Source organism: Nocardioides sp. AX2bis, assembly GCF_902506435.1.
In the GTDB taxonomy this organism is placed as follows: Bacteria; Actinomycetota; Actinomycetes; order Propionibacteriales; family Nocardioidaceae; genus Nocardioides.
Map to the genome: position 1 here is coordinate 1148381 of NZ_LR733215.1, position 55590 is coordinate 1203970.

Annotated in this window: 58 protein-coding genes (2 of these 58 only partly in view); 36 read left to right on the forward strand and 22 right to left on the reverse strand. The window is 75.7% G+C overall.

Annotated elements, in window-relative coordinates; translation table 11 throughout:
* Together GV155_RS05470 and GV155_RS05475 are read left to right on the forward strand one after the other, a co-directional pair.
* Window positions 1-75, forward strand: the end of a protein-coding gene (locus GV155_RS05470; protein ID WP_160005982.1) for a hypothetical protein. The gene continues 999 nt to the left of window position 1, outside the view; 75 of the gene's 1074 nt are visible here — the last part of the coding sequence; the start codon falls outside the window, past its left edge; the stop codon is at window positions 73-75.
* 67 nt (window positions 76-142) lie between these two features.
* A complete protein-coding gene (locus GV155_RS05475) occupies window positions 143-1231 on the forward strand; it encodes a hypothetical protein (protein WP_160005984.1) in 1089 nt (362 codons plus the stop codon).
* 4 nt (window positions 1232-1235) lie between these two features.
* On the opposite strand, the gene GV155_RS05480 is transcribed toward GV155_RS05475, so the two are convergent.
* Window positions 1236-3596 carry a glycosyltransferase family 4 protein gene (locus GV155_RS05480; RefSeq protein ID WP_160005986.1) on the reverse strand — a complete coding sequence of 787 codons (2361 nt, stop codon included), beginning with the start codon at window positions 3594-3596 and terminating at the stop codon, window positions 1236-1238.
* A gap of 111 nt (window positions 3597-3707) precedes the next feature.
* On the opposite strand from GV155_RS05480, the gene GV155_RS05485 reads away from it, so the two are divergent.
* The 6 genes from GV155_RS05485 to GV155_RS05510 all read left to right on the forward strand — a co-directional run bounded on the left by GV155_RS05485 (window position 3708) and on the right by GV155_RS05510 (window position 8428).
* Complete coding sequence (locus GV155_RS05485; RefSeq protein ID WP_160005988.1) at window positions 3708-4856, forward strand: sulfotransferase family protein; 1149 nt, start codon at window positions 3708-3710, stop codon at window positions 4854-4856.
* A gap of 83 nt (window positions 4857-4939) precedes the next feature.
* Window positions 4940-5491 (forward strand): MaoC family dehydratase, encoded by a 552-nt coding sequence (locus GV155_RS05490; protein ID WP_160005990.1) that lies wholly within the window; start codon window positions 4940-4942, stop codon window positions 5489-5491.
* A gap of 11 nt (window positions 5492-5502) precedes the next feature.
* Complete coding sequence (locus GV155_RS05495; protein ID WP_160005992.1) at window positions 5503-6276, forward strand: potassium channel family protein; 774 nt, start codon at window positions 5503-5505, stop codon at window positions 6274-6276.
* Window positions 6273-6830, forward strand: a complete 558-nt coding sequence (locus GV155_RS05500) for a histidine phosphatase family protein (protein WP_160005994.1) — start codon at window positions 6273-6275, stop codon at window positions 6828-6830. Before GV155_RS05495 ends, GV155_RS05500 begins: the two co-directional genes overlap by 4 nt.
* Before the next feature lie 4 nt (window positions 6831-6834).
* Window positions 6835-7500: a DUF6758 family protein gene (locus tag GV155_RS05505; protein WP_236554033.1), complete on the forward strand. Its 666-nt coding sequence runs from the start codon at window positions 6835-6837 to the stop codon at window positions 7498-7500.
* A 46-nt stretch (window positions 7501-7546) separates the two neighbouring features.
* Window positions 7547-8428: a PHP domain-containing protein gene (locus GV155_RS05510; RefSeq protein ID WP_160005996.1), complete on the forward strand. Its 882-nt coding sequence runs from the start codon at window positions 7547-7549 to the stop codon at window positions 8426-8428.
* A gap of 68 nt (window positions 8429-8496) precedes the next feature.
* Here the strand turns inward: GV155_RS05510 and GV155_RS05515 are convergent, their stop codons facing one another.
* On the reverse strand, window positions 8497-9282 hold the full coding sequence (locus tag GV155_RS05515; protein WP_160005998.1) for an SDR family NAD(P)-dependent oxidoreductase: 786 nt from the start codon (window positions 9280-9282) through the stop codon (window positions 8497-8499).
* Window positions 9283-9343: 61 nt separating this feature from the next.
* Here GV155_RS05515 and GV155_RS05520 point away from each other — a divergent pair, with 61 nt between their 5' ends.
* Together GV155_RS05520 and GV155_RS05525 are read left to right on the forward strand one after the other, a co-directional pair.
* Complete coding sequence (locus tag GV155_RS05520; protein WP_160006000.1) at window positions 9344-10129, forward strand: ParA family protein; 786 nt, start codon at window positions 9344-9346, stop codon at window positions 10127-10129.
* A gap of 7 nt (window positions 10130-10136) precedes the next feature.
* Window positions 10137-10832, forward strand: coding sequence for a L,D-transpeptidase (locus GV155_RS05525; protein ID WP_160006002.1), 696 nt, complete (start codon window positions 10137-10139; stop codon window positions 10830-10832).
* Window positions 10833-10931: 99 nt separating this feature from the next.
* Here the strand turns inward: GV155_RS05525 and GV155_RS05530 are convergent, their stop codons facing one another.
* Complete coding sequence (locus tag GV155_RS05530; protein WP_236554035.1) at window positions 10932-12554, reverse strand: DEAD/DEAH box helicase; 1623 nt, start codon at window positions 12552-12554, stop codon at window positions 10932-10934.
* A gap of 105 nt (window positions 12555-12659) precedes the next feature.
* On the opposite strand from GV155_RS05530, the gene GV155_RS05535 reads away from it, so the two are divergent.
* Window positions 12660-13385: a ferritin-like fold-containing protein gene (locus tag GV155_RS05535; RefSeq protein WP_160006004.1), complete on the forward strand. Its 726-nt coding sequence runs from the start codon at window positions 12660-12662 to the stop codon at window positions 13383-13385.
* A 52-nt stretch (window positions 13386-13437) separates the two neighbouring features.
* Here the strand turns inward: GV155_RS05535 and GV155_RS05540 are convergent, their stop codons facing one another.
* A complete protein-coding gene (locus tag GV155_RS05540) occupies window positions 13438-13659 on the reverse strand; it encodes a DUF3107 domain-containing protein (protein ID WP_160006006.1) in 222 nt (73 codons plus the stop codon).
* A 62-nt stretch (window positions 13660-13721) separates the two neighbouring features.
* Complete coding sequence (locus tag GV155_RS05545; protein WP_160006008.1) at window positions 13722-14360, reverse strand: TetR/AcrR family transcriptional regulator; 639 nt, start codon at window positions 14358-14360, stop codon at window positions 13722-13724.
* A gap of 201 nt (window positions 14361-14561) precedes the next feature.
* Between GV155_RS05545 and moeZ the strand changes: the two genes are divergently transcribed.
* The 5 genes from moeZ to GV155_RS05570 all read left to right on the forward strand — a co-directional run bounded on the left by moeZ (window position 14562) and on the right by GV155_RS05570 (window position 18568).
* Window positions 14562-15761: an adenylyltransferase/sulfurtransferase MoeZ gene (gene moeZ / locus GV155_RS05550; protein ID WP_160006010.1), complete on the forward strand. Its 1200-nt coding sequence runs from the start codon at window positions 14562-14564 to the stop codon at window positions 15759-15761.
* 64 nt (window positions 15762-15825) lie between these two features.
* Complete coding sequence (locus tag GV155_RS05555) at window positions 15826-16725, forward strand: hypothetical protein (protein ID WP_201300068.1); 900 nt, start codon at window positions 15826-15828, stop codon at window positions 16723-16725.
* A gap of 25 nt (window positions 16726-16750) precedes the next feature.
* Window positions 16751-17566 carry a GNAT family N-acetyltransferase gene (locus GV155_RS05560; RefSeq protein ID WP_160006012.1) on the forward strand — a complete coding sequence of 272 codons (816 nt, stop codon included), beginning with the start codon at window positions 16751-16753 and terminating at the stop codon, window positions 17564-17566.
* A gap of 5 nt (window positions 17567-17571) precedes the next feature.
* Window positions 17572-17895: an MGMT family protein gene (locus tag GV155_RS05565; RefSeq protein WP_160006014.1), complete on the forward strand. Its 324-nt coding sequence runs from the start codon at window positions 17572-17574 to the stop codon at window positions 17893-17895.
* Between the two features lie 4 nt (window positions 17896-17899).
* On the forward strand, window positions 17900-18568 hold the full coding sequence (locus tag GV155_RS05570; protein WP_236554036.1) for a lysophospholipid acyltransferase family protein: 669 nt from the start codon (window positions 17900-17902) through the stop codon (window positions 18566-18568).
* Between the two features lie 16 nt (window positions 18569-18584).
* Here GV155_RS05570 and GV155_RS05575 read toward each other — a convergent pair whose 3' ends face one another.
* Together GV155_RS05575 and GV155_RS05580 are read right to left on the reverse strand one after the other, a co-directional pair.
* Entirely contained in the window at window positions 18585-19478 is an 894-nt protein-coding gene (locus tag GV155_RS05575; RefSeq protein WP_160006016.1) for an SMP-30/gluconolactonase/LRE family protein, read from the reverse strand.
* A 61-nt stretch (window positions 19479-19539) separates the two neighbouring features.
* A complete protein-coding gene (locus GV155_RS05580) occupies window positions 19540-20136 on the reverse strand; it encodes a class I SAM-dependent methyltransferase (RefSeq protein WP_160006018.1) in 597 nt (198 codons plus the stop codon).
* A gap of 46 nt (window positions 20137-20182) precedes the next feature.
* On the opposite strand from GV155_RS05580, the gene GV155_RS05585 reads away from it, so the two are divergent.
* Complete coding sequence (locus tag GV155_RS05585) at window positions 20183-23497, forward strand: ATP-dependent helicase (RefSeq protein ID WP_201300069.1); 3315 nt, start codon at window positions 20183-20185, stop codon at window positions 23495-23497.
* Window positions 23494-26769: a UvrD-helicase domain-containing protein gene (locus GV155_RS05590; protein ID WP_236554038.1), complete on the forward strand. Its 3276-nt coding sequence runs from the start codon at window positions 23494-23496 to the stop codon at window positions 26767-26769. The genes GV155_RS05585 and GV155_RS05590 overlap by 4 nt, the downstream gene beginning before the upstream one ends.
* Here the strand turns inward: GV155_RS05590 and GV155_RS05595 are convergent.
* Window positions 26753-27814 (reverse strand): NAD(P)-binding domain-containing protein, encoded by a 1062-nt coding sequence (locus GV155_RS05595; protein WP_160006020.1) that lies wholly within the window; start codon window positions 27812-27814, stop codon window positions 26753-26755. The genes GV155_RS05590 and GV155_RS05595 overlap by 17 nt on opposite strands.
* A gap of 94 nt (window positions 27815-27908) precedes the next feature.
* Between GV155_RS05595 and nudC the strand changes: the two genes are divergently transcribed.
* On the forward strand, window positions 27909-28817 hold the full coding sequence (gene nudC, locus GV155_RS05600) for an NAD(+) diphosphatase (protein WP_201300070.1): 909 nt from the start codon (window positions 27909-27911) through the stop codon (window positions 28815-28817).
* Between the two features lies 1 nt (window position 28818).
* Here the strand turns inward: nudC and GV155_RS05605 are convergent, their stop codons facing one another.
* Complete coding sequence (locus GV155_RS05605; RefSeq protein WP_160006022.1) at window positions 28819-29064, reverse strand: mycoredoxin; 246 nt, start codon at window positions 29062-29064, stop codon at window positions 28819-28821.
* Between the two features lie 100 nt (window positions 29065-29164).
* Between GV155_RS05605 and GV155_RS05610 the strand changes: the two genes are divergently transcribed.
* From GV155_RS05610 to GV155_RS05625, 5 genes are all read left to right on the forward strand, one after another.
* Window positions 29165-31192 (forward strand): ATP-dependent DNA helicase UvrD2, encoded by a 2028-nt coding sequence (locus GV155_RS05610; protein ID WP_160006024.1) that lies wholly within the window; start codon window positions 29165-29167, stop codon window positions 31190-31192.
* Between the two features lie 263 nt (window positions 31193-31455).
* Window positions 31456-31674 (forward strand): hypothetical protein, encoded by a 219-nt coding sequence (locus tag GV155_RS05615; protein WP_160006026.1) that lies wholly within the window; start codon window positions 31456-31458, stop codon window positions 31672-31674.
* Window positions 31675-31852: 178 nt separating this feature from the next.
* Window positions 31853-32152 carry a WhiB family transcriptional regulator gene (locus tag GV155_RS05620; RefSeq protein WP_160006028.1) on the forward strand — a complete coding sequence of 100 codons (300 nt, stop codon included), beginning with the start codon at window positions 31853-31855 and terminating at the stop codon, window positions 32150-32152.
* Between the two features lie 89 nt (window positions 32153-32241).
* Window positions 32242-32406 (forward strand): hypothetical protein, encoded by a 165-nt coding sequence (locus GV155_RS20405; RefSeq protein ID WP_201300071.1) that lies wholly within the window; start codon window positions 32242-32244, stop codon window positions 32404-32406.
* 107 nt (window positions 32407-32513) lie between these two features.
* Complete coding sequence (locus tag GV155_RS05625; protein ID WP_160006030.1) at window positions 32514-32696, forward strand: hypothetical protein; 183 nt, start codon at window positions 32514-32516, stop codon at window positions 32694-32696.
* Between the two features lie 101 nt (window positions 32697-32797).
* On the opposite strand, the gene GV155_RS05630 is transcribed toward GV155_RS05625, so the two are convergent.
* The gene (locus GV155_RS05630) at window positions 32798-33685 is read right to left on the reverse strand and encodes a hypothetical protein (RefSeq protein WP_160006032.1); all 888 of its coding nucleotides are present in this window, start codon (window positions 33683-33685) and stop codon (window positions 32798-32800) included.
* An 89-nt stretch (window positions 33686-33774) separates the two neighbouring features.
* A complete protein-coding gene (locus GV155_RS20410; protein ID WP_201300072.1) occupies window positions 33775-33933 on the reverse strand; it encodes a DUF5679 domain-containing protein in 159 nt (52 codons plus the stop codon).
* 491 nt (window positions 33934-34424) lie between these two features.
* On the opposite strand from GV155_RS20410, the gene GV155_RS05635 reads away from it, so the two are divergent.
* Window positions 34425-35477, forward strand: a complete 1053-nt coding sequence (locus GV155_RS05635) for a PHP domain-containing protein (protein ID WP_160006034.1) — start codon at window positions 34425-34427, stop codon at window positions 35475-35477.
* A 10-nt stretch (window positions 35478-35487) separates the two neighbouring features.
* Window positions 35488-36048 (forward strand): M48 metallopeptidase family protein, encoded by a 561-nt coding sequence (locus GV155_RS05640; protein WP_236554040.1) that lies wholly within the window; start codon window positions 35488-35490, stop codon window positions 36046-36048.
* On the opposite strand, the gene GV155_RS05645 is transcribed toward GV155_RS05640, so the two are convergent.
* Together GV155_RS05645 and GV155_RS05650 are read right to left on the reverse strand one after the other, a co-directional pair.
* A complete protein-coding gene (locus GV155_RS05645; protein WP_160006036.1) occupies window positions 35985-36617 on the reverse strand; it encodes an NUDIX hydrolase in 633 nt (210 codons plus the stop codon). The two genes, GV155_RS05640 and GV155_RS05645, sit on opposite strands and share 64 nt — an antisense overlap.
* On the reverse strand, window positions 36614-38056 hold the full coding sequence (locus GV155_RS05650) for a zinc-dependent metalloprotease (RefSeq protein WP_160006038.1): 1443 nt from the start codon (window positions 38054-38056) through the stop codon (window positions 36614-36616). Before GV155_RS05650 ends, GV155_RS05645 begins: the two co-directional genes overlap by 4 nt.
* A 46-nt stretch (window positions 38057-38102) precedes the next feature.
* Here GV155_RS05650 and GV155_RS05655 point away from each other — a divergent pair, with 46 nt between their 5' ends.
* Window positions 38103-38531: a molybdenum cofactor biosynthesis protein MoaE gene (locus tag GV155_RS05655; protein ID WP_442938821.1), complete on the forward strand. Its 429-nt coding sequence runs from the start codon at window positions 38103-38105 to the stop codon at window positions 38529-38531.
* 99 nt (window positions 38532-38630) lie between these two features.
* Here the strand turns inward: GV155_RS05655 and pknB are convergent, their stop codons facing one another.
* Window positions 38631-40691 carry a Stk1 family PASTA domain-containing Ser/Thr kinase gene (gene pknB, locus GV155_RS05660; RefSeq protein WP_236554041.1) on the reverse strand — a complete coding sequence of 687 codons (2061 nt, stop codon included), beginning with the start codon at window positions 40689-40691 and terminating at the stop codon, window positions 38631-38633.
* Between the two features lie 127 nt (window positions 40692-40818).
* Here pknB and GV155_RS05665 point away from each other — a divergent pair, with 127 nt between their 5' ends.
* The 3 genes from GV155_RS05665 to GV155_RS05675 are packed head-to-tail and all read left to right on the forward strand — an operon-like array spanning window position 40819 to window position 42160.
* The gene (locus GV155_RS05665) at window positions 40819-41205 is read left to right on the forward strand and encodes an Rv2175c family DNA-binding protein (RefSeq protein WP_160006042.1); all 387 of its coding nucleotides are present in this window, start codon (window positions 40819-40821) and stop codon (window positions 41203-41205) included.
* A gap of 15 nt (window positions 41206-41220) precedes the next feature.
* On the forward strand, window positions 41221-41721 hold the full coding sequence (locus GV155_RS05670; RefSeq protein WP_160010885.1) for a ribonuclease domain-containing protein: 501 nt from the start codon (window positions 41221-41223) through the stop codon (window positions 41719-41721).
* Window positions 41722-41731: 10 nt separating this feature from the next.
* Complete coding sequence (locus GV155_RS05675) at window positions 41732-42160, forward strand: barstar family protein (RefSeq protein ID WP_160006044.1); 429 nt, start codon at window positions 41732-41734, stop codon at window positions 42158-42160.
* A gap of 3 nt (window positions 42161-42163) precedes the next feature.
* On the opposite strand, the gene GV155_RS05680 is transcribed toward GV155_RS05675, so the two are convergent.
* Window positions 42164-43255: a polyprenyl synthetase family protein gene (locus GV155_RS05680; RefSeq protein WP_160006046.1), complete on the reverse strand. Its 1092-nt coding sequence runs from the start codon at window positions 43253-43255 to the stop codon at window positions 42164-42166.
* Between the two features lie 86 nt (window positions 43256-43341).
* On the opposite strand from GV155_RS05680, the gene metF reads away from it, so the two are divergent.
* A complete protein-coding gene (metF, locus tag GV155_RS05685; protein ID WP_160006048.1) occupies window positions 43342-44232 on the forward strand; it encodes a methylenetetrahydrofolate reductase [NAD(P)H] in 891 nt (296 codons plus the stop codon).
* 9 nt (window positions 44233-44241) lie between these two features.
* On the opposite strand, the gene GV155_RS05690 is transcribed toward metF, so the two are convergent.
* Window positions 44242-45549 (reverse strand): phytoene desaturase family protein, encoded by a 1308-nt coding sequence (locus tag GV155_RS05690; RefSeq protein WP_160006050.1) that lies wholly within the window; start codon window positions 45547-45549, stop codon window positions 44242-44244.
* Between the two features lie 9 nt (window positions 45550-45558).
* Complete coding sequence (locus GV155_RS05695) at window positions 45559-46056, reverse strand: YbaK/EbsC family protein (protein ID WP_160006052.1); 498 nt, start codon at window positions 46054-46056, stop codon at window positions 45559-45561.
* Window positions 46057-46170: 114 nt separating this feature from the next.
* On the opposite strand from GV155_RS05695, the gene GV155_RS05700 reads away from it, so the two are divergent.
* The 5 genes from GV155_RS05700 (at window position 46171) to GV155_RS05720 (ending at window position 49942) form a co-directional block, all read left to right on the forward strand.
* Window positions 46171-46662, forward strand: a complete 492-nt coding sequence (locus GV155_RS05700) for a hypothetical protein (RefSeq protein ID WP_160006054.1) — start codon at window positions 46171-46173, stop codon at window positions 46660-46662.
* A 98-nt stretch (window positions 46663-46760) separates the two neighbouring features.
* Entirely contained in the window at window positions 46761-47270 is a 510-nt protein-coding gene (locus tag GV155_RS05705) for an SAV_6107 family HEPN domain-containing protein (protein WP_160006056.1), read from the forward strand.
* A 115-nt stretch (window positions 47271-47385) separates the two neighbouring features.
* Window positions 47386-48105, forward strand: coding sequence for a methyltransferase domain-containing protein (locus GV155_RS05710; protein WP_160006058.1), 720 nt, complete (start codon window positions 47386-47388; stop codon window positions 48103-48105).
* A 36-nt stretch (window positions 48106-48141) separates the two neighbouring features.
* Window positions 48142-49362, forward strand: a complete 1221-nt coding sequence (gene dinB, locus GV155_RS05715) for a DNA polymerase IV (protein ID WP_236554049.1) — start codon at window positions 48142-48144, stop codon at window positions 49360-49362.
* 97 nt (window positions 49363-49459) lie between these two features.
* Window positions 49460-49942 (forward strand): DUF3040 domain-containing protein, encoded by a 483-nt coding sequence (locus GV155_RS05720; protein ID WP_160006060.1) that lies wholly within the window; start codon window positions 49460-49462, stop codon window positions 49940-49942.
* A gap of 39 nt (window positions 49943-49981) precedes the next feature.
* Here GV155_RS05720 and GV155_RS05725 read toward each other — a convergent pair whose 3' ends face one another.
* The 5 genes from GV155_RS05725 to eccCb all read right to left on the reverse strand — a co-directional run.
* Window positions 49982-52309 carry a transglutaminase family protein gene (locus tag GV155_RS05725; RefSeq protein WP_160006062.1) on the reverse strand — a complete coding sequence of 776 codons (2328 nt, stop codon included), beginning with the start codon at window positions 52307-52309 and terminating at the stop codon, window positions 49982-49984.
* Window positions 52306-53586, reverse strand: coding sequence for a DUF58 domain-containing protein (locus GV155_RS05730; protein WP_160006064.1), 1281 nt, complete (start codon window positions 53584-53586; stop codon window positions 52306-52308). The genes GV155_RS05725 and GV155_RS05730 overlap by 4 nt, the downstream gene beginning before the upstream one ends.
* The gene (locus tag GV155_RS05735; RefSeq protein ID WP_160006066.1) at window positions 53579-54586 is read right to left on the reverse strand and encodes an AAA family ATPase; all 1008 of its coding nucleotides are present in this window, start codon (window positions 54584-54586) and stop codon (window positions 53579-53581) included. Before GV155_RS05735 ends, GV155_RS05730 begins: the two co-directional genes overlap by 8 nt.
* 130 nt (window positions 54587-54716) lie before the next feature.
* On the reverse strand, window positions 54717-54938 hold the full coding sequence (locus tag GV155_RS05740; RefSeq protein WP_160006068.1) for a hypothetical protein: 222 nt from the start codon (window positions 54936-54938) through the stop codon (window positions 54717-54719).
* Between the two features lie 189 nt (window positions 54939-55127).
* On the reverse strand, window positions 55128-55590 hold the final stretch of the coding sequence (eccCb, locus tag GV155_RS05745) for a type VII secretion protein EccCb (protein WP_236554051.1). Its footprint extends 3353 nt past the window's final position; the window shows 463 of its 3816 coding nt (coding positions 3354-3816); the start codon falls outside the window, past its right edge; its stop codon occupies window positions 55128-55130.

The window sequence follows — 55590 nt, forward strand, 5'->3', positions numbered from 1 at the left end:
GGGCCCCCCGCGAGCGACGTCGGCGGCCTCGCGCGGCTCCTCGGCACGACGCTCGCGGCCCGGCACGCCGGGTGAGCGTGCCCGGCGTCGGGCGGCCCGGACCGTCTCCTAGGGTGGGGCGCGTGGCTGCCGAGGAACGTCCGTGAGGTCTCCGCTCCCGCGGTCGGACCGGCCCGTGGTGACCCTGCACGTGGGCACGCCGAAGAGCGGCACCACGTCGCTGCAGGACATCTGCGCGCGCAACCGCGACCTGCTGCGCGAGCACGGCTACCTGTACCCCGGCCAGGCCTCCGCGCACTTCATCGAGGCGATGAGCCTGCGCGACTCCGGGTTCCGCGGGCACACCTTCGAGGCGGCCGAGGGCGCGTGGGAGCGGGTCGTGGCCGAGATCGAGGCGCACGACGGCCCCGCCCTGATCTCCCACGAGACCCTCGGCGGGTCGGCGCCGAAGATCGTCAAGCGCGCCGTCCGGTCGTTGCGCGGACGGACCGTACGGGTCGTGGTCACCTGCCGCGACCTCGGCCGGCAGCTGCCCGCGGTGTGGCAGGAGGGCGTCAAGAACGGCGACACCGAGACCTACGAGGAGTTCCTCGCCACGACCTTCGCAGCCTGGGAGCGCGGTGAGACCGCGACCGGGGCGTGGCGCGGGCAGAACCTGCTGGCGATGGGGGAGCGCTGGGCCGCCGGGGTGGGTGCCGAGCAGGTGCGGTTCGTGACGGTGCCGCCGGCCGGCGCGGACAAGGACCTGCTCTGGCAGCGCTTCCGCGAGGCCACCGGGCTCCCGGACGCCGCGTACGCCATCCCGCGCAAGCCGCGCAACCAGTCGCTGGGGACGGTCGAGACCGAGCTGCTGCGGCGGGTCGTGGCCCGGCTGCCCGAGGACGTCCCGTGGCCGGTCTTCGCCCGGCAGGTCAAGCGCCGGTTGGCGCAGCGCCGTCTGGGGGACCGACGGGCCGGGGGGACCCTCGGCGTGCCGGAGGCCTACCAGCGCGTGACCACCGAGGTCGCCGACCAGATCGTGGACGGCCTGCGCTCCGCGGGCTACCCGGTCGTGGGCGACCTGGAGGACCTGCGGACGGGACCGGGCGAGGGCACCAGCCCCGCCGACGTCTCCGACGCCGTGCTGCTCGAGCGTGCCCTGGACCTGCTGGCCCCGCTGGTGCTGGCCGACCGGCCCGAGGACAAGGCGCGCCCGCAGGACACCGACGCGGCCGAGGAGCCCGACTCCTGAGGACCTAGTCGTCGCCGCGGGTGGCGGCGAGGTCCTCGACGAGGTCGACCCAGCGGTCCACGACGGTGCCGACCTGGTAGGCGCGGGCCGACTCCAGGGCCCGGGCTCCGAGCCGGCGCCGGAGGTCCTCGTCGTCCATCAGGCGGCGCAGCGCGTCGGTCAGGGCCGCCACGTCGCCCTCCGGGACCAGCAGCCCGTTGTCGCCGTCGGTGATCAGCTGCCGCGGGCCCTCGGGGCAGTCGAAGGAGACCGGGGGGACGCCCTTGCTCAGGGCCTCGAGGAGCACCATGGGCAGGCCCTCGTAGCGCGACGACATCGCGTAGACCGAGGAGTCGGCCAGCTCCTGCTCGAGCTGCTGGGTGACGCCCCCGAGCACGATCCGGTCGCCCACGCCGGCCGCCTCGACCTGGTCGCGGTGCTCCTCCCACAGCTGACCGTCGCCGAAGATGCGCAGCTGCCAGTCCGGGTGGCTCGCCGCCAGGGGCACCCAGGCCGCGATCAGGCGCTCGAAGCCCTTCTGGCGGGTCATCCGCCCGGCCGCGACCACGACCTTGCGCGTCAGGGGGGCGGCCTGGCCGACCTCGAAGGGCGTGGGGTTCGGCAGCGCCCCCGTGCGTGGCGCGGTGGGTCCGAGGTAGTCGCGCCACCGGTCGAGGTCGGCGTCGGTCAGCGTCAGCAGCGCGTCCAGGGCGCGGACGCCCCCGGAGCCGAGGGCCACCTCGCGCAGGGCCGCGCGCAGCGCCTCGGGGCGGGGCAGGAAGGAGAGGTGCTCCTGGTGCACCAGCAGCGAGCGCGGGTCGGCCCAGCGGCTCGCCGCCACGGCGAACTCCGGGCGGGTGCTGACCACGACCCCGGGCTCGAGGGCGGCGAGCTGCTCCTCGAGGAGGTCGTCCACGTGGGCGGTGAAGGTGCGGTGGGTCTCGGTGGCCAGCGACGACGGCTGACGGTCGCGGGCGCGGGCCCGGGAGTCGGCCTCCGGGTCGCGCCGCGCCGTGGGGCGCAGCACGTCGGGGTGGTCGGGGTCGTACCGCTCCCGCAGGGCGATGATGCGGACGGCGGGGTCGACCGTCAGGGCCGGCTCCGCCGAGGACCGGGACAGGGTGATGACCGTGACCTCGCAGCCGCGACGCACCAGCTCCTCGGCCGTGGTGAACACGGTGCGCGCGATGCCGCCCGCGGCGTAGGCCGAGGGCACCAGGAAGGTCCAGCGGCGGGTGCGCGCCGACCCGGGCAGGCGCGGCCCGGTCGGCTCGGCGGTCGGCTCGTCGGTCGGGTCGGGCGCGACCGGCCCGTCCTGCTGCCCGTCCTGGTCGTCGTCCTCGTCGGGGGCCGGGTCGGCGCCGGCGTCGCGGAGGCGGGTCCGCAGCAGCCCGACGGCCAGGTCGCGGCCGGCGACCACCAGCTCGGCGTCGGTGACGTCGTCGGGATGGCGCGCACCGGGCCGGTCGTCGGTGCCGAGGAGGTCCTCCAGGTCGCCGGTCACCTGGCAGCCGAGGGCCCGCAGGTCGGCCACGGCCTGCTCGGCGCGGGCGCCGAGGGCGGCGGCCAGGCGGGGACCCACCCCGATCGGGTCGCCGGGCATGTCGGTCAGCACCTCGCGCACCACCGCGCGTCGCAGCCAGCGCGAGTGGGAGTGCCAGCTGCTGTCGACCAGGTCGACCTCGTCGCGCAGCGCGGGGCCGTACTCCTGCATCAGGCGCGCGGCCTGGAGCGAGAGGGACTCGTTGGCCTGGGGCGCGGCCGGCTCCACGGCGTCGGGGGCCAGCCCCAGGGTGCCTGCGAAGCGCTCCCAGAGCTCGCTGGGGCGTCGGGGGCGGGCGGGGGCGGTCACGACGTGCACGCGCCCCGCACCGACCACCCCGGCCCACCGGCGTGCCACCAGGGCGGGGTCGATGACCTCCCAGGTCCACTTCTGCTCCGGGTCGTCGAGGGAGACCACGAAGTCGTCCAGCGCGTGACCGCGTCCCACCTTGAGCGACTCCTGCCAGGCGGCCGGGACCAGGCGCACCAGCGGCCGGGTCGTGACGACGACCTCGACCGCGTCGCCGCCGAGCTGCTCGACCGCAGCGGCGGCCTGCTCGTCCGAGGCGCTGAGCCACCACTCGTTGGAGAGCACGACGGTGCCGGGGTGGGCGACGGCCTCGTCGCGCACCGCGCGCCACAACCGGGCCTTGCGGCCACGGGCGCCGGGCAGGTGGAGGTCGTTGCGGACCGCGATCGAGGCCCGGTTCTGGTCGAAGGAGCGCTCACCGGGCACGAGGACCCCGTGGGCGGCGAGCTCGGCGCGACGCTCCCAGAGGGTGGCCTGCAGGAAGGTGGTGCCGGACTTGGGGGTGCCCACGTGGAGCAGGACGCGCTGCGCCAACGGTGACTCCTCGGTGGTGGTCGGGTCTGGTCGGTCTAGGGTAGAGGGCGCTGCGCCGGCCTGTCCGAGGCGGCGCCCGACACTCTGCCGACGACCGGAAGGCCCCTGCTGATGACGAGCCCCGAGGTCGGTCCGACGACACCGGCACCCCAGGTGGTCGTGGTGGCCGGATCGGGCCGCAGCGGCACCAGCTCCATCGCCGGTGTGCTGAAGCTCGCCGGGGTGCGCGTGCCGCAGCCGGAGGTGCCCGGGAACCGCAGCAACCCCCGGGGCTTCTTCGAGCCGGTCTGGGTGGTCGAGCTGCAGACGCGGTTGCTGCGCCAGGCAGGTGCGGTGCTCACCGACGCCCGCCCGTCCGCCTTCGAGCGCACCCACGCCGTCGCCGAGACCGCGGAGGTACGCGCCACGGTCGAGGACTGGTTGCAGGACCAGCTCGGGACCGAGCCGGCGCTGGTGGTCAAGGACCCCCGCAACAGCTTCTTCCTGCCGCTGTGGCGCCGGGCCGCCACCGACGTGGGCGCCGAGGTCTCCTTCCTGACCATGCTGCGGCACCCCGCCGAGGTGGTCGGCAGCAAGGACGCCTACTACAAGGCCCGGGGCGCCGGCGGCACCGTGCGGCACGCCCAGACGACCCGGGCCGCGAGCTGGCTCAACGTGGTCCTCTTCAGCGAGCTGGTCACCCGGGACGCCCGCCGCACGTTCGTGCCCTACAACGACCTCCTCGACGACTGGCGGGCGGTCGTCGCCCGCGTCGGGACCGAGCTCGGCCTCGCCGGGCTGGCCACGGTCACCGACGAGGCCGCCGCCGAGATCGACGAGTTCGTCGATCCCGGGCTGCGCCGGATCCGGACCGGGTGGGACGAGATCGACTGCCCGGCCGACATCCAGGACATGGCCGAGGAGGCCTGGGACCAGCTGTGCGTGCTGGCCGCGCGCGGCGGGTTCGACGCCGACGCGGAGGCCCGGCTGGACGCGGTGCGTGCGCGCTACGCCGCGGCGTACGACGACGCGGAGGCCCTCGCACAGTCGACGGCCGAGAGCGCACGCCGCGAGGGGGCGCGCCAGGGCCGCCGCAACGCCGAGAAGGCCCACGCCAAGACGCAGGACAGGGCCCGGAGGGCGGCCGGGACCCCGGCAGCCCCGTCCGTGCCCGCCGGCGCGCCCTCCCCGGCGGACCGGGCCCGGGTCGTGGCCCGCCGCGCGCGCAGCGGCGCCGGACGCGTCGTGCGGGGCGTCCGCCGCCGGCTCGACCGGGGCTGACCGCCCTCGGGCGTCGGCGGTGCGTGTCCCACGTCACAGGGGCGGTCTTCCCGACCGACGGCCGCGTCCGCCACGATGAGCCCATGCAGTTCGGACGCAGCTACGAGGAGTTCGAGGTCGGAGCGACCTACCGCCACTGGCCGGGGAAGACGGTGACCGAGTACGACGACCACCTCTTCTGCCTGCTCACGATGAACCACCACCCGCTCCACATGGACGAGCACTTCGCGGGTGAGACGACGCAGTTCGGTCGCAACGTGGTCGTGGGCAACTACGTCTACTCGATCCTGCTCGGGATGTCGGTGCCCGACGTCTCCGGCAAGGCGATCGCCAACCTCGAGGTCGAGTCGCTGCGACACGTCGCCCCGACCTTCCACGGCGACACGCTCTACGGGGAGACCACCGTGCTGGACAAGCGCGAGTCGGCCTCGAAGGACGACCGGGGCGTGGTCCACGTCGAGACCATCGGCTACAAGCAGGACGGCACCGTGGTCTGCGTCTTCCGCCGCAAGGTGATGGTGCCCAAGCAGTCCTACCTCGAGCAGCGCGGCGGGGAGCAGCCCGGGCGACCGGTCCCGGTGCCGGACCGGAACTGGCCGGGCCCGCGGGCCGACCGGCCCGCCGCCGACGGCTGACCGGGGCCCACGTGCGCTGGGAGGAGCGCCGCGAGGTCGTCCTCGGTGCGCTGGCGCTGGCCTTCCTGGGGGCCTACGCCTGGCCGATCCTGGACCCCGGCCTCGACCCGGGCTGGGAGCGCGCGTGCCGGGCGACCCAGCTCGTCGTCTGGGTCGCCTTCGGCGCCGACTTCGCGCTGCGCGTCGCGGCTGCGCCCGCCCGGGCGCGGTGGGTGCGCGGCCACCTGCCCGAGCTGGCGCTGCTGGTCCTGCCGGTGCTGCGCCCGCTGCGGCTGCTGGTCCTGCTCACGCTGCTGCGCGCGATCAACCGCGGCGGTGCGGTCAGCCTGCGCGGCCGGGTCGGCGTCTACGTCGGCGCCGGCAGCGTCCTGGTCGGCCTGGTGGCGGCGCTGTCGGTGCTGGAGGCGGAGCGGGGCGCCCCGGGGGCGACCATCACCGGGTTCGGTGACGCCGTGTGGTGGGCCTGCACCACGATGACCACCGTCGGCTACGGCGACACCTACCCGGTGACCACGCTCGGCCGGACCATCGGCGTCGGGCTGATGGTGGTCGGTGTCGCGCTGCTCGGCGCGGTCACCGCCACGGCGGCCGCCTGGCTCGTGCAGGCCGTCGCCGAGGAGGAGGCGGAGGAGGCTGCCGAGGAGGCCGCGGCGCGGCCCGGCGGGGAGGTCCTCGTGGACGCACGTGAGGACGTGCTGCTGCGCGAGGTGCAGGCCCTGCGGGCCGAGGTCGCGGCCCTGCGGGGTCGACCCGGCCCCGACCGGGGTGGGAGCCTGCAGGGATGACGCGTCTGTGGCTGGTCCGGCACGGTGAGACCGAGTGGAGCCGCGACGGGCTCCACACCTCGACCACCGATCTCCCGCTCACCGGGAACGGGGAGGAGACGGCCCGCTCGCTGGCGCCACGGCTCGCGGGCGAGTCGTTCGCGCTGGTGCTGTCCTCCCCGCGGCAGCGCGCCCTGCGTACCGCGGCCCTGGCCGGCTTCGCCCGGCCCGAGACCACCGAGGACCTCGCGGAGTGGGCCTACGGCGACTACGAGGGCGTGAGCACCGAGGAGATCCGGCGCACGGTGCCGGGCTGGTCGGTGTGGTCCCACCCCGTGCCCGGCGGGGAGGACGCGGCCGCGGTCACCGAGCGGCTGGACCGGGTGGTCGCGCGGGTGCGCGAGGTGGACGGCGACGTGCTGGCCTTCGCGCACGGGCACTCCCTGCGGGCCCTGGCGGCGCGCTGGCTCGGGCTGGAGGTCCGCGACGGGCGGCTGCTCCGGCTGGACACCGCGACGGTCTCGCAGCTCGGCTTCGAGCGGGAGAACCCGGTGGTGCTGCGGTGGAACGGCTGAGGTCGTGACCGCGGGCGTCGACCCGGTCCTCCCGCCGGGGTGCCCCCGCTGCCTGGTGGAGCCGGTCGCGGACGGGCAGGCCTGGCGGTGCGACGAGCACGGCGAGATCACCCCGCTCTGGCGCCCGGCCGAGGTCGGGTACGCCGGGTTCGTCGAGCAGCTGCGCGCCTCGGGCGAGCACCCCACGCTGCTGCCGTGGCCGATGGGCCCGGCCTGGACGGTCACCGACCACGCCCGGGTCGGCGGCGGCTCCGGTCCGCGGCGCGGCCGGACCCTGGCGACGCTGACCTGCTGCTCGGGTCCGAGCGCCCTGGACGGGCCGGTCGACGTGCTCGTCGTGACGGAGGAGGCCGGCGTCGGTCTCGGCGCCCGGGTCGCGGGCGTGGGGGAGCACGAGCCCGGGCCACAGCTGGAGGAGCGGCCGCCCGCCGCGCGGGTGCGCCTGGGCCATCAGTCGGTACCGCTGTGGTCGCTGTCGACCAGCGACGCGGCGTCCGACCTCGACCGCTCGGTGCTGGTCGGGGAGGCCGGGGGCCGGTGGCTGTGGCTGGTCCTGCGGCCGGCCTCGGCCATCCTGCTGCTGCGGGAGGACTGGGTGCTGCGCGACGCCGCCGAGCTGGGCCCGGTCCTCGTCGAGGTGGCCTTCGGGGGCCCGCGCCCACCCTGGTGAGCCGCCGTCCCCGTCGGTGCGGCGAGCGGGCTCCTAGGATCCCCGGATGAGGATCGACCTGCACACCCACTCCGACGTCAGCGACGGCACGGCCCCGCCGGCCTCGGTCGTCCGGGACGCCGCCGCCGCCGGGCTCGACGTCGTCGCGCTGACCGACCACGACACCACGCAGGGCTGGGCGGAGGCGGAGCAGGCGGCCCGCGAGGTCGGCATCGACCTGGTCCGCGGGCTCGAGATCAGCTGCACCCACCAGGGCCGGGGCCTGCACCTGCTGGCCTACCTGCCGGACCCGACGCACCCGGGCCTGCGCGACCTGCTCGGGCGGATCGTGGAGGGGCGCAGCGGTCGGGTGCCGGCGATGCTGGCGCAGCTGCGCGAGGCCGGCGTGGCCATCGAGCAGGCCGACCTCGACCGCGAGGGCTCACGGACCGCGGCCACCGGGCGCCCCCACGTCGCCGACGCGCTGGTGCGCCTGGGCGTGGTGGCCAGCCGGGACGAGGCGTTCCGTGACTGGCTGGACGCCGGCCGGCCGGGCTTCGTCGACCGCTGGGCGGCATCGGTGACCGAGATGGTGCAGGTCGTCGGCGAGGCCGGTGGCGTCACCGTGGTCGCCCACCCGTGGGGTCGTGGCGGACGCTCGGCACTGCCCGAGGAGGAGATCGCGGTGCTGGCCGCCGCCGGCCTGGCCGGGATCGAGGTCGACCACCAGGACCACACCGAGGCCGACCGGGCCCGGCTGCGCGAGGTCGCTGCGGACCTGGACCTCGTGGTCACCGGCTCCAGCGACCACCACGGCACCGGCAAGGTCGACCACGACCTGGGCTGCCACACCACCGACCCCGAGGAGTACGAGCGGCTGCTCGCCCGCGCCTCGGCCGCCTCGGCCGCCTCGGGTCGTGACACCCCGGAGGTCGTCCAGCCGAGGTGATGCTCGCGGACAGCCGAGGTGACGCTCGCGGACAGCCGAGGTGACGCTCGCGGACAGCCGAGGTGACGCTAGCGGCGCCCGATGGACTGCAGCCGTTGCAGCGCACGCCCCGGGACGACGCGCGCCAGGGCGACCGCGACCTTGTACTGCGGGCTCGGCACCGACAGGGCCCGGCCCCGTGCGTGGTCGGCCAGCGCGTCGTCGACGAGCCGGCGGACGTCGAGCCAGAACATGCCGGTGCCGGGCGTGACGTCCATCCGCTCGTGGAACTCGGTGCGGGTGAAGCCCGGGCACAGGGCGGTGACGGTGACCCCGCGCGGGGCGTACTCGGTGGCCGCCCAGGCGCTGAAGCTGTTCACCCACGCCTTGGCCGCCGCGTAGGTGCCGCGCGGCAGGAACGCCGCCACGCTCGAGACGTTGATGATGCCGCCGCGTCCGCGCTCGGACATCGGGCCCAGGGCGGCGTGCGAGAGCCGCATCACGGCGGTGACCAGCACGTCGAGCATGGCCTGCTCGGCCTCGACGTCGTTGTCGCCGAAGCGCTGCTTCAGCCCGAAGCCGGCGTTGTTGACCAGCAGGTCGACCGGAAGGTCGCGGTCGGCGAGGCGGTCCTCGACGGTACGCAGCTGCGCGCGGTCGGTCAGGTCCGCGACCAGCACCTCGACGGCGGCGCCGTGGTCGGTGCGCAGGGCCGCGGCGACCTCCTCGAGCCGGGTGGCGTCGCGGGCCACCAGGACGAGGTCGTGCCCGCGCCCTGCCAGCGCCCGGGCGAACTCGTGGCCGATGCCGGCGGTGGCGCCCGTCACCAGGGCGGTCGGGCGGGGCGCGGCGGGGTCGGGTGCGGTCGACGACATGCCGCGAGTCAAGCACCGCATGGTCCCCGACGGCAGGGGCGGTGCGGCATGATGGGCGGTGATGACCACGACCCTCGCGATCGCCAACCAGAAGGGCGGCGTCGCCAAGACCACCTCGGTGGCCTCCCTGGGCGCCGCGCTCGCCGAGCTCGGGGACTCGGTCCTCCTCGTGGACCTCGACCCGCAGGCCTGCCTGACCTTCTCCCTCGGCATCGACCCCGAGGACCTCGAGCTGTCGGTCCACCACGTCCTGACCAAGGGACTGGCCCCGACCGAGGTGGTCCTGGAGACCGACGACGGGGTGCACCTGATGCCCGCCACCATCGAGCTGGCCCGCGCCGAGGCCGACCTGCTGACCCGTACCGGGCGCGAGCACGTCGTGCGCAGCATGATCGAGGACCTGGCCGCCGCCGGCAGCCACTACGACTGGGTCCTGCTGGACTGCCCGCCCTCGCTGGGCGTGCTCACCGTCGCGGCCCTGACCGCGGCGACCGGGGTGGTCGTGCCCCTGCAGTGCGAGACCCTGTCCCACCGCGGCGTCGGGCAGCTGCTGGACACGGTCCACGACGTGCGGCGCTTCACCAACCGTGACCTCGAGGTCTGGGGCGTGCTGCCCACCCTCTTCGACGGACGCACCAACCACGCGCGCACCGTGCTCGAGACGATCTCCGAGACCTACGACCTCGCGGTGATCGAGCCGCCCATCCCCAAGACCATCAAGTTCGCCGAGGCCCCCGCCGCCGGGCGGTCGATCCTGTCGACCAGCCGCAGCAGCAAGGGTGCCAAGGCCTACCGCGACGTCGCGGTCAACCTGCGCGAGCGGGTCCGCACGGCGGCGAAGGGCTGACACAGCCGTGAGCACGCACCGCGGCCCCGGTCGTCCCCGGTACGGGCGGATCGCGACGCTCGCGACGTCCGTCGCCGTCACCGCCGTGGCGTTCCTGGGCAGCGCCGGCGTGCTGCCGGCCGAGGACGCCGACGACGTGCCCGTCGCGGCTGCGGCCGACCCGGCTGCCGTCGACCCGGCTGCCGCCGCACCGTCCACGCCCACCGACCAGCCGACGTCCGCCCCGTCGACCGACCCGGACGCGACCGCCGACCCGACCCCCGACCCGACCGTCGAGGTGACGGCCGAGCCGGTGGAGGACACCGCGCTGCCGGCCCGCTCCGGCGAGGGCAGGCGCGTGGTCTTCAGCGAGTCGCGCCAGCGGGTGTGGCTGGTCGGGACCGACGGACCGCAGCGGACCTACCCCGTCTCCGGCAGCGTCTACGACAACCTCGACCCGGGCACCTACGAGGTCTACTCCCGCTCGGAGCAGGCGTGGGGCATCGACGACTCCGGCACCATGAAGTGGTTCGTCCGGTTCACGCAGGGTGACAACGCCGCGATCGGCTTCCACGACATCCCCGTGGACGACGGCCGCAAGGTCCAGGGGCTCGACGAGCTCGGGACCCCGCTGTCGCACGGGTGCATCCGCCAGCGCACCTCCGACGCCAAGGCCCTGTGGGACTTCGCCCCGCTCGGCACGACCGTCGTCGTCACCGCCTGACCGAGCGCCCGACCGAGGGACCGCCGCGACGCACCGACGGCCGGCCCCCGGGGGGACCGGCCGTCGTCGTGCCTGTGCGAGGTGCTCCTCGCGGGGTGCTCAGCCCTCGGAGGCCGGCGCCGTCGTGGCGGAGCCCGTGTCGCGACCGCCCGAGGAACGGCGGCGGCGCCGGTTGCGGCTGCGCGGGGCGCCCTCGGTGCCCTCGCCGCCGGCGGGGGTGCCCGTGACGGCCTGGGTCGTCTCGGTCGGCGCGGCGGTGCCGGCCGGAGCGGCGCTCGCGCCGTCGCCCGAGCGGGTGCGCCGACGGCTGCGGTCACGTGCGGGTCGCTCCGAGGAGCCGGAGCCGGAGCCGGACCGGTCCGAGCCGCCGGAGCGCTCGGAGCGACCGCGCTCGGGACGCTCGCGCGGGGGTAGCGGGGCCGGGTCGACGATGCGCCCGCGCGTGCCCGGGGCGATGCCCTGGTCGTGGAAGAGGTGCTCGGAGGTGGAGTACGTCTCCTGCGGCGACTCGAAGGGCAGGTCCAGCGCCTTGTTGATCATCTTCCAGCGGTGCAGGTCGGCCCAGTCCACGAAGGTGATCGCGGTGCCGGTCGCGCCGGCGCGACCGGTGCGACCGATCCGGTGGACGTAGGTCTTCTCGTCCTCGGGGCAGTTGTTGTTGACCACGTGGCTGACGCCGCGCACGTCGATGCCGCGGGCGGCGACGTCGGTGGCGACGAGGACCTTGAGCTTGTCCTCGCGGAAGCGGGTCATCGCCTTCTCGCGGGCGGCCTGCTGCATGTCGCCGTGCAGCGCGCTCGAGGCGAAGCCGCGCTCGGCGAGGTCGTCGGCGATGCGCTGGGCCTGGCGCTTGGTGCGGGTGAAGACGATCATCTTCTCGGCGTCAGCGGACTGGAGGACGCGGCCGAGGATCTCGGGCTTGTCGAGGTCGTGGACCTGGTAGATGAACTGCGCGGTCGCCGGCACGGTCTGGCCGTCGTCGGAGGACTCCGCGCGGATGTTCATCGGGTGGCGCATGTGGGTGCGCGCCAGCGCCACGATCGCGGCCGGCATGGTGGCCGAGAACAGCATCGTCTGCCGGGTCTCGGGCGTCATCCGCAGCATCCGCTCGACGTCGGGCAGGAACCCGAGGTCCAGCATCTCGTCGGCCTCGTCGAGGACGAGCGCGTGGACGTGGCCGAGGTCGAGCGCCTTGCGGTTCGCCAGGTCGAGCAGACGGCCAGGGGTGCCGACGACGATGTCGACGCCGGCCTCGAGCGCCTCGAGCTGGGGCTCGTAGCCCACGCCGCCGTAGATCGTCAGCACGCGCAGACCGCGGTCCTTGCTGGCCAGGTGCAGGTCGCTGGAGACCTGGAGCGCGAGCTCGCGGGTCGGGGCCACGATCAGCGCCTGCGGCTTGCCTGCCGGCAGGTCCGCGTACGCCGGGTCGTGCGGGGCCACGCTGCGCTGCAGCACGGGGATGCCGAAGGCCAGGGTCTTGCCGGTGCCCGTACGGGCCTGGCCGATGAGGTCGGTGCCCATCAGGGCGACCGAGAGGGTCATCTCCTGGATGGGGAAGGGGGTCACGATGCCGCCGCGCTCGAGCGCGTCGGCGATCTCGGGGTGCACCCCGAGGTCACGGAAGGTGGTCAATGCGTGCGTCGCTTTCGTCTGCCGGCGAGAAGCTCTGCGAAGCGGTCGCCGGAGGTCGGATGCGGCCGATCGGGCGCCGACCGCGCACATGCACGAGCGCCGCGGAGTGCCGGGTCCCCGGGAGCCCTGCGCGAGCAGGCGGGGACGGCGTCGGCGAGGCGCTCGACAGGGCCACCCTATCGCTAGGGTGCCGACATGGCTGAATCTCACGAGGGCGCGGCGACGTCGCCCGCCGGCCCCGACGTCCCCGTGGCCTTCGAGGACCCCGGCTACCGGGAGGCCGTGGTCGACCTCCTGGGCGTGATCGCCTACGCCGAGATCTCCGCCTTCGAGCGGCTGGCCGAGGACGCCAAGCTCGCCCCGACGCTGGCCGACAAGGTCGCCCTGGCCGCGATGGCGACGGCCGAGTTCTCCAAGGTCGCCGCCATCCACGACCGGGTCCGCACCTTCGGCGGCGACCCGTTCGAGGCGATGACGCCGTTCCGGCTGCCGGTCGAGCAGTTCCACCGCCACACCGCGCCGGCCGACTGGCTGGAGAGCCTGGTCAAGGCCTACGTCGGCGACGGCCTGGCCAACGACTTCTACCGCGAGGTCGCGGCCTACCTCGACCCCGGCACGCGCGACCTGGTGGTCAGCTCGGTCGAGGGCGGGGAGCACGCCGCCTTCGTGGTGGACCGGGTGCGCGCGGCGATCGTCGCGGACCCGCGGGTCGGCGGCCGGCTCGCGCTCTGGGGGCGGCGGCTGATGGGGGAGGCGCTGATCCAGGCCCAGCGGGTGGCGGCCAAGCGGGACGCGCTGTCGGCGCTGCTGGCCGGCGGGGTGGACCGCCCCGGCCTCGACCTGGCCGCGCTGGGCCGGATGTTCACCCGGCTGACCGAGCGGCACGCCGAGCGGATGGCGCTGCTCGGCCTCGACAGCTGAGCAGCGCCCGCGCCCGGCGTACCGGTGGTGCGGGTCCGACGGGTCGTGCTGGTCAGCCGCGGAAGCCGACGGCGCCGGTGCTGCTGGTGCCGATCTCGACGTAGGCGAGCTTGGCGGCGGGCACCACGACGGTGCGGCCCTTGGTGTCGGTGAGCGTCAGCACGCCGTCACCTGCCACGGCGTCGGCCACGGCCTGCTGGATGTGCTCCTGCGTCTCGCCGCTGTCGACGACGAGCTCGCGCGCGGCGTTCTGGACGCCGATCTTGACCTCCACGATGGTCTCCTCTGCTGGTGGTCGGGGGGTGCACGGGGATCCGTGCGGTGGAGCGGAGGAGCTCAGTGCTCCTCGGTCTTGGGGTAGCCGCGGATGCCGCGCCAGGCCAGCCCGGCGACCAGGGCCGCGGCCTCCTTGCGCTCGAGCCCACCGGCCTCGGTGAGCCAGAAGCGGGCGCTGACCTGGGCCATGCCGACCAGCGAGACGGCCAGCAGTCGCGAGGCGCCGGCCGGCAGGCCCGTGTCGTCGGCGATGACGGCCGCGATCATGGTCGCGCAGTCGGCCGTGACCCGGTCGACCTGCTCGCGCACGGCCGGCTCGTTGGTCAGGTCGGACTCGAAGACGAGGCGGAAGGCGCCGGCGTCGTGGGCGACGTAGGTGTAGAAGGCGTCGACGGTCGCCGCCACGCGCTGCTTGTTGTCCTGCGTGGCCTCCAGGGCCTCGCGGCAGCCCGAGATGATGGCGTCGCAGGAGGTGTCGAGCAGCGCGAGGTACAGCTCGAGCTTGCCCGGGAAGTGCTGGTAGAGCACCGGCTTGGACACCCCGGCCCGGTCGGCGATGTCGTCCATGGCCGCGGCGTGGAAGCCCTGGGCCACGAAGACGCCGAGCGCGGCGTCGAGCAGCTGGGCGCGTCGCTCGCGGCGCGGCAGTCGGCCGCCGCGTGGGCGGCCCTCCTCCACGTCGTGCTGGTCGATGACCATGGGGGACCCTCCTCGTCGAGACGTCGTGCGCCGGCGCGTACGCCCGGCCGGACGCCGGACCCGGGGAGCCTATCCCGGTGCCCAGGACGTCCGGATGACGGGACGAGCACGGGAACACCGCGCGGGGCGGGGGCGTTGTGGTGTCGTACGACGACAGACATCCCTGAACCGCGATCTGCGCATCACCGATCGGAGCGACCCGTGTCCCTGGCCCCCCTGGTGGAACCCGCCGACGAGCTGACCAACGACGAGGTCCGTCGCTACAGCCGGCACCTGATCATCCCCGACGTCGGGATGGCCGGCCAGAAGCGGCTGAAGAACGCCAAGGTGCTGGTCATCGGCGCCGGCGGTCTCGGCTCGCCGGCCCTGCTGTACCTGGCCGCGGCCGGTGTCGGCACCCTCGGCGTCGCCGAGTTCGACGAGGTCGACGAGTCGAACCTGCAGCGCCAGATCATCCACACCCAGTCCGACATCGGGAAGTCCAAGGCGGTCTCGGCCAAGGAGTCGATCGCCGAGGCCAACCCGTACGTCGAGGTGGTGCTGCACGAGGAGCGCCTCGACAACGACAACGTGATGGACGTCTTCCGCGGCTACGACCTGATCGTCGACGGGACCGACAACTTCGCGACCCGCTACATGGTCAACGACGCGGCCTACTTCCTGGGCATCCCGTACGTCTGGGGCTCGATCTACCGCTTCGACGGCCAGGCGTCGGTCTTCGCGCCCTCGCTGGCCGACGACGCGCCCTGCTACCGCTGCCTCTACCCCGAGCCCCCGCCGCCGGGCATGGTCCCCAGTTGCGCCGAGGGCGGCGTGCTCGGCGTGCTGTGCGCCGCGATCGGCTCGATCCAGGTCAACGAGGCGATCAAGCTGATCACCGGCATCGGCGACCCGGCCGTCGGCAAGCTCGTGATCTACGACGCCCTCGAGCTGGAGTGGCGCAAGCTGCGCGTGCGCAAGGACCCCGACTGCGCCCTGTGCGGCGAGAACGCCACGGTCACCGGCCTGATCGACTACGACGCCTTCTGCGGCGCCATCTCCGACGAGGCCGCCGACGCGGCCGCCGGGTCCACGATCTCGGTGGTCCAGCTGGAGCACATGCTCAAGGAGCGCGAGGAGGGCACCCGCGACTTCACGCTGGTCGACGTGCGTGAGCAGAACGAGTTCGAGATCAACAAGATCCCCGGCTCGGTGCTGATCCCCAAGGGCGAGTTCCTCAACGGCAACGCCTTCGAGCAGCTGCCGCAGGACAAGCCGGTCGTGCTGCACTGCAAGTCGGGCGTGCGCTCGGCCGAGGCGCTGGCAGCGCTCAAGGGCGCCGGATACTCCGACGCGGTCCACGTCGGTGGCGGCGTGGTGGCCTGGGTGAACCAGATCGACCCGAGCCAGCCGTCCTACTGACGCTCGACCCGGAACGGCCCCGTCCCCGGCGTAACCCGTCGGGTCCGGGGCCGTTGTGATCTGCATGACCCGCACTCGTCGCACCCACGTCGCCCGCACGCTGGCGGCCCTCGTCCTCGCCTCCGGTGCCGCCGCCTCGACCGCCGCCGTCACCGCGGCCCCCGCCTCGGCCGAGGCCGGCGGGCGCTGGGCGCCGGCCGGGACCGCGGCGATCCACCCGGGCGTGCAGATGTACACCCAGGGTGCGCAGTGCACCGGCAACTTCGTCTTCACCGACGCCCGGGACCGGACCTACGTCGGGTACGCGGCGCACTGCGCCGGCCTCGGCGAGGCCACCGACACCGACGGCTGCCAGGCCGAGTCGCTGCCGCTCGGCACCCGGGTCAGCTTCAACGAGGGCGGCTCGCTGGTCGACGGCGGCACGCGGGTCGGGCGGGGCACGCTGGCCTACTCCTCGTGGCGCACGATGGACCGGATCGGCACCACCGCCGCGAACCCGTGCGCCTACAACGACTTCGCGCTGGTCCGCGTCGACCGCGACGACGTCCGCAAGGTCAACCCGAGCGTGCCGTTCTTCGGCGGCCCGACCGGCATCGACCGCGACGGCACCGCCGAGGGCGACCGGGTCTTCTCGTACGGCAACTCCAGCATCCGCGGCGGCCTCGAGGTGCTCTCGCCCAAGGTCGGCTTCTCGCTCGGAGACGCGCCCGCGGACGGCGGCTGGTCGCACCCGCTCTACACCCTGACGCCCGGCATCCCCGGCGACTCCGGCTCGGGCTTCCTGACCGCCGGCGGCACCGCGATCGGCACCCTGTCCACGCTGGGGCTGGCCCCGCTGCCGGCGTCGAACAACATCGGCGACCTCGCCAAGGAGCTGCGCTTCGCCCAGCGGCACGCCGGGATCGACGGCCTGCGCCTGGTCAAGGGCACCGAGCCGTTCGACCCGGCGGTCCCGATCCCCTGAGGGACGCCTCTGCCACGATGACCCGGTGACGCTCGCCGACGACCTGCTCGCCGTGTACGACGACCGGCTGCGCGGTGAGGCCGAGGTGGCCTCCGCGGGCTGGTCGGCGCCGCTGGGACCGCTCTGGCTGGCGCGGTACGGGCAGCACGGCCTGGTCACCTACCGGACCCTCGACGGCCTGTCCGCCGGGGCGCTCGACGCACTCGTCGCCGACGTCGTGGCACGGTGGGCCGCCGACCCCGAGGTCACCGCGTGGGAGTGGAAGACCCGCGGCCACGACGGGCCCGCCGACCTCACCGACCGGCTGCGCTCCGCGGGCCTGGTGCCGGAGGAGCGGGAGACGATCATGCTCGGCGAGGCGGCCGCGCTGGCCGTCGAGGTCGACCTGCCTGACGGCGTCGTGGTGCGACGTGCCGACGTCGGACCGGACCGGGAGTCCTGGATCTCCCGCGCCGCCGCGCTGCAGCGGCAGGTGTTCGGGCAGGGGCCCAGCGACGCCGAGGTGCTGGCCCGCTTCGACCGCAACGAGGGCCGTGCCGGCCTGTGGGTGGCCGCCGTGGGCGAGGAGGTCGTCAGCGCCGGCCGGCTCGAGGTCGTCCCCGGCACCGGCTGCGCCGGGCTCTGGGGCGGCTGCACGCACCCCGACTGGCGGGGCCGCGGGGTCTACCGGGCGCTGGTGGCCGCCCGCGCCGCGTGGTGCCTGACCCAGGACGTCACCTACCTGCACAGCGACTGCTCGCCGATGTCGCGCCCGATCCTGGAGCGCGCCGGTCTGGTCGCCGTCACGACCAGCACGCCCTGGGTCGGCCCCGGCGGCGCCGTGACCAGCCCGGGGGAGTGACGGGCGTGCGGCACCCGGAGGACTACGTCGAGGACGTGCTCACGGTCGTGGAGTCCGTCCCGCCGGGTCGCGTCACGACGTACGGCGCGGTGGCCCGGGCCGTGGGCGTCTTCGGCCCCCGGCGCGTCGGCAACGTGATGGCCGAGCACGGGGGAGGCGTGCCGTGGTGGCGCGTGGTGCGCGCCGACGGGTCGCTGCCGCCGAGCCACGACGGCCGCGCACGGGAGGCGTACGAGCTGGAGGGCACGCCGCTGCGGCCCTCCGGGGCCGTCGACATGGTCTCGGCCTTCGTCGAGCCGGACCCGCCGGCGCCGGGTCCGGCACACTGACCCCGTGCTGTACTCCGCGCTCCACTCGGTCGTCCCACCGCTGGCCAAGGCGGTGTGGCGACCGACGGTCACCGGTCTCGAGCACGTGCCACGCTCCGGCGGCGTCCTGCTGGCCAGCAACCACCTCAGCTTCATCGACTCGGTGGTGATCCCCGTCGTGGTGCCCCGCAAGGTCGTCTTCCTGGCCAAGTCCGACTACTTCACCGGATCCGGGCTGAAGGGGGCCGCCACGCGCGCCTGGTTCGAGTCGCTGGGCATGCTCCCGGTGGACCGGGACGACACGAACGCCGCCCTGGCCAGCCTCGGCATCGCGCAGGAGGTGCTCGAGCGGGGAGAGGCCTTCGGGATCTACCCGGAGGGCACGCGCTCGCGCGACGGACGGATCTACCGCGGCCGCACCGGTGCCGCGCACCTCGCGCTGACCACCGGCGTCCCGGTCGTCCCGGTCGCCCTGACCGGCACCGAGGACCTGCAGCCGGTGGGGTCGCGGCTGCCGCGGCTGGTGCCGGTGACGGTCGCCTTCGGCGCCCCGATCACGACGGTCGGCCGGTTCGAGGGCGTGCCGCTGGGCCGCGCCCGCCGCGAGCTCACCGACGAGGTGATGGACGCGATCGCGGCGCTGAGCGGCCAGGAGCGCGCGCCCGGCTACAACGAGCGGTCCGCGGCGACCTGACGACCGCGGTCGTGGTTCAGGGCCGCCCGGCGTGGGGGACCTCGACCCGGACGGCGCGCATCTCGCCCTCCCGGGCGGCGCTGCGGGCGTGCTCGTCGAAGTCGGGCGCGCAGCACAGGAACAGCGTGCGGCCGTCGGCACCACCGAGCATGCAGGCGAAGACGCCGGTGCCGGTGCTGATCTCCTCCAGCACCCGCCCGCCCTCGGCCACCCGGACGACACGTCCGCCGAGCGCGTCGGCGGTCCACAGCGCGCCCTCGGCGTCCAGGCAGCACCCGTCGGGGGCCAGCGACAGCTGGCCGATGCCCTCGGCCTGGGCGCGTGAGGTCGGCAGCTCCCCGAACCTCGCCCAGTCACGCCGGGGGCCGAGGGTGCCGTCGGAGGCGATGTCGAAGGCCGAGACGCGGTTGCCGAGCGTCTCGTCGACCACGAGCACGCCGTCGTCGGTGATCACGCTGCCGTTGGGGAACCACAGGTCGCGGGCCACGACCGTCACCGTGCCGTCGGGGTCCACGCGCAGCAGGTCGGCGGTCTCCAGGTCGGCGCCGCCCATCAGGTCGAAGCCGAAGCTGCCGAGGTAGGCACGTCCCTCCGCGTCGACGACCATGTCGTTGGGGTGCCCGGTGACGTACGCCGAGACGTCGGCGTGGGTGACCAGCGTGCCGTCGGGCTCGCGGCGCAGGACCCGGCGGTCCTTCATCGAGACCACCAGCAGCCGCCCGTCGGGCAGCCAGCCCAGGCCGGACGGCTGTGCCGGCACCTCGGCCTCGACCCGGAGGTCCTCGCCGTGCTCGGTCGTCGACAGCACCCGGTGCGTGTAGAAGTCGACCATCCACAGCCGGTCCTCGTGCCAGCGCGGGCACTCCAGGAAGGTCATGCCGGACAGGACGGTGGTGATCTCGCGCGTCATGGGTGCACGCTAGCGGCGGCGTGACGTCGCTCACAGCGCCGGGCGGGCCGGGAGCGTGGGCTCAGGGGAGGTCGACGAGGCGCAGCCCCGGCTCGGCCGGCTCCGGGTCGCCCGTGAACCGGTGGGCGCCGACCAGGGGGCCCGCGTCCGCGACCTCCTCGAACGGACCGTCCAGGAGCGCCTCCCGCACGGCGGGGACCGGGTCGTGGCCGCCGCCGTCGGAGGTCGACAGCACCAGGGCCTCGAGGGCCAGCAGTCCCGGCAGCGCCGCGACGGCGCCCGCGAGGTCGGCCTCGGCCAGGTCGTCGAGCACCCCGCCCAGCACCAGCACGTCCACGGGCAGGACACGGAGGTAGGCGTCGGTGGTGCCGGGGTCGGCGCAGCGCACGTCGACGTCGAGACGCAGCTCGCGCGCCGTGCCCCGGGCGGCCGCGGCCAGGTCGGGGTCGGGCTCGACCAGGGTCGCGCGCACGGTCGCGGGGGACCCCGCCAGCACCGGCAGCACGTCCCGGCCGTCGCCGGCCCCCAGGACCAGCAGCCGTACCGCCGCGCCCGGACCGTCGCCCAGCTCGCGCAGCTCGCGGGCGAGCAGGCGTCGTACGGTCCCCGCCCGCTCGGTCCCCGACGGGTCCTGCCCGGGCCGCCCGTGGTCGCTCACCGCTCCAGTGAAGCAGGCTGTCGGCGGGTCGTGCTGGGATGGGTCCGTGCCCTCGACCGACGCCCGCCACCACCCGGCCTGGCGGCTCGCCCCGCCCGCCGCGCCGCCGTCGGTGCCGACCCTCGACGAGCACCAGCGACGCGTCGTGGACCACCCCGGTGGGCCGCTGCTTGTCCTGGCCGGGCCCGGAACGGGCAAGACGACCACGCTGGTCGAGGCGATCGTGGACCGCGTGGAGAACCGCGGGGCCAGCCCGGAGTCGGTCCTGGCCCTGACGTTCTCGCGCAAGGCCGCCGAGCAGCTGCGGGACCGGGTCACCGCCCGGCTGGGCCGCACCACCGCGACCACCCTGAGCGTGACCTTCCACTCCTTCGCCTACGGCCTCCTGCGCCGCTACGCGCCGGCCGAGCTCTACGAGGCGCCCCTGCGGCTGCTCTCGGCGCCGGAGTCCGACGTCCTGCTGCGCGAGCTGCTGGAGCGCACCCCCGAGGCGGTGGCGTGGCCGCCGGCGCTGGACCGGGCGCTGGGCACCCGCGGCTTCGCCCGCGAGGTCGGGGCGGTGCTGGCCCGGGCCCGGGAGAAGGGCCTCGACGGCGAGCGGCTCGCGGGGCTCGGGCACGCCCACGACGCCCCGGAGCTGGTCGCGGCCGGAGCCTTCCTGGACCAGTACCTGACCACGATGGACTACCTCGGGGCCACCGACTACGCCGACCTGATCCGGCGCGCGACGATCGAGGCCGCCGAGCACCGCGACGAGCTGCGCGCCCGGATCTCCCACGTCTTCGTCGACGAGTACCAGGACACCGACCCCGGTCAGGTCGCGCTCCTGCGGCAGCTGGCCGGCGACGGCCGGGACCTGGTCGTGGTGGGCGACCCCCACCAGTCGATCTACGCCTTCCGGGGCGCCGAGGTGCGCGGGTTGCTGCAGTTCCCCACGGAGTTCCCGCAGCGCGGGGGCGCGCGCGCCGACGTGGTGGCGCTGCGCACCACCCGGCGGTTCGGACCCCGCCTGCTGATCGCCGGGCAGCGGGTCGCCGGCCGCCTCGGACTCCCCGGCACCCTGCCGACCGAGGCGATGGAGGCCTTCCGGCACCCCGAGGCCGACCCGCCGCCCGGGCTGGGCCAGGGCTCGGTCGAGGTCACGACCTACGACTCCGAGCGCGCCGAGGCCGAGCACCTCGCCGACCTGCTGCGCCGCGCCCACCTCGAGGACGGGGTGCCGTGGCACGAGATGGCCGTGCTGGTCCGCTCCGGACGCAGCTCGATCCCGGGCCTGCGCCGCTCCCTGGGCGCGGCCGGCGTGCCGGTCGAGGTGGCCGCCGACGAGCTCCCGCTGGTCCACGACCCGGCGGTGCTGCCGCTGCTCGACGCGCTGCGTGCCGCGGTCGACCTGCACGTCGAGGACCCCCAGCGCACCGACCACCTCGACGCGGCGCGTGCCGAGGCCCTGCTCACGGGACCGCTGGGCCAGATGGACGCCAGCCAGGTCCGGCGCCTGGGCCGGACGCTGCGCGCGCGGGAGAAGGAGCAGGCGCACCAGGACGGGCGGACCCCACGCACCTCCCGCTCCCTGCTGCGCTGCGTGCTGGTCGAGCACGGGTTCCTCGACGGTCTCGAGGGCCCCGAGGCCGCGGCCGCCCGGGCGCTGCGCGACCTGGTCGCCGGCGTGCGCACCTCGCTGTCCGAGGGCGCCTCGGCCGAGGACGCGCTCTGGGCCCTCTGGTCCGGCACGGACTGGCCGCGGCGGCTCCGTCGCGCCGCCGACCAGGGCGGGTCCACCGCCCGGCGCGCGCACCGCGACCTGGACGCGGTGGTCGCGCTCTTCGAGCTGGCTGCGCGCGTCGTGGAGCAGCGCGACCACACCGGGGTCGTCACCTTCCTCGAGCAGCTGACGGCCCAGCAGATCCCCGGGGACACCCTGGCCGAGCGGGGAGCGCGCGGCTCGGCCGTGCGCCTGCTCACCGCCCACCGGGCCAAGGGCCTGGAGTGGCGCCTGGTGGTGGTGGCCCACGTGCAGCAGGGCGGCTGGCCCGACCTGCGTCGCCGCGCCACGCTGCTCCAGGCCGACCGGATCGGGCGCGACGAGCTGCTCCCGCCGGTGACGACGCGTGAGCTGCTCGCCGAGGAGCGACGCCTGTTCTACGTCGCCTGCACCCGGTCCCGGGAGCGGCTGGTGGTGACCGCGGTGGCCTCCGACGACGACGACGGCGAGCAGCCCTCACCGTTCCTGGCCGAGCTCGGGCGCGAGGTGCACCGCACCTCCGGCCGCCCGCGCCGCCCGCTGTCGATGACCGGCCTGGTCGGTGACCTGCGCCGTACCCTCGCCGACCCGGCCTCCCCGCCCGCGCTGCGCGACGCGGCCGCCGTACGCCTGGCCCGGCTGGCCGACGAGACGCAGGGCTCGCGCCCGCTGGTGCCCGCCGCGGACCCCGCCACCTGGTGGGGCACCCGGGAGGCGTCCCGCTCGGAGGTGCCGCTGCGCGCCCCCGACCGTGCCGTGCCCCTCTCGGCGAGCGTGCTCGACGCGCTGGCCACCTGCCCGGCCCGATGGTTCTTCGAGCGCGAGGCCGGTGGGGCCGCCGCCTCCCACCAGTCCGCGAACCTCGGCCAGATCGTCCACGCCCTCGCCGAGCGGGTGGGACGCGGCGACGTCGAGGCCGACCCGACCGACCCGGCCGGGGAGGGGGTGCTGGTGGCCGAGCTGATGGAGCACGTGGAGCAGGTGTGGGGCCGGCTCAGCTTCCGCACGCCGTGGTCCTCGGCCCGGGAGAAGGCCCGGGTGCGGCTGGCGCTGGAGCGCTTCGTGCACTGGTCGCGCACCAACCCGCGCCGGCTGGTGGCCACCGAGGCCCGGTTCGAGGCCGAGGTCGTGCTCGACGACGGCCAGCGGGTGCGCCTCGGCGGCTACGCCGACCGGCTCGAGGTCGACCGCCAGGACGGCCGGCTCGTCGTCGTCGACCTCAAGACCGGCAAGAACAAGCCGAGCCGGCCGGAGGTGGAGCGGCACGTCCAGCTCGCGCTCTACCAGTACGCCGTCGACGAGGGCGGGTTGCGCCCGGCCCTGGATGAGTCGCTGCCCGACCGGCTGGCCGAGGAGCCACCGGTGGCCGAGGGCGCCCGGTCCGGCGGCGCGGAGCTGGTGCAGCTGGGGCTGGCCGACGGCACCGACGCGACCGTCCAGCGCCAGGACGCGCACGACGCCGATGCCCCCGAGCGGGCGGTGCTGCGGGAGCGGCTCGCCGCGGCTGCGACCGTCCTGCGCAGCGAGGTGTTCCCCGCGACGCCGGGTGCGCACTGCCGTGACTGCGCGTTCCTGGCGATCTGCACGGCCCGCAGCGCCGGACCGGTGGTGCAGCAGTGACCCCCCGCAGGATCGACACGCCCGAGGAGCTCCAGCGGGCGATGCGCACCGCCCACCCGCCGAGCCCGCAGCAGTGGGCGGCCATCACCGCGCCCCTGGCCCCGGCCGTCGTCATCGCCGGGGCCGGGTCGGGCAAGACCACGCTGATGGCCGCCCGCGTGGTCTACCTCGTGCTCACCGGGCAGGTCCGTCCCGAGGAGGTGCTCGGGCTGACCTTCACCACCAAGGCCGCCGCCGAGCTGCGCACCCGCGTCCGCGACGCGCTCGTGGCGGCCGGGGCGCTGCCGGCACCGGGCGTGCTCGCCCCCGCGCCCCCGCCCGGCACCGACGGACCCGACGCGGACGGGGCCGACGACCCGGTCGAGCCGACGGTGCTCACCTACAACGCCTACGCCGCCCAGCTGCTCGCCGAGCACGGCCTGCTGATCGGCCACGAGCCGGACACCCGGGTGGTCACCGACGCGGCGCGCTTCCAGCTCGGCGGCCGGGTCGTGGAGCGGTTCCCCGGCGACGTGCAGCACCTCACCGACCACCCGCCCACGGCCATCCAGAACCTGCTGGCGCTCGACGGGTCGATGAGCGAGCACCTCCGCGACGCCGACGACGTCCGCCGCGTCGACGCCGAGGCGCGAGCGGCGTTCGTCCGCGCCCGGGACGCCGAGGAGGCCGGCAAGGACCGCAAGGGCCACCGCGAGGCGGTCGAGAAGGCGATCCACGCCATCGACCGCCGGGGCGAGCTGCTCGGTCTCGTGGCGGGCTACCGCCGGCTCAAGGCCGACCTCGGGCTGATGGACTTCTCCGACCAGATCGAGCTCGGCGCCCGGCTGGCCGACGAGCGGCCCGAGGTGGGCGAGCGGGAGCGCGGCCGGTTCGCGGTGGTCCTGCTCGACGAGTACCAGGACACCTCGGTGGCCCAGGCGCTGATGCTGTCCCGGCTCTTCTCCGGCCCCGACCCGACCCACGGTCGCGGCCACGCGGTGACCGCCGTCGGCGACCCCAACCAGGCCATCTACGGCTGGCGGGGTGCCTCGGTGTCCAACATCCTGGGGTTCGACCGGTCCTTCCCGCCGGCGGCCGGGACGGCGCAGCTGTTCCCGCTGAGCGTCAACCGGCGCTCGGACACCCTCGTGCTCGACGTGGCCAACCGGGTGGCGGCACCCCTGATGGACCTCTACGACGAGGTCGAGCCCCTCCTCCCCAGCCCGGCCGCGTCCCCCGGCCACGTCGGGCTGCACGTCCACGAGACGCACGCCGAAGAGCTGGACTGGCTGGCGCGTGCGGTGCGGGCCGAGCACGACGAGGGTCGGGCCTGGTCCGACGTCGGAGTGCTGGTGCGCGACAACGCCCACGCCGCGGAGGTCTTCGACGCGCTGTCGGGGGCCGACGTGCCGGTGGAGATCGTGGGCCTGTCCGGGCTGCTGCGCCTGCCGGAGGTCGCCGAGGTCGTGGCCACCCTGCACCTCATGCAGGACGTCACGTCGAACGCCTCCCTGCTGACGCTGCTCACCGGGCCCCGCTGGGCGGTGGGTCCCCGTGACCTCCACCTGCTCCAGCAGCGGGCCGCTGCGCTCACGGGTGGGCGCGGCCGGGCGCCGGAGGTCACCGCCGGGATCGGCGAGCAGCTGCTGGCGATCGCCGACGGGGTGGACCCGGCCGAGGTGGCCGCGCTGGACGACGCCCTGCACGACCCCGGCCCGGCGGCCTACTCCGCGACGGCGCGCGAGCGGTTCGCCCTGCTCGTCGACGAGCTGCGCTCGCTGCGGGGGCACGTGGGCGAGCCGCTGCTCGACCTGGTGCGCCGGATCATGGACGCCTCCGGCGTCGACGTCGAGCTGGCCTCCGCCGTCGGTCCGGCAGCAGCGACCCGCCGGGAGAACCTCGACCTCTTCGTCAAGGCCGTGGCCGACTTCCGGGGCGTCGACGGAGAGGTGACGCTGCCGGCCCTGCTGGCCTACCTGACCGCCGAGGAGGACGGCGCCGGCCTGGACCTGGCCACCCCGACGGTGGCCGACTCGGTCAAGCTGCTCACCGTCCACCGCTCGAAAGGCCTGGAGTGGCCCACGGTGTTCCTGGTCGGGGTGGGGGAGACCCGTTTCCCCTCGAACCGCTCCCGCACCCTGTGGACCTCCTCGCCGGCCGTGCTGCCGGCGCCGCTGCGCGGCGACGCGGCCGACCTCCCCCAGCTCGTCGGCCACGACAAGGACGCGCTCGAGGCCTACCGCCAGGCCACCCGCAGCCACGACGCCCAGGAGGAGCTGCGGCTGGCCTACGTCGCGCTGACCCGGGCCGAGCACCGCGAGCACGTCTCGTCCTACTGCTGGGGGTCGCGGTCCACCCCGTTCGGGCCGTCGGCCTACCAGCGCACGGTGCGCGAGCTGCTCACCGAGCGGGGCCTCGAGATCGCCTCCTGGCGCGAGAAGCCGGCCCGGGGCGAGGCGAACCCGTACGCCGACGTGGACACCAGCGTCCCCTGGCCGCACACGGGGCGGGGGACCGAGACCGCCCTCCGCCTCGAGGCGGCCACCCGGGTCCGGGCGGTGCGGGAGGCCTCGCACCGCTCCGCAGCACCACCTCCTGGCGCGGAGCCGGACGTGATCGAGGCCGCCCGGATCGCCGAGTGGGACGACGAGATCGAGCGCCTGCTCACCGAGGCGCGCGCCGCCCGCGCCGGCTCCCGGGAGGTGTCGCTGCCGTCGTCGCTGTCGGCGACCTCGCTCGGGCGGCTGCGCGAGGACCCCGAGGGCTTCGCCCGCGACCTCGCCCGGCCGATGCCCCGGCCCCCGGCGCCCGAGGCCCGGTTCGGCACCCGGTTCCACGCCTGGGTCGAGGCGCGCTTCGGCCAGCAGCTCCTGCTCGACCCCGACGACCTGCCGGGGCGGGCCGACACCGGGATCGAGGACGACGCCGACCTCGCCGCGCTCGTCGACGCCTTCGAGCGCAGCGAGTTCGCCGAGCGGGCGCCGCACTCCGTGGAGCCGTCCTTCGCGCTCGTGCTGGCCGGCCAGGTCGTGCGCGGTCGGATCGACGCGGTGTACGCGGAGCAGGTCGACGGGCGGCCCGGCTTCCTGCTGGTCGACTGGAAGACGAGCCGCACGGCGAACGCCGACCCGTTGCAGCTCGCGGTCTACCGCCTGGCCTGGGCCGAGCTGCACGGGCTGGCACCGGAGCAGGTGCGGGCCGCGTTCTTCTACGTCCGCACCAGCCGGCTGGTCGAGCCCCCGGACCTGCCCGGGCGCACGGAGCTGGAGGCCCTGCTCAGCCCGTCGGGCTGAGGTCGCCGCGGCGCTCCAGCCAGGCCGCCACGGCGCGGGCGGCGGCCCGCCCGGCCCGGGTGGCGCCGATCGTGCTGGCCGACGGGCCGTAGCCCACCAGCTGGACGCGGGGGTCGGCGACGGCGGTCGTGCCGTCCAGGGTGATCCCGCCGCGCTCGCTGCGCAGCCGCAGGGGCGCGAGGTGGCCGACCGCCGGCCGGAAGCCGGTGGCCCAGAGCACGGCGTCGACCGGTTCGCGGGTGCCGTCGGGCAGGCGCACCGCGTCGGCCTCGAGCGCGGTGAACATCGCCCGGCGCCGGTACGCCCCGAGGTCGGCCGCGGCGTGCTCCTGCTCGCGCAGCACCAGGCCGGTGACGCTGACCACGCTGGCCGGCGGGAGTCCCCGGCGCACCCGGTCCTCGACCATCGCCACCGCGGCCCGCCCGGCCTCGGGGGTGAAGTCGTCGGTGCGCCACACCGGGGGGCGCCGGGTGAACCACAGGGTGTCGGTCACCGGGGCGACCTCGCCGAGGAGCTGCACCGCCGAGGCGCCGCCGCCGACGACGGCGGTGCGCAGCCCGCGGAAGGCCTCGGGCCCGGGGTAGTCGTGGGTGTGCCACTGCGGTCCGACGAAGGTGTCGCGTCCCGGGTAGGACGGCACGAACGGTCGCGTCCAGGTGCCGGTCGCGCTGACCAGGGTCCGGGTCCGCAGGTCGCCGCGGTCGGTGTGCACCACGAGCAGCCCGCTGCCGTCCCCGGCGTCCTCGACCCGGCGCACCGTGACCGGCCGCTCGACGGGCAGCTGGTGGTCGCGCTCGTAGGCCGCGAAGGACGCCGGCACGACGAGGTTGGCCGGTCCGTCACCGGTCGGCGCCTCGGCGTCCGGCAGCGCCGCCACCCCGTGCACGTCGCGCATCGTCAGGGAGTCCCACCGGTGCTGCCAGGCGCCCCCGGGGGCGGCGTCACCGTCCAGCACGACGTGCTCCACCCCGCGGCGCCGGAGGTGGAAGGAGGTCGACAGCCCGGCCTGCCCCGCCCCGACGACGACCGCGTCCAGCACCTCCACGACAGGCGCAACCCCGGCCCCGCCCTCGTTAGTCCCGGGCCGTCGGGCACCGGCGTGACCGTCTCCCCCCGGACGGCGGACTAGCCTCTCCGGCGTGATCCACGCCTACGAGCAGATGGCCGCCGACCCCCACGACCGGCAGGGTGTCCGGCGCCGCGACGAGGCCTGGCTCGCCGAGCGCTGGGAGGACCCGGCTACCCGCGTCCTGGTCGTCTCGGGCACCCGGGTGCGTCCCGTCGCGGGTCGACCGGCGTGGGTGGCGCCCGGCGAGGCACCCGAGGGCGTCCGGGTCCTGCTCGGGGAGCGGGCCGGCACGACGTACGCCGCGGTGGTCGCACCCTCGCAGCAGGCCCGGGACGAGGAGGGGTGGCTGGCCCTGCGGGACCTGCTCCCGGTGCTGTCCGACGAGGCCTCCGACGACGCCCCGATGCTCTTCCACGCCCTCGGCCTGGCCGAGTGGATGGCGTCCACCCGGTTCTGCCCGCGGTGCGGCGCCGGCCTGGAGCCGGTGGCCGCCGGCCACGAGCTCCAGTGTCCCCGCTGCGGGCGGCGCCAGTTCCCGCGCACCGATCCCGCGGTGATCATGACCGTCACCAGCGGCGAGCCCGGCAGTGCCGACGAGCGCTGCCTGCTCGGCCACCAGTCGGTGTGGCCCGAGGGCCGCTACTCGACGCTCGCCGGCTTCTGCGAGCCCGGCGAGACCCTCGAGGACGCCGTGCGCCGCGAGGTCGCCGAGGAGGTCGGGATCACCGTCGACGAGGTCACCTACGTCGGCAACCAGCCCTGGCCGCTGCCGGCCAGCCTGATGCTCGGCTTCGTCGCACGGGCGACGTCGACCGAGATCGTCGTGGACGCGGACGAGATCGAGGACGCGCGGTGGTTCACCCGCGAGGAGCTCCGCACCGAGGCCGAGGCCGGCCGGGTGGTGCTCCCGGGCCCGATCTCGATCAGCCGGGCGCTGATCGAGGGCTGGTACGGCGGGCCGCTGCCGGGCTCCTGGTGACTCAGGCCAGGCTGGCCAGCTTCTCCTTGACCTGGGCCAGCGACGGGTTGGTCTGCGACGAGCCGTCGCTGTAGACGAGCGTCGGCACGGTCTGGTTGCCGTTGTTGGCCGTCTCCACGATCTGCACCGCCGACGGCTCCTGCTCGATGTCGACCATGTCGAAGGCGATGCCCTCGCGGTCGAGCTGGCTCTTGAGCCGGTGGCAGTAGCCGCACCAGGGGGTGCTGTACATGGTGAAGGTGCTCATCGGGGGTGTCGCCTCCGCGGTCTAGGGTCGGGATCTACACCGGTCGAACCACCGTCGACCAGCAGATGTTCCCCGGGGAGGACCCACCAGTGATCACGCCGTGAGCGCGCTGCTCGACGCGCTCGACCCCGAGCAGCGACGCGTCGCCGAGACCCTGCGCGGCCCGGTCCGGGTGCTCGCCGGGGCCGGGACCGGCAAGACCCGCGCGATCACCCACCGGATCGCGCACGGCGTCGCGACCGGCGTCTACGCCCCGACCGAGGTGCTGGCGGTGACCTTCACCACCCGGGCGGCGGGGGAGATGCGCGGACGACTGCGCGCCCTCGGCGCCGGCAGCGTCCAGGCCCGCACCTTCCACTCCGCCGCGCTGCGCCAGCTGCGCTACTTCTGGCCCCACGTGCGCGGCACCGAGCTGCCCCGGCTGGTCGACTCGAAGCTCGGCCTCGTGGCGACCGCGGCGCGTCGGCAGCGGCTCCGTCCCGACCAGGCGCTGCTCCGCGACCTCGCCGGGGAGGTCGAGTGGGCCAAGGTCAGCAACGTCCACCCCGACGACTACCCCCGGATCGCCCCGGCCCGGCGGCGCGACGTCAACGGTGTCGACGCCGAGACCGTGGCCCGCGTGCTCGGCGCCTACGAGGAGGTCAAGCGCGACCAGGGCGTGATGGACATGGAGGACGTGCTGCTGCTCGACGCCGGCCTGCTCGCCGAGGACGAGCGGGTGGCCGCCCAGGTGCGCCAGCAGTACAAGTTCTTCGTCGTCGACGAGTTCCAGGACGTCTCGCCGCTGCAGTCCGCGCTGCTCGACCTCTGGCTCGGGGGGCGCGACGAGATCTGCGTGGTCGGCGACCCCGCCCAGACCATCTACTCCTTCGCCGGTGCCGACGCCTCCTACCTGCGCGACTTCACCCGCAAGCACCCCACCGCGACCGCGGTCGAGCTGGTGCGCAACTACCGCTCGACGCCCCAGGTGGTGACGGCGGCCAACGAGCTGCTGCGCGGCACCCCCAGCCGCAGCGTCGAGCTGCGTGCCCAGCGCCCCGCGGGGCCCGAGGTCCACTACGAGGGCAGTCCCGACGAGGTCGCCGAGGCGGAGCGGATCGCCGCGCGGGTCGCCGCCCTGCGCGCCGAGGGCCAGGCGCTCTCCGAGGTGGCGGTGCTGTTCCGCATCAACGCCCAGTCCGAGGCCTACGAGGAGGCCCTGGCCTCGCGCGGGGTCCCGTACGTCGTGCGCGGCGCCGGCCGGTTCTTCGACCGCGCCGAGGTCCGCGAGGCGGTGACCCGGCTGCGCGGCGCCGCCCGCGGCGGGGAGGACGACGGCGAGCTGGTCGACCTGGTGCGCGCCACCCTGGCCGGCATGGGCTGGTCCCCGGAGGCACCGACCGCCCGCGGGCAGACCCGCGACCGCTGGGAGTCGTGGCAGGCCCTGGTCGACCAGGCCGCCGCGCTGGTGGCCGAGGAGCCGACGGCCGACCTGTCGCTGTTCGTCGCCGACCTCGACCGACGCGCCTCCGAGCAGCACGCACCGACCGCCGAGGGCGTGACGCTGTCCACCTTCCACGCCGCCAAGGGCCTGGAGTGGGACGTCGTCTTCTGCGCCGGCGTGCACGACGGCACGCTGCCGATCACCTACGCCGACACCCCGGAGGCCATCGAGGAGGAGCGCCGGTTGCTCTACGTCGGGATGACCCGTGCCCGCCGCGAGCTGGCCGTGTCCTGGGCCGCGGCGCGACAGCCCGGCGGCCGCGGGCAGCGCAAGCCGTCGCGGTTCCTCGACGCCCTGCTGCCCGAGGAGACCGCACGGGCCGCGGCGCCGGGCCGTACCCGGCGCAAGGCGGTCACCTGCCGCACCTGCGGCACCCCCCTGGGCTCGGCGGCGGAGAAGAAGCGCGGCCGCTGCGCCGACTGCCCGGTCGCCTACGACGAGGAGCTGTACGACCGGCTGCGCGCGTGGCGCAAGCAGCGGTCCTCGGCCGACGAGGTGCCGGCGTTCGTGGTCTTCACCGACGCGACCCTCGAGCTCATCGCCGAGCACCGGCCGCGCACGCCCCAGGCGCTGGGCGCGATCAGCGGTGTCGGTCCGGCGAAGATCGAGCGCTACGGCGAGGACGTCCTCGGCCTGGTCGGCTGACCCCCGCCCGGGACCGGGGAGCCGGACGATGTCGAGCACTGGTCCAGACCAGTTCTCGGCGCCATCGTCGCAGGTCAGGGCTGTGGGGGAGGGTGCCGGGCGTCCGTCCGGTGGACCGGTCCCTGGACGACGGCCGTTAATTCGGTTGCCCGTGCCGAACGCACGGCGATAGCGTGCACGCACTGCCTCGGTCGAGGCAGGACCACCGCGCACCACGGGCCTGACGAGCCCGGCGCACGACGCACACGAGGAGGTGCCACACGATGACGATCAACCTCACCACGATCACCGCGGCCGCGGATGCCGCGCGCATCGACGTGCCCACCTGCGTCGTCGCCGCCTACCCGTCTGCGGTCATCACCGAGCCGGCCGCCCGCGAGCGTGCCGTCGCCCCGATCAAGGCCATGTCCGCAGGACACGTCCGTCTCGGCGCCGACGCCACCGGTTTTGCGGGGATCTCTGCCTGGAGCCCACCGACCTGAGTCCACCTCAGCTCGGCACCTCCAGGCCGCGGATCCCCACACCGGGATCCGCGGCCTTTTCTGTCCCTCGGACCCGACCGGGTCCCGACGCAGAGGCCTTCGGCCCCTCCCGCCCCCGGCGCACCACGCCGGACCAGTTCACCCATTCGTCGAAGGACACACCGAGAGAGGTGGCCCCATGACCACCAGCACCCTCGAACCCACCCTGGGCATGCTCCACGAGAGCGCCGACCAGGCGGAGCGAGAGACGCTGCCGTGCCGGGTCTACGACCCGGAGCTGTGGTTCGCCGAGTCGCCCAGCGATGTCGAGGACGCCAAGGCGCTGTGCCAGGACTGCCCGGTCCGCAGCCTGTGCCTCGACGGCGCGCTCGACCGGGGCGAGCCCTGGGGCGTCTGGGGAGGAGAGCTGTTCCTGCAGGGAGCAGTGATCCCCCGCAAGCGCCCCCGCGGTCGGCCGCGCAAGGACGCGGTCGCCTGACCCCCGCCGTGCCGGCGGGACCAGGGCGGCCCGTACGGCAGCCCGCCCACCCTTCAGCAGACCCCACCGACACGACCAGGAGCACCACGATGAACCTCATGCACGAAGACCTCGCGCGGGCCCGGATGGCCGCACGTCAGGGAGAGGCGCAGCAGCTGCGCGCGGGCAGCCAGCTCGCGCGGGCCCGCCGCCTGAGCCGCAAGGCCGAGCGGGCCGCGCAGCAGGCCCGGCTCGCCCTCGCCCGTGCCCTCTAGGCACCAGGAGAAGGACCAGGGACCAGGACCCGGGACGACGTCGTCGTCCCGGGTCCTGCTGCGTCTGCTGCCCCTCGCCCGGGACCGGGACGACCTACGCTGGACCGATGAGCGGCGAGCCCTCCAGCGTGTCGACCTGCGACCTGTGCGGCCGTACCGAGAGCGACCCCGCGGTGCTGCTCACCTGGACGACGGCCGTGGAGCGCGGGCGTCCGCACCGCTGCTGCGGTCCCTGCGCGCGGGTGCACCTGCGCGCGATGGAGGCCAAGCTCGACCCCGAGCACTGGTGAGGCGCGGCCGACCGGTGACCTGAGCGGGTCGGCCGCGCCCGGGGCGTACTGGATGGGCGGTTCCCGGGACAGGTGAGACTGCTGGGGCAGGCAGGTGGGGCTCAGGCGGCCGGTGCGTCCCACGCGCAGCCGCAGTACGGGTGCCGCGCCCACCGGGTGACCTCGGGAGGGCCGTCGGGGCCCAGGCGCACCGTGGCGGACCAGCTGGTGGGGGTGGCGCCCTCCGCCCAGCGCTGCGCCTCCCGGACGGTCCACGCCACGGCCAGGGCGAGCAGCACCGGGTCGTGCGGCGGGGCGGGCTCGCGGCCCGCCTGCTCGACCAGGAGCGGGCGCCGGGGGTCGGCCTCCGACTCCTGGGCGTCCAGGCACCGCAGGCACGCCGTCACCCCCGGCACCACCAGCGGGCCGACGTGCGGGAGGCCACCGCGCCACCACACCGGGAGGTGCGGCAGACCGGCCGCCTGCAGGTCGTCGTGCTGCCGGCGCCGGGCCTCGCCCTCGTGCAGGACGACCACCAGGCCGGGCTCGTCGCCCTGTGGCGAGCCGTCGGCGGCGTCGATCCGCAGCCCACCGATCACCCCGAGCCGGGTGACGGGTTCCACGAGGGCGGCCGGCCCGACCACCCGGACCAGGGTGCTGCTGCGGGCGGCCAGGCGCTCGGCGGCCCGGGGGCCGGCCCAGGCGGCGGTGGCGGTGAACGTGCCCGGGCCGCTCGCCCCGGTCTCGCCTCCAGGGTCCGGCACGAGCAGCAGCGCCTGGTGGAGCCGCTGCCAGGCGGTCACCTGGTCGGGGTCCGCCCCCGGCCCGAGCGCGGGTTCCGGGCACCCGGTCCGCAGCCGGGCCAGCAGCGCGCGCACGGCCGGGGTGTCGGCGAGCAGGGCGAGTGAGGGCGGGTCCAGCCCCACCTGGAGCAGCCCGGCGTCACGGAGCAGGACCGGGGCGCCCGGTCGCAGCCGCGACCATGACGGGTGGCGTGCGACGTCGGGCATGCCGCGAGCCTGGCACGGCCGGGAGGGTCGCGGCGGCCGCGATCCACAGGCCCGGCCGCCTCAGGCCCGGTCGCGTCAGGCCCGGTCGGTCAGGCCCGGCCGAGGATCCGGTTGAGGTTGGTGCTGCAGACCGGGCACTGGGCCTTGGCCATCCGGGTGCCCTTGTCGTTCACGCGCACCTCGCCCTCGGCCTCGCGCTTCTCCTTGCACTTCACGCAGTAGAACTCGCCGCTCCAGGTCTCGGCCATGACGGACTCCTTGGTCGGTGCCGGGCGGTCGTCACGACGTCGCCGTCGGTCCTGGCCCGTGGGTGTCCGGGGCGGGTGCCTCCGGACGGTGCCCGGAGCCTAGGGCACGGCGCAGGCCCGGCCCCGGGACACCGCACGAGCGCGTGTCGTCGTCGGCATGGCCGGCGACCGGGGGACAGGGGCTCCCGGGCGTACGAGGAGGCCCCCGGCCACCTGGCACCGCGAGCCTTCCCCAAGTCCGCGGTGGTCGGTGGCGCGGAGGCCCCGTCTGCCCCGACCGTAGGACCCCGCGCCGACGTCGGTCAACGGTTCCGGCCGGTCCTGGGGGCAGGGTTGTGGACGGGGTTGTGGACAAGGGTGTGCGTCCGGCCGCGGATCGGTGGAGGGGCTGGGGAGGAACCTGTGCACGAACGCCCGGAGGGAGGCGGGCACGCCATGCATGACCTGCGAGGATCGTCCTCCACAGGGTGTGGACGACGGAAGGTGAGCAGATGGCGGGCACCGGGGCCGCGTACGACGGGGGGCCGGTGACGGCGCTGCGCCGGATCGCCTTCCTCCTGGAGCGCGCGCGGGAGGACACCTACAAGGTCAAGGCGTTCCGTGGGGCGGCCGCCGCGGTGCTCACGCTGTCCGCCGACGAGCTGGTCCGGGCGGTCGACGAGGGGTCGTTGACCGATCTGCCCGGGGTCGGTGCCAGCTCGGCGAAGGTCGTCGCGGACGCGGTCCGCGGGGTCCTGCCCGAGCGGCTCGCGCGGGCCGAGGAGGAGCACGGCGGACCGCTGACCGGCGGGGGGCAGGAGCTGCGGGCGGCGCTGCGTGGCGACCTGCACTCCCACTCCGACTGGTCCGACGGCGGCTCGCCGATCGAGGAGATGGCCTTCACCGCGCTCGAGCTCGGCCACGACTACCTCGTGCTGACCGACCACTCGCCACGGCTCAAGGTCGCTCGGGGACTGAGCCCGGAGCGGCTGGCCCGGCAGCTCGACGTCGTCGACGCGGTCAACGACCACCTGGCCTCCGGGGGGCACGACTTCACGCTCCTCAAGGGCATCGAGGTCGACGTCCTCGACGACGGCGGCCTCGACCAGACCGACGAGATGCTCTCCCGCCTCGACCTGCGGGTCGCCAGCGTGCACTCCAAGCTGGCGATGGACGCGGACGCGATGACCCGGCGGATGGTCGCCGCCGTCCGGCACCCGCGCAGCAACGTGCTCGGCCACTGCACCGGTCGCCTGGTCACCGGCGGCCGCGGCACGCGCGCCGAGTCCCGGTTCGACGCGGCAGCGGTCTTCGCCGCCTGCGCCGAGGAGGGCGTCGCGGTCGAGATCAACTCCCGGCCCGAGCGCCGGGACCCGCCGACCCGGCTGCTGGAGCAGGCCCGCGACGCCGGTTGCCTGTTCTCGATCGACAGCGACGCCCACGCCCCGGGGCAGCTCGACTTCCCCGTCCTGGGCTGCGAGCGGGCCGAGGCTGCGGGCATCGAGGCGGAACGGATCGTCAACACCTGGCCGCGGGAGCGCCTCCTGGCGTGGGCCAACCACTAGATTCACCGCTGTGAGCAGGCTCGCCGACGCCGACGACCCGGCCGGTGGCGAGCCCGAGGTCGAGATCCGCCGCTCCACGCGGCGTCGCCGTACGGTCTCCGCCCGTCGCGACGGCGACCGGATCGTGGTGCTCGTCCCCGCCGGGATGAGCCGTGGCGAGGAGCGTCGGTGGGTGCGCGAGATGGTGGCCCGCGTGCGCCGCGCCGAGCGGCGGTCCGCGTGGTCCGACGACGACCTGGCCGAGCGGGCCACGTTGCTCAGCGACCGCTGGCTGGGCGGCATGGCCGCTCCCGGCTCGGTGCGGTGGGTCGACAACCAGCAGTCGCGCTGGGGCTCCTGCACCCCGGGCGACCGGAGCATCCGGCTCTCCTCGCGGTTGCAGGGCATGCCGTCGTGGGTCGTCGACTACGTCCTCGTCCACGAGCTCGCGCACCTGCTCGAGCCGGGGCACGACGAGCGCTTCTGGGCCTGGGTCGACACCTACCCCCACGCCGAGAAGGCCAAGGGCTACCTGCTCGGCTGGTCGGCTGCGGCCCGGGTCGAGCCACCGCCCCCGGACCACGTGGACTGATCCCGGGCGACTGCCCGCGCGACGGCGCGCCGTACGACGGGGGCCAGCTCCTCGGCGCCGGGTGGGAGGCCGTCGACCGGCCACCACCGCAGGTCGAGGGACTCCTCGCTCAGCGCGTGGGTGGCCCCGGCCGGGGCGACGGCGACGTACCTCACGTCGAGGTGGTGCACGAGCAGGCCGTCGGGCTCCACCCCGGGCGCCGGCCCGCAGAAGGGCACCTCGTGCTCGTCGAGCGCGAGCGGGACGGGGTCGAGGTCGAGGTCGGCGAGACCGGACTCCTCCGCGGCCTCCCGCAGCGCGGCCCCGGCCAGCGTCTGGTCACCCGGCTCGCAGTGGCCCCCGAGCTGGAACCAGCGCCGCGCCTTCGCGTGCAAGGTCAGCAGCACGTGGGTGCGGTCGTGGTCCAGCACCAGCGTGCTGGCCGTGAGGTGATCGGGCCGGCAGGCCCGGTCGAGGCCGTCGGGGTGGTCGCGCAGGTGGGCGGCGTACCGCGCCCGCGCCGCCTCCTGGGCGTCGTCGGGCGCCGCCCAGGCCTCCAACGAGGCCAGGGCGTCGGCGTGCAGGCTCACGTCGTGGGCGCGGCGGGGCCGTCGTCCTCGGGCGCGGCGTCCCCGGGTGCGGCGTCCCCGGGTCCGTCGAGCAGGCGGCGGAGCTCGGCGTCGAAGTCGTCCTCCGACAGCGCCTCGGGGGCGGCGGCGTCCTCGCGGAAGCCCAGCGGGTCGTCGAGGTCGGCGGCGGTGGGCAGCAGGTCCGGGTGGGTCCACACCCCGTCGCGCGCCTCGACGCCCTGGCGGGCGCGCAGCGAGCCCCACAGGGTCGAGGCGTCGCGGAGCCGGCGCGGGCGCAGCTCCAGGCCGACCAGCGCGGCGAAGGCCTGCTCCGCGGGGCCACCCGTCGCGCGGCGACGGCGGAAGGCCTCCTGCAGCTTGCCGGCCGAGGGCATCCGCTCGGCGGTGGCCTGGTCGACGACCTCGTCGACCCAGCCCTCGACCAGGGCGAGGACGACCTCGAGCCGCTCCAGCGCCTTCTCCTGCGCGGGGGACTTCGGCACGTCGAAGAGCCCGCCCTCCATCAGCTGCTGCAACGACTCCGGGTTCGAGGGGTCGATGCCCTGCAGCTGCTCCTGCATCCGCTGCTGCATGCCCTCGGCGTTGACCTCCAGGCCGCGGGCGTAGTCGGTGACCGCACCGACCACGTGCTCGCGCAGCCACGGGACGTTCGCGAAGAGGCGCTGGTGGGCGGCCTCGCGCAGCGCGAGGTAGAGCAGCACGTCGTCCTCGCCGACGTCGAGGCCCTCGGCGAAGACGGCGACGTTGGCCGGTACGAGCGCGGCGCGGCCGGGCTCCCCGAGGGGTACGCCGGCCTCCGACACGCTGAGCACCTCACCGGCCAGCGCACCCAGGCCGGAGCCGACCTGGGTGGCGAGCATCGCGCCGACGGCCTTGCCGAGGAAGCCGAGGATCGGCCCGGCGGCGGCGCGGGCCTCCTCGGGCAGCGCCGAGGCCAGGCCGGAGGACGAGCGCTCGGCGACGGGGTCGACGAGGACCTTCCAGCCGTCGAGGGTGTGGACCACCCACTCGGCGCGGCTCCAGGCCGCGGTGGACGTGACGCCCGAGGGGAGGTCGGTCGTGGTGTCCAGCCAGTGGTCGGCGAGGCGGACCGCGTCGGCCACCGCGTCGCCCTGCTTGCGGGTCGGGGTCGGGTCGGGGGAGGAGGCCGCCTGCTTGCGGGCCAGGTCGGCGGCGACCTCCCAGTTCAGCGGGCCGTCGTAGGGCTGCATCAGGGACTGGATCTGACCCAGCACCTGGCTCAGGTCGAAACCGCCGGGGCCACCCATGCCCGGCAGCCCGGGGAAGCCCGCCGCGCCACCGGCGCCACCGGCCCCGCCACCTCCGAATGCGGCGCCTCCACCGAATGCGGAGAACAGCTGCTCGAACGGGGTGCCCTTGAAGGGGTTCTGGCCCTGCTCGGGGCCCTCGTCGGACGGGTCGCCTGGCTTGTCGCTCATGGCTCCAGGCTACGCCGCGGCGCCAGCGGTCTCCTATGCTGCGCCCGTGCCTCATCCCGCCGTCCGGCTCGTCGACATCCGCGAGACCCCCCTCGACGTCCTCGAGGTCGTCGACGCCCTCGGCGACGACTCGTCGGGCGGGCTGACGCTCTTCGTCGGCCGGGTCCGCGACCACGACGGCGGCAAGGGCGTCGATGGGCTGGACTACTCCGCCCACCCCAGCGCCCTCGGCCGGTTGCAGGACGTCTGCGACCGCGTGGCCGCGCGCCACGACGTGCAGGGCCTGGCCGCCGTGCACCGGGTCGGCACGCTGGCCATCGGCGACCTCGCCGTCGTGGTGGCCACCGCGTCGGCCCATCGCGGCGTGGCCTTCGACGCCTCCCGCGACCTGATCGACACCCTCAAGGACGAGGTGCCGATCTGGAAGCACCAGGCCTTCGGCGACGGCACCGAGGAGTGGGTCGGGTCCCCGTAGCCCGCGCCGCGCGGCGGTACGTCATCCGTCCCCGGGACGTCATCCGTCCCGTGGACACGGGTCCACCACGCGTATGACGTCCCCGGGCGGGATGCCCGCTCAGACCACGTAGAGCGTGATCGTGCTGCCGCGGGGGACCATCTCGCCCTCGCCCGGGTCGGAGCCGACCACGAAGCCGAGGCCGACGAAGGAGTCGTCGTTGGCGATCCGCACCTCGAAGCCGGCGGCCTCCAGGGTGTCGGTGGCCGAGTCGATCCCGGCGGCCAGGACCCCGGGGACGGCGACCAGCTCGGGGCCCTGGGACACGGTGAAGGTGACAGTGCCGCCCCGGAACAGGGTGCCCCCCGTCGGCTCCTGCGAGATGACGGACCCCTCGGGCACCGTGTCGTCGAAGGCCTCGCCCCCCACCACCGGTTGCAGGCCCCGCTCGCCCAGTGCCGCGGCGGCGGTGTCGTAGTCCTGCCCGACCCAGTCGCCGACCTGCCGGGGTCGGGGACCGCGGCTGACGACGAGGTCGACCGGGGAGCCGGAGCGCAGCGTGGTGCCGGCGGCGGGACGGGTCGCGACCACGGTGCCCTCGGGCGCCTCCTCGGACCACCGCTCGACGGTGTCGTCCGGGTCGAGGTTCAGCCCCAGCAGGGCGTCCTGGGCCTCGTCGACCCCGCGCCCGGCCAGCGCCGGCACGTCGTAGCGCTCCTGGCCCAGCGAGACCACGGCCTCGACGCTGGCGCCGGGCAGCACCCGGTCGCCCGGGCCGGGGTCGGTGCTGATCACGCGCCCGGCCGGCACCGTCTCGGAGAACGACTCCTGCACGACGTCGAGCTCGAGGCCCGCGGAGGCCAGCCGATCCTCGGCCGTCGCGACGCCGACGCCGAGCACCGCGGGCGCGGCGGTGTAGCGCCCCCACCCGGCCCAGTAGCCGCCACCCACGACGACGAGGGCCAGGACCAGCCCGAGCACCAGGAGCAGTCCGCGCCGACGGCGTGCGGGTGCCGCCGGGGTCGCGCGGGCTGCCGCCCGGGCAGGGGGAGCCGGAGGAGCGCCCGCGGCGCGGGCGTCGTACGCCGTCGTGTGCTCGACCACCGCCGCACGGGGCGCCACGGGGCCGGGGCCGGTGCCCGCGGAGTCCTCCGCCGCCGGGGTGTCCTCCGGGTCCTCGGGCGCCGCGACCGGCAGCGGGGAGGGGCGCAGGTCCAGCACCAGCTCGGGGTCCTCCGGGACGCCGTCGGCCACGGCCTGGGCCACCCGGCGCACCTGGCGCAGGAGCACGTCGGCGTCGGCCGGGCGCTGGGCGCGGTCGCGGGCGGTGGCCCGCGCGACCAGGGCGTCGACGTAGGCCGGCAGGCCCGGGACCCGGGCGCTCGGTGCGGGGACGTCGGCGTGGACGTGCTGGTAGGCGACGTGGATCGGGCTCTCGCCCTCGTGCGGCTTGGCGCCGGTCAGCATCTCGTAGAGCACGACGCCGGCGGCGTACACGTCGGCACGGGCGTCGCCGCGGCCCTCGACGACCAGCTCCGGGGCCAGGTAGGACACGGTGCCGATCAGCACGCCCTGGGTGGCGGTGTGGCGGGTGTCGGCGCCGACGGCGCGGGCCAGCCCGAAGTCAGCGACCTTGACGGTGCCGTCCTCGGCGATCAGCACGTTCTCCGGCTTGACGTCGCGGTGGACGAGCCCGGCGCGGTGGGCGGCCGCCAGCGCCGAGAGCACTGGCTCCAGCAGGGCCAGCGCGCGACCCGGCGGCATCGGCGCCTCGGCGGCCAGCACGTCGCGGAGCGTCCCGCCGCGCACCATCTCCAGGGCCAGGAAGACCACGCCGTCGTCGTCGCCCTGGTCGTAGACCGCCACGACGTGGGGGTGGGAGAGCCGGGCCGCGGCGCGGGCCTCCCGGACGAAGCGCATCGCCACGTCGTGGGGGTCGTCCGGCCCGGCGCCCCCGTGGGCGTGCCCGACGAGGTGCGGGTGCATGACCTTGACGGCGACGGTCCGGTCCAGCCGCAGGTCGACGGCCTCGTAGACGGTGGCCATGCCGCCGCGGGCGATGGTCGGCCCGACCCGGTAGCGCCCGTCGAGGATCCGGCCGTGCAAGGGGTCGACGGGTCCGGCACCGGGTCCCGGCCGGGGCCGGCGCGCCGGCGCGGGTCCCGACTGGTCGGTGTGCACGGGTGGGCCTCCTGCGTCCGGGCGGGGAGGGCCCGGGACCCACATCGTAGGTCGCCCGGTCCTGCGGGCCCGGGCCACGCCTGCTCCCGGCGTGGCGGGTGACCGTCGCTGGTGAGACGATGCGGCCATGAGCGAGCCCACCCCCGTCCGCCTCGCCGACCAGGACCTGGCGGCGCTCGTGCCCGCCTGGCTCACCTGGGCGCAGGTCGCCGAGCGCCTGGGCGTCACGGTCGCGAAGGTCCGCACGATGATCCGCGACCACGAGCTCGCCGCAGCCGTCCCCGTGCCCGGCACCGGTCAGCAGGTCCCCGCCGACTTCGTCGACGACGTGGAGAAGCTGCCGGTCAAGGGCCTCCCGGGGATCCTCACCGTGCTCCACGACGGCGGGTACGACGACCGCGAGTCGATCGCCTGGCTCTTCCTCGACCTGGACCTGCCGGGCCGCCCGATCGACGCGCTGCGCGAGAACCGCGGCTCGGAGGCCAAGCGGCGTGCCCAGGCGATGGCCTTCTAGGACCTCCCCGTGGTGATGCCAGCCCCGCCCCGCGAGCCCGGGTGGAAGCCGAACCCCTCCGGTCTGCTGGCGATCCTGCTGGTGGTCGGCGTCGTCGTCGGCGTCTGGTTCGTCAGCGGCGGCGACCCCGGGACCCCGACCGGGGGCGGCACGCCGCCGGGGTTCTCCTCGACCGCCGACGGCGGCGACGACGGCGCCGCGACCGACCCCGTGAGCGGCGAGGTGGATCCCGAGACCGGGCTGACCTGGGTCTCCCTCGACGAGCTCCCCCCCGAGGCCGCCGAGACCGTGGCGCTGATCGGCGCGGGCGGGCCGTACCCCGAGGACGAGGACGGGGGCACCTTCTACAACCGGGAGGGGTTCCTGCCGGACCGCGAGGACGGCTACTACACCGAGTACACCGTGCCGACGCCCGGCTCCTCGGACCGCGGGGCGCGACGTGTCGTGGCGGGGGAGCCGGACGAGCTGTTCTGGACCGCCGACCACTACGACTCCTTCGAGCGCATCATCTCGTGACGGCGCGACGATGACCGTGCTCGCCGACCTCCTCGCCGGGGTGACGGGGCCCGGTGCCTACCGGTGGCCCACCGCGCCTGCGTCGTACGACGCCGCCCGCGTGGTCTGCGTCGCCGGACGGGCCGGGTGGCGCGTCACCCGGCTCGTCGCCGGACCTCTCGAGGGGCGCGCGGACCTGGTCGCGGCCCTGGGCGAGGCTCTGGGGGTCTCCGGGCTGCACGGGCACAACCTGGACGCCCTGGAGGAGCGGGTGCGCGCGCTGCCGGCCCGCCCGCCGCTGCTGCTGGTGTGCGACGACTGGGCCGCCCTGGCGACCGAGCACCCCCGGGCCACCCGGGGGGCGCTGCGGGTGGTCACCGCCCACGACGAGGCACCGACCGTCGTGCTGCTGCTGGGCGACGGGCCGGACCTCGACCTGCCCGACCTGGGCCGGCGCTGACCCTCAGAGGGTGCGCTGGGTGGCCGCGGTCGCGAGGTCGCCGAGCACGGCGCGGGCACGCTCGTCGAGCGGCGCCCGGTCCAGCGCCTCCTGGGCCCGCTGCGAGAGCGCGGCGATGACCTCCTCCACCTGCTCCGCGGCGCCGGAGCCGACGATGATGCGGCGCAGGTCGGCCACGTCCTCGGGCCCCAGCGGGGTGCCGAGGGCCGCGTCGAGGCGGGCGCGGTCGGCCGGCGAGGCCCCGTCGAGGGCCAGGGCCACCAGCACGGTGCGCTTGCCCTCCACCAGGTCGTCGCCCGCGGGCTTGCCGGTGACCGCGGGGTCGCCGAGGACCCCGAGGAGGTCGTCGCGCAGCTGGAAGGCCTCGCCGAGCGGCAGGCCGAACCGGGAGAGCTCGGCCAGCACGTCCGGCCCGGCGCCGGCCAGCGCCGCCCCGATGTGGAGCGGACGCTCGACGGAGTACTTCGCGGACTTGTAGCGCAGCACGGTCATCGCGGCGTCGACGTCGGCGCGACCGCGGGCCTGCACCGACACGTCGAGGAACTGCCCGGCGATCACCTCGCTGCGGCAGTGGTCGTAGACGGCCATCGCCGCCCCGACCCGGTCGGGTGCCAGGCCGCACCGGCGCAGCAGCTCGTCGGCCCAGCTCAGCACCAGGTCGCCGAGCAGGATCGCGCCGGCCTCGCCGTACGCCGCCGCTCCGCCGGTCCACCCGGCCTCGCGGTGCCGGGCCTCGAGCATCCGGTGGGTGGTGGGGGAGCCGCGGCGGGTGTCGGAGGCGTCCAGGACGTCGTCGTGGAGCAGGGCGCTGGCGTGCAGCAGCTCCAGCGCGGCACAGGCGCGCAGCAGCGCGGCCTCGTCGGCCGGAGCGGGGTCGACGGCGAGGTGGCCCCACCAGCAGAACGAGGCCCGCAGCCGCTTGCCGCCGCGGACGAACCGGCGCGCCTCCGCCACCAGCAGGTCCGCGTCCGGGCCGACCGGGGCCAGGCGGACGGCCTGCTCGTCGAGGAACGTGTCGAGGGCGTGCTGCACGCCGGCGCGGAAGGCGGTGGCGTCCCACGGCGTCCGGGCGGAGGGGGCGTGGGAGGTGCTCACGTCCCCGAGGCTAGGGCGTGGACGGGTGCGGGCCGGACGGGGCCGGGATTGGGAGGGGTGGGAGAGCCCCGCTTACGCTCGACGACATGTCGACGGGGCGTGGGCGCAACATGGCCGAGCTGTTCGCGGAGGGCGAGCGGTCGTTCTCCTTCGAGTTCTACCCGCCGAAGGACGAGGCCGGCGAGGAGCAGCTCTGGCGGGCGATCAGCGAGCTGGAGCCGTACCGGCCCACGTTCGTCTCCGTGACGTACGGCGCGGGTGGTTCGAGCCGTGACTCGACCGTGCGGATCACCAGCCGGATCGCCCACGAGACCTCGATGGTGCCGATCGCGCACCTGACCTGCGTCGGTCACACCCGCACCGAGCTCGAGGCGATCCTCGACACCTACGCCGCCGCCGGGGTCCACCACGTGCTCGCGCTGCGCGGGGACCCGCAGGAGGGACCGCGCGCCCCGTGGACCGCGACCCCGGGCGGTCTCGACCACGCCACCGAGCTGGTCGAGCTGGCCCGCGCACGTGGCGACTTCCGGATCGGGGTGGCCGCCTTCCCCGAGCAGCACCCGTCGTCGGCCTCCCTCGACCACGACGCGGACGTGCTGGTGGCCAAGGCCCGCGCCGGCGCGGAGTGGGCGGTGACGCAGATGTTCTTCCGCGCCGAGGACTACTTCTCGCTCGTGCAGCGGGTCCGCGACCGCGGCTGCGACCTGCCGGTGCTGCCCGGGATCATGCCGATCCTGAACCTCGCCAACATCGAGAAGCAGGGCGAGCTGATCGGCACCACGGTGCCGGCCGACGTCGTCGACCGGATCTCCGCCCACGCGGGCGACGCCGCCGCGATGCGGGCCGAGGGCGTCGCGATGGCCGCCGAGCTGTGCCGCGACCTGCTGGACGGCGGCGCTCCCGGGCTGCACTTCTACACGCTCAACCGGTCCAAGGCGACGCTGGAGATCTTCTCCGCCCTCGACGTCCGCGTCTGAGCCGGGACCTCACGGCTCGACCGGCCGACCGAGGTCGGCCAGCACGGCGTGCACCACCAGGGCCGCCGACATCCCGACGAACGGGACCCCGGAGCCGGGGACGGCGTGGGCCCCGGCGGCGTACAGGCCCGGGACCGGGGTGCGGGGGCCGATCCGGTGGCGGGCGGTGCCCCGGCCCTGCCACAGCACGCCCAGCGGCGAGCCGCCCCACTCCTCGACGAGGGCGCGGGGGGAGCGGTCGACCCGGGTGACGACCCGGTCGCGCACGTCGATGCCGGCCCGCGCCAGGTCGCCGAGGGGGTCCGAGGCGCCCTGCCCGCGACCCAGCACGGTCCAGGCGCCCGGCGCGGAGGGGCGGACGACGACGAGGGGGTCGCCGTGGAGGACGACCTCGTGCTCCAGCGGTGGGGGGTCGTCGAGCCCGACGTGCGTCAGGGCCGGTGGGAGCGCCGGCACGGTGGCCCGCACGAGCGGTGCCAGGGTCGGCAGGCGGCGCGGGTCGACGGCGCAGACGACCACGTCGGCGTCGAGGACGCCCAGGGTGGTGGCCACGCCGGCGGCGCGACCGTTGCGCACCACGACGTCGAGCACGTCGGTGCCGGTGTGCACCGCGACCCCGCGCAGGGCGAGCCGGCCCACGAGCAGGTCGAGCAGCCGGGCGGTGCCGCCCGCGACCCGCCAGCCGCCGAAGCACTGCTCGAGCCAGGAGGTGACCCCGGCCCAGGCCGGCACGTCGCGCGGGGCGTGGCCGTCGAGCACGAGCGGGTACGCCGCCACGTCGGCGAGCCGGTCGTCGCGCAGCGCCCCGCGCAGGCGTCGCCGCAGCGTCTCCCGCGAGACGAGGAGCTCCCGGGCCCGGGCCGAGGGGCCGTCGTCGGTGGTCTCCCACGGCTCGAGGTAGCCGTGGCGCAGGGTCTCCCAGACCGGGGCGTAGGCGTCGGTGTGGGCCAGCCACTGGTCGCCGAGGCCGGTGCCGAGCTCCTCGAACGCGCGTCGCTGGGCCTGTCGCGACCCGCCGGGCAGCAGCAGGCCGGTGCCGTCGACGAAGCGGTGCTCGCGCAGCACCGGCAGCGGCTGAAGGTCCAGCTCGCGCTCGAGCGGACGACCGGTCTTGTGGACCAGGTCGCGCAGGACCGCGGGCAGCATCGTCCAGGTGACGGCGCCGTCCCACGACCATCCGTCGGCCTCGACGGGACGCAGGGCGCCGCCGAGCGAGCCCGACCGCTCGACGAGGGTGACCTCCTCGCCCTGCTTGGCCAGGCGCAGCGCGACCGCCAGACCCGCGAGCCCGCCCCCGACCACCACCACCCGTGCCATGGCGCGACCCTAGGTCCGGTGCTGGGCCGACGGTCGGTCGACGTCGATCTCGCGGGCGCCGGTCATCGCGAGCAGCTCGTCGGCGTCGGTGGAGAAGACCGCGGCCGGGTGGCCGGCCGCGGCCCAGACCCGGGGGTGGCGGCGCAGCCAGGAGTCGACGTAGGTGGGCACGGGAGCGGGGTGGCCGAGGGGCGAGACGCCCCCGATCACCTGCCCCGTCGCGGCCCGGACGAGGTCGGGGGAGGCACGTCGCAGCGGACCGGTGCCGATCCGGGTGGCCACCGCCTCGGTGTCGACGCGATGTGCTCCGCTGGTCAGCACCAGGACCGGGTGCCCGTCGGCCTCGAAGAGCAGGCTGTTGGCGATCGCGCCCACCTCGCAGCCGAGCGCCGCCGCGGCGAGGACGGCGGTGTGGGCGGCGTCAGGCAGAATGACCACCTCACCGGTCCCGCCGCGCTCCGCGTGCGCGGCACGGAACCGGGTGACACCAGGATGCTCGGACGTCATGCCCCGGACCCTAGACGGGCGGCGTACGGGTCGTCCCGGACCGACCAGCGGACCCGGCCGTGGCGCCGGGGGCACAGCGGAGCAGGGGGCGCGGCCCCGGCGGGAGACCACGACGTGACGACAGCAGCGGAGCCGACCTCGGAGACGACCGGCCCGGCCCGGCCACGGGCCCTGACCTGGGTCTCGCGCGGCGTGTGGGCCCAGGTCGTGGTCGGCGTGCTCACCGCCGCCCTCGTGGTCGTGGAGCGGGGGGCCCTGATGGACGCCTGGACCGCGGGCCAGCCACCGGACAGCACCATCGCCCCGCTGTCGTTCGTGCCGGTCGCCCTCGTGTGCTGCGGGACCTTCGTGGGCTCCGCGCTGCTGATGCTGGCCTTCCTGCGGGCCGGGCACGGCTGGGCGCGGTGGTGCCTGGCCGCGATCGTGGCCTTCGTGGTGCTGGCCACCGTGGCCGCCCTGCGGACCGCGCCCCCGGCGCCGTTCCTGGTGGTCTCGGTCGTCGGCCTCGTCGTCGAGGTCGCGACGCTCGTGGAACTGTGGCGCCCGTCGGTCTCACGCTTCCTGCGCGGCGTCGCCGCCTCCGAGAGGCCCGTCGCCACGTCGTAGCACCCGGGGTCCGGCCAGGTCTTGACGGGGTGTCGGCGCGGCGGTGTAGCGTGCGAGTCGTTCGAACACGTGTTCGACGGGCGGCGAGGAGGCACGACATGGCGGCACGACGTGGGGTCCGGGCGGGGCAGCGGCAGGGGCAGGGGACCGCGGTGGTCGAGCGGCCGGTGGGCCTGCCGGCCGCGACGCACTCCTACCTCGGGCGGTCCGCCGAGTCCCTCAGCGAGGCGGTCGGCAGCACCGACGTGGCCACGCGCTACGCGTGCGCCCACGTGGCCGCCCTGCGCGCAGCGGCAGCGCTGCTCGCCGCGCGCGCCCGGCCCGAGCCGGCCCGGGCGCGCCGGCAGAAGAACGCCTGGGTCCTGCTGGGCGAGGTCGCCCCGGAGCTCGGCGAGTGGGCGACCTTCTTCGCCGCCGGTGCCGGCAAGCGGGCCGCTGCCGAGGCCGGCTCCACCCGCGCGGTGGGCGAGCGCGAGGCCGACGACCTGGTGCGGGACGCCGACCGGTTCCTGGCGGTGGTGGAGGAGATGCTGGGCCTGGTGCCGCACGCCGGGGTGCCGTCGTCGTGGGCCGCCTGCCAGCCGGCCCCGACCCGCCGCGCGGGGTGAGCAGGGATGCTGCGGCCGTCCGGCGCCCGGCCGCCCGACGTCCGGTCGCGTCGTCGGGCCCGACCCGCGGGGCGCAGCCGAGCGGATCGTGCGGCGGTCTCCTAGGGTGTGCGTCATGCCGGCGACGGAGCGACCCAGCGAGCGCAGGAGCGCGATCCGCACGGCCGTGGTGTGGGACGCGCTGCGGCCCGTCCTGGACGCCGGGCCCCTCGACGTGCTCGACATCGGCGGCGGCACCGGCGGTTCGGCCGTCGCCATCGCCGAGCGTGGGCACCGGGTCACGGTGGTCGACCCCAGCCCCGACGCCCTCGCCTCGTTGGGTCGTCGCGCCCGCGAGCGCGGGGTCGAGGTCGCCGCGGTCCAGGGTGACCTGTCCACGACGCCGGACGTCCTCGGTGCCGACGGGGCCGACCTCGTGCTGTGCCACGGCGTGCTCGAGGTCGTCGACGACCCGGCGGCGGCCCTGGCCACGCTGCGCACGGTCCTGCGGGAGGGCGGCGCGCTCAGCCTGCTCGTGGCCCAGCGTCACGCGGCGGTGCTCGCCCGCGCGATGGCCGGGCACTTCGTCGCCGCGCGCGAGGCGCTGGAGCCGGGCGCCCCGCTCGACCGTGCCGGACGCCGCTTCACCCACGACGAGCTCGACGACCTCGTCGCGGCGGCCGGGTTCGCCGACCGGCAGGTGCACGCCGTGCGCGTCTTCGCCGACCTCGTCCCCGGGGCGCTGCTCGACGCCGAGCCCGGCGCGACGACCGCGCTGCTCGAGCTGGAGCGGTCGGTGGCCTCGCGCCCGGAGTACCTCCCGCTGGCCACCCAGCTCCACCTGCTCGCACGCTGAGGCCGCCCGGCCGGCCCGGGCGGCGGGGGTCGAGCGGTGAGCGGCCCGGACGCGTACGAGCGTTCACGGGCCTGCCCGGTCCTGCACGTCGACATGGACGCGTTCTACGCCTCGGTCGCGCTGCGTGACCGCCCCGACCTCCAGGACTCCCCGGTCTTCGTCGGTGGGGGACACCGCGGCGTCGTGCTCTCGGCCAACTACCTGGCCCGCGCCCGGGGCGTGCGCTCGGCGATGCCCGGCTCCCGCGCGCTGCGGCTGTGCCCGGAGGCCGTGGTCCTCGCGCCCGACCACGCGGCGTTCGCCACCGTCTCGGCCGCGGTCATGGAGACCTTCCGGCAGGTGACCCCGCTCGTGGAGGGCGTCTCGATGGACGAGGCGTTCCTGGACGTCTCCGGGGCCGGTCGCCTCCTGGGCACCCCGCTGGCGATCGCCGAGCAGCTGCGGGCGCGGATCGCCGACGAGCAGCGGATCACCTGCTCGGTCGGGGTCGCCGCGACCGTCTCGGTGGCCAAGCTCGCCAGCACCCGGGCCAAGCCGGACGGTGTGCGGGTGGTGGCGCCCGACGAGGTCGTGGCCTTCCTGCACCACCGTGACATCGGCGACCTCTACGGGGTGGGGGAGAAGACCCGGGACCGGCTCCGCCGCCAGGGCTACCTCACTGTCGGCGACCTCGCGCGCACCGAGGTCGGGGTGCTCCGCCGCGACCTCGGGGAGCACCTCGGGCCCCACCTGCACACCCTGGCGTGGGGTGCGGACCGGCGTCAGGTGCGCTCACGGCACGCCCCCGTCTTCGCGGGCGTCACGCACGACCCGGACAAGTCCATGGGCGCCCAGTCGACCTTCGGACGTGACACGGCCGACCGTGCGGTAGTCCTGCGCGAGCTGCTGCGCCTGACCACCTCGGTGACCGGTCGGCTGCGGACCGCAGGTGTCGCCGGCCGCACGGTGGCCCTGACGGTGCGCTTCTCGGACTTCACCACCCTCACCCGTTCCCGGACGCTCGGAGAGGCCACCGACGTCACCCAGGAGGTCTTCGCGGCGGTCGTCGCCCTGCACGACGCCCTGAGCCTGCGCGGGGACCGGCTCCGGCTGGTCGGGGTGCGGGTGGAGGGGCTGCAGGCGCGGGCCGGGATCCACCACCAGCACGTCCTGGGGGAGCGCGAGGTGGGCTGGGCGGAGGCTGATCGTGCGGTCGACCAGGCAGCGCGACGGTTCGGCCCCGCGGCCGTACGGCCGGCCAGCCTGCTCGGGGGGTGAACGAAATCACCGGTGTGCCTACCGCCGGTGGAGCGGCCTGCCTAGACTTCCACCAACACCCGGAACTGCCGGGCACGACGGACCCTGGGAGGACCCGGTGCCGCTCTCGGAAGAAGAGTTGCGACTGCTCGAGCAGATGGAGCGCGCGCTCGTCGAGGAGGACCCGAAGTTCGCTTCGACCCTGCGGGGCACCTCGATGCGCAGGACGGCCCGTCGCCGGGCCCTGCTCGCCGCGGTCGTGTTCGTGGTCGGGGTCGTCGTGCTGATGACCGGGGCCATCACCAACCAGGTCGTCATCGGCATCGTCGGCTTCGTGGTGATGCTGGGCAGCGCGACGCTCGCCCTCACCTCCTTGCGCGGTCAGCAGCAGGTCCGCGTGCCCGACGACGCCTCCGGCGCGATGCCCGGCGCCGGCAGCCCCGGCTTCGCGGTCATCGACGGCGGTCGCTCGTCCAAGCCGCGCAAGACCCGCGGGCGCACGTCGGGCTCCGGCAAGGGCGGCGGCGCCCGCCCGTCCGGCTCCTTCATGGAGCGCATGGAGCAGCGCTGGCGCCGTCGCCGCGAGGGCAACGGGTTCTGACCGCACGCGGCCCCCGGGCCGGACGGCCGGACGGCGCGCTCAGCGCAGCTGCTCGGCCAGGGGACGGTCGGCGGGCTGGTCGCCGCTCGTGCCCGCGCCTCGGCGCCGACCCCGTCGCGAGACCACGGTCCGCGGCCACCACCGGGCGCGTCGTCGTCGTCGGCTCGTCGACCGCTCCTCCATCGTGGTCAGGCAGCCGCGGACGGCATCGGTGACCCCGGCGTCGGACGCACCCGCGCGGGCGTAGCTCGCGCGCTCCACGGCGGCCACGACGACGTCGAGGTCCGTGGTGGTCCCGAGGTGGCGCGACACCACCGCCCGCACCTCGCGCGGCGAGCGGTCGTCGGGCCAGGGCGTGCCCAGGTCGACCGCGGTGTCCCGCAGCTCGGCCCACCCCTCCAGCACGCCGCCGGCCAGCCGCCGCTCGCGCCGCCGGCGCCGTACGGCACCGGGCACCAGGAGCAGTGCGGCGAGCAGCGCCACCGGCAGGCCGACGAGCCCGGCCGTGCGCCACGGGGCGGACGAGTCCGCCGCCGGCGCGGCGACGGGCTCCTCGGTCACCTCCGGCTGCACCCGGTTCTCGGCCCGGTCGGCCTCCTCGCCGCGGGCGGCGTCAGGGCCTGCCTCCGGGACCTCGGGGAGCGCCTCGGGCGCCTGGTCGCCGGCGGTGTAGTCGGGGACGTCCGCGGCGCGCTGGGGCGGCGTGGGCTCGAAGCGCGTCCAGCCGGCGCCGGGGAAGTAGAGCTCGGGCCAGGCGTGCAGGTCGCGCGAGCTGTACTCCCAGCGACCGTCGGGCAGCCGGCTGGGGGCCAGGAAGCCGACCGCCACGCGTGAGGGGATGCCGACCTGACGGGCCATCACGGCCATGGCGGAGGCGAACTGCTCGCAGTAGCCCACCCGACCGCCCTCGCCCTCGGTGAGGAAGGCGGCGAGCTCGTCGGCGCCGTTGCCGTCCTCGGACCGCGCCAGGCTGTACTGGAAGCCCCCGTCGGTGCGGAAGAAGTCCTGCAGGGCCACCGCGCGGTCGAAGTTGTTGGCCAGGCCCGCGGTGACGTCGTTGGTCAGCGACCCCACGACGGGGGGCAGCCCGGTGGGCAGCTGGAGGAACCGGGAGTCGACCTCGCCGCGCTCGGCGGGGGCCTCGGCCAGCTCGGCGGCCTCCACCTGCGGCTCCACGGCGGTCATCTCGTAGGTCAGGCCGGAGGTGGTCAGGTCGTCGGAGGCTGCGATGAAGTCGACGGTGCTGGTGTCGAAGCGCCAGTCACCGGGCGCCTCGACCCGGGAGACCGGTGCCTGGGTCGGCAGCCAGGTCGAGGAGAGCGCCTCGGTCACCTCGACCTCGTAGGCGTAGGCCTCCCGGGGGACCCCCGCGTCGAGGCCCTCGATCGGCGGCAGCGCCCCGTCGGCCACCTGGTTGCCGGGGACGCTGCGGTCGCCGGCGGTCCACTCGTTCTCGGTGAAGTTGGCCAGCACCGAGATCCGCAGGTAGGCCGGGTCCGGGTCGTCGGTGCGGACGCGGACCAGGGGGAAGTCCTCGCCCTGCTTCAGGTCCCGTCGCAGGTCGACCATCGGGTTGGTCACCAGGATCTCGCCGTCCCCGCCGGAGCCGGTGCCGCCGCCCAGCAGGTCGAGGTCGAGCGCCGGGAGCGCGAGCGGGATCGCGACGGCCAGCGCCACCGCGCCGGCGCCGAGCGCACCCGCGCCCGCGGAGGCGGCGCCCGTACGCACCCCGAAGCCGGTGGAGTCCACGGCCTGGTCGTCCGCGGGGTCGGCGAGGGCGCGGCCCCACCGGGTCACGGCGTCACCGGCGTCGAGGTGGAGCATCATCAGGAACCCGGCCGCCGCGGCGACGAAGACCCACCAGCTCGCACCGGTGCCCAGGATGCCGACCGGGACGCTGTAGACCGCGAGCAGCGGCAGCCCGGCCAGGGGGACCCGGCGCAGCGTGCAGGCCAGGACGTCGACCAGCAGCAGGCAGCCCAGGCCGCCGACGACCAGCAGCGGCTCGATGCCCGGGACGCCGGCCGGGACGGGCGCGGCGTACCTCGTGGAGGAGTCGACCGCCTGGGTGAAGGACCGGACCAGGTCGGTGCCGGCCGCCCCCAGCGGCACCGGGGTGCCGATCAGCACCAGGCTCGTGGCCCCGACGCCGAGCAGCACCTGGGCGAGCACGACGAGCAGCCCCGGCACCGCGAGGCGGCGCAGGAGCGCACCGCTGAGGGCGACGACGGCGCCGATGCCGAGGAGCGGGATCAGGGCTGCGGCCCAGGCCTCGGTGAACCCGCGCCAGGACAGGGCCGAGACCCAGACGGTGAGCGCGCCGGTCAGCGCGAGTCCGATCCGGGAGCCGGCCGGGCGGGTGCTCACGACGACGCACCCCCGACGGTCCGGCCGAGGCCGGCCGGCACCGTCGCGCGGGCACCGCCCCGGCCGAGCTCCTGCCACGCCGTGGCCAGGTCGTCGCCGGGTCCGAGGGAGGACACCCGCCAGCCCTGGTGCAGCAGCACCGGTGTCGCCGGCCCGCCGGGCCCGCCGGGGGACCGGCCCCACGCGTCCAGGTCGAGGGCCAGGGCCAGGGAGAGCCCGGGGTGCGCCATCCGGCGCAGGACCGGCGCGTCGGCGGCCTGCAGCAGGCCCACGACGGCGACGGTCACGCCGGCGGTGTGGTCGGAGAGCCAGCCCTGGTCGAGCCGGACCGCCGGGTGGAGCCGGAGGACGGCGAGGGACTCCAGCAGCCTGGCGGCGTCGGGTCCGTGCACGGCGTCGTGCCGGGCCGAGGCGGGGTCCTCGCCCGTGGCCGTGACCAGCCGCACGGTGTAGCCACGACGGGCCAGGTGGGTGGCCACCGAGGCGGCCGCGGTGACCGCGGTCTCGAACGACGACGTCGGGCCCGCGCCGCGGTGGGCGACCACCCGGTCGTCGAGGAAGACGGTGGCGCGGGCCTGCCAGGGCTGCTCCTCGCGCCGCACCATGAGCTCGCCCGTGCGGGCCGAGCTGCGCCAGTGCACCCGGCGGAGGTCGTCGCCGCGGCGGTAGGTGCGCACGGTGACGTCCTCGGCCGAGCCGGTCGCGGCGGCCCGCAGCCGCTCGTCGCCGGAGCCGGTCCAGCCCTGGCCGAGCGGGACGGCCGGGAGGTCCACGGTGCGCGGGACCACGGTGAGGGTCGCGGTGGAGCGGAAGGCACGGCCCAGCTCGAGCAGGCCGAAGGGGTCGGTCACGCGCACCGCCATCGGTCCGACCTCGAAGCGCCCGCGCAGGTCCGCACGCACCTGGTAGGCCGCGTGCCTGCTCCAGCCGTGGCCGATCCCCTCGAGGACGAAGCGGGGCCGGGCGCCGAGCTCGTAGGGCACCTGCTCCTCGAGCAGGAGCAGCCCGCTGGGCGTCCGCCCGTCGTTGGTCAGGGTGAGCGTGACCTGGGCGGGCTGGCCCACGACGACCTGGCGCGGGGAGACCTCGCGCACCAGCGAGAGCCGGTAGCGGGTCCGGGCGAGGACCGCCGCCGCGAGCAGGGGCAGCGCCACCAGCAGCACGCCGACCCGGCTCAGTGGGCGCTGGTCGAGGAGCACCGCGCACACCACGGCGGTGACGCCGGCCGCCAGGAAGGCGCGCCCGCGCACGGTCAGGCCGGAGAGGGCCTCACGCACCGCCGGCGCCCCGGGGCACGGGCACGGCGGCGACGAGGTCGGCCAGGACGCCGGCGACGGCGCGTCCGGTCATCGACGCCTCGACGCTGGGCATCAGCCGGTGGGTGAGCACCGGGCCCGTCAGCGCGCGGACGTCGTCGGGGAGCACGTAGTCGCGGCCGTCCATGGCCGCCGCGGCCTTGGCGGCCCGGACCAGGTGCAGCGTGGCGCGGGGTGACGCGCCGAGCACGAGGTGGTCGCTGCGCCGTGTGGCGCCGGTGATGGCCACGGCGTAGCGCTGGACGGGCGCGGAGACGTGCACCCCGGCGACGATCCCGCAGAGCTTGCGGATCTCGGCGGCGTCGGTGACGGCGTCGAGGTCCTCCAGCGGGGAGTGGCCGGCGTGGGAGTCGAGCATCGCGATCTCGGCGGCCTCGACGGGGTAGCCCATCGAGACGCGGGCCATGAAGCGGTCGCGCTGCGCCTCGGGCAGCGAGTAGGTGCCCTCCATCTCCACCGGGTTCTGGGTGGCGATGACCATGAAGGGGGCCTCGAGGGCGTAGGTGGCGTTGTCCACCGTCACCTGACGCTCCTCCATGCACTCCAGCAGCGCCGACTGCGTCTTCGGCGAGGCCCGGTTGATCTCGTCGCCGACGACCACGTTGGCGAACACCCCGCCGGGGCGGAACTCGAACTGCCGGGTGTCCTGGTTGAAGACGGAGACGCCGGTGACGTCGGAGGGCAGCAGGTCGGGCGTGAACTGGATGCGCCGCACGCTGCAGTCGATGCTGCGCGCCAGGGCCTTGCTCAGCATCGTCTTGCCGACGCCGGGCACGTCCTCGATGAGGAGGTGGCCCTCGGCCAGCAGCACGGTGACCGCCGAGGCGACGACCTGGGGCTTGCCCTCGATCACCCGCTCGATGTTCGCGCGGATGCGTCCCACCGCCGCGGCGACGGTCGCGAGGTCCGCCGACGCAGGCGGTCGGGAGCCGGTGTCGGCAGGGGAGGGAGCGGGGTCCACGCGTGGTCCTTCCGGGTGCGGCCCGGGTCGGGCCGGGGGGTGGAGCGAGGTGACCCCAACCGTAGGGCGTGGCCTCAACCCGTGTCTCTCGTCGGGCGTTCCCGGCCTCGACGGCCGGGCCGGGGGTGGGTCAGGCGGTCCCGCGGACGGCGTCGTCGACCAGGTCGGCGAGCGCGTGCACGCCGCGAAGGTCGTCGCGCTGCCCCATCAGGTCGGTGAGCGCCCGGGCGTGGCGCGTGCGGAAGCGGGCCCGCTGGTCGAGCACCCGCTGGTCGCGGGACTCGGCGGCGTCACCGAGGGCGACGGCGGGCGCGGCGGACGCGGTGAGGGGCGTGGTGGGCCTGCTGGACATGGTGCCTCCCGGGGTGTGGGGATCTGGTGGGGCGCTCGCTGCACGGTGAGCAGCGAGGTCTGGTGCGACGGTGCGTGTCCGACGATGCCTGCGGTTCGTCGCCGGGGTGTTGACTCCCGGTTACGGGCGTGTGGCGGGCCGGGGTTTTTTGTAACGATCCAACGATGGCAGGGCGGGACGTCGTCCGGGTCACACCTCCGGGGGTTCGGCCCAGGCGGTCTGGACCACGGTGACCGCGCGTCCCGCGGGCACCAGACGTCCCCGGCCCGGTGGTGCGTACGCCGGTCGGAGCCCGAGCAGGCTGCCCTCCTCCGGGCTCGCGGACAGCAGGAGGCCGGTGCCCCCGAGGTCCCGCAGACTCTGGAGCAGCGGGTCGTACGCAGCGCGGGCGGCGCCGCCGGCGCGGCGGGCCACGACGAGGTGCAGGCCGACGTCGCGGGCCCGGGGCATCAGCGCGACCAGGGGGTCGAGCGGGGAGCCGGTCCGCGACGGTGGTGCGACCAGCTCGTGGTCGTCGACCAGCACCCACACCTCCGCCCCGCGCCACCAGTCGCGGCGCCGCAGCGAGGCGGGGGTGACGTCACGTCCGGGCAGGCGGGTGCGCAGGAAGGCGGCGAGGTCGCCGACCGCGCTGCGGGCGTGGTCGTCGTCG

Excerpts from the sequence above, each read along its gene's own strand:
- GV155_RS05485 (WP_160005988.1), top strand. The coding sequence starts at position 3,708 with ATGACGAGCCCCGAGGTCGGTCCGACGACACCGGCACCCCAGGTGGTC.
- GV155_RS05490 (WP_160005990.1), top strand. The coding sequence starts at position 4,940 with ATGCAGTTCGGACGCAGCTACGAGGAGTTCGAGGTCGGAGCGACCTAC.
- GV155_RS05500 (WP_160005994.1), top strand. The coding sequence starts at position 6,273 with ATGACGCGTCTGTGGCTGGTCCGGCACGGTGAGACCGAGTGGAGCCGC.
- GV155_RS05510 (WP_160005996.1), top strand. The coding sequence starts at position 7,547 with ATGAGGATCGACCTGCACACCCACTCCGACGTCAGCGACGGCACGGCC.
- GV155_RS05515 (WP_160005998.1), bottom strand. The coding sequence starts at position 9,282 with ATGTCGTCGACCGCACCCGACCCCGCCGCGCCCCGCCCGACCGCCCTG.
- GV155_RS05520 (WP_160006000.1), top strand. The coding sequence starts at position 9,344 with ATGACCACGACCCTCGCGATCGCCAACCAGAAGGGCGGCGTCGCCAAG.
- GV155_RS05530 (WP_236554035.1), bottom strand. The coding sequence starts at position 12,554 with ATGTGCGCGGTCGGCGCCCGATCGGCCGCATCCGACCTCCGGCGACCG.
- GV155_RS05535 (WP_160006004.1), top strand. The coding sequence starts at position 12,660 with ATGGCTGAATCTCACGAGGGCGCGGCGACGTCGCCCGCCGGCCCCGAC.
- GV155_RS05545 (WP_160006008.1), bottom strand. The coding sequence starts at position 14,360 with ATGGTCATCGACCAGCACGACGTGGAGGAGGGCCGCCCACGCGGCGGC.
- GV155_RS05555 (WP_201300068.1), top strand. The coding sequence starts at position 15,826 with ATGACCCGCACTCGTCGCACCCACGTCGCCCGCACGCTGGCGGCCCTC.
- GV155_RS05575 (WP_160006016.1), bottom strand. The coding sequence starts at position 19,478 with ATGACGCGCGAGATCACCACCGTCCTGTCCGGCATGACCTTCCTGGAG.
- GV155_RS05605 (WP_160006022.1), bottom strand. The coding sequence starts at position 29,064 with ATGAGCACCTTCACCATGTACAGCACCCCCTGGTGCGGCTACTGCCAC.
- GV155_RS05615 (WP_160006026.1), top strand. The coding sequence starts at position 31,456 with ATGACGATCAACCTCACCACGATCACCGCGGCCGCGGATGCCGCGCGC.
- GV155_RS05620 (WP_160006028.1), top strand. The coding sequence starts at position 31,853 with ATGACCACCAGCACCCTCGAACCCACCCTGGGCATGCTCCACGAGAGC.
- GV155_RS20405 (WP_201300071.1), top strand. The coding sequence starts at position 32,242 with ATGAACCTCATGCACGAAGACCTCGCGCGGGCCCGGATGGCCGCACGT.
- GV155_RS05625 (WP_160006030.1), top strand. The coding sequence starts at position 32,514 with ATGAGCGGCGAGCCCTCCAGCGTGTCGACCTGCGACCTGTGCGGCCGT.
- GV155_RS05630 (WP_160006032.1), bottom strand. The coding sequence starts at position 33,685 with ATGCCCGACGTCGCACGCCACCCGTCATGGTCGCGGCTGCGACCGGGC.
- GV155_RS20410 (WP_201300072.1), bottom strand. The coding sequence starts at position 33,933 with ATGGCCGAGACCTGGAGCGGCGAGTTCTACTGCGTGAAGTGCAAGGAG.
- GV155_RS05635 (WP_160006034.1), top strand. The coding sequence starts at position 34,425 with ATGGCGGGCACCGGGGCCGCGTACGACGGGGGGCCGGTGACGGCGCTG.
- GV155_RS05650 (WP_160006038.1), bottom strand. The coding sequence starts at position 38,056 with ATGAGCGACAAGCCAGGCGACCCGTCCGACGAGGGCCCCGAGCAGGGC.
- GV155_RS05665 (WP_160006042.1), top strand. The coding sequence starts at position 40,819 with ATGAGCGAGCCCACCCCCGTCCGCCTCGCCGACCAGGACCTGGCGGCG.
- GV155_RS05670 (WP_160010885.1), top strand. The coding sequence starts at position 41,221 with ATGCCAGCCCCGCCCCGCGAGCCCGGGTGGAAGCCGAACCCCTCCGGT.
- GV155_RS05675 (WP_160006044.1), top strand. The coding sequence starts at position 41,732 with ATGACCGTGCTCGCCGACCTCCTCGCCGGGGTGACGGGGCCCGGTGCC.
- metF (WP_160006048.1), top strand. The coding sequence starts at position 43,342 with ATGTCGACGGGGCGTGGGCGCAACATGGCCGAGCTGTTCGCGGAGGGC.
- GV155_RS05690 (WP_160006050.1), bottom strand. The coding sequence starts at position 45,549 with ATGGCACGGGTGGTGGTGGTCGGGGGCGGGCTCGCGGGTCTGGCGGTC.
- GV155_RS05695 (WP_160006052.1), bottom strand. The coding sequence starts at position 46,056 with ATGACGTCCGAGCATCCTGGTGTCACCCGGTTCCGTGCCGCGCACGCG.
- GV155_RS05705 (WP_160006056.1), top strand. The coding sequence starts at position 46,761 with ATGGCGGCACGACGTGGGGTCCGGGCGGGGCAGCGGCAGGGGCAGGGG.
- GV155_RS05710 (WP_160006058.1), top strand. The coding sequence starts at position 47,386 with ATGCCGGCGACGGAGCGACCCAGCGAGCGCAGGAGCGCGATCCGCACG.
- GV155_RS05740 (WP_160006068.1), bottom strand. The coding sequence starts at position 54,938 with ATGTCCAGCAGGCCCACCACGCCCCTCACCGCGTCCGCCGCGCCCGCC.